Consider the following 54,186-nt stretch of genomic DNA (forward strand, 5'->3'; position numbering starts at 1 on the left):
TGCCGGTGCCGGGTGCTCGTGGGGACCGCCGCCGCGAGCGCCGCGTCCCGTTCCTCGACGCCGACCGTTCCCGCGTCCGTTCCTGGCGACCCGAACGCGAGCTCCGCCACCACGGTCACCTCGACCGGCCGCGTGCCGAGCACCCGCACGTGCGGATGCCGTTCGGGCAGCTTCTCCGGGTCGAGCACCAGCAACGGCGCTTCGAGCACCTCCATGCCGGCCTGCCGGGCGACGGCGAGCAGCCCCGGCGTCGTCTCGTGCACCCACTCGAGCGCCTCGGGCACCCCGAGCTCGCGCTGCCGTGCCCGCACCTCCAGCACGTCCTCGACGCTCGGGTCGCCGCCGGGGAACCGGGGTCGCGCGTAGTACGGGTAGCCGTCGCCTGCCTGGAGGAACAGCACGAGCTCGCCGTGCTCCTCGACGCGGGCGCCCGCACGGGGCACGGAGTCGTAAAAGGCTTCAAGAACGTTCCACACGGCGGAGCACGCTAGCTAGATTCGGCGGCATGACGCACGGCATTTACCGCCGCGGCCCCGTGGTGGTGCTCCTGCTCCTCCTGCTCACCGGGTGCGGCGGACAGCAGGAGTTCGTGAGCCCCGGCGACCCGCGGCCGTCGCCCAGCGGGAACTTCGTCGCGCACGCCGAGGACGGCAGCGAGGTGCGGGTGACCGACCGCGACGGCGGCGAGGTGTTCCGCAAGACCTACCCGCACGACCGGGTCTACGAGGGCGACGGCGTCGGCGCGGTGTGGCTGTCCGGCAAGGACCAGCTGTGGGTGATCGTGCCGCGCGGCGGGGCCGAACGCGTCGAGGCCGGACCGGACGGCGTGTGGACGGCGGTGCCGGACGAGCTACCCGGGGAGATCACGCGGATGGGGTGACGGGTCGCTCTCGCCCTCGGTGAGACGGCGGCCCCGCTCCAGCTCCGCGTCGAACTCGGCGCCGAGCAGCACCGCGATGTTCGAGATCCACAGCCACACCAGGAAGACGATCACGCCGCCCAGCGAGCCGTAGGTCTTGTTGTAGGACGCGAAGTTCGCCACGTAGATGGCGAAGCCGACGGTCGCGAGCGCCCACAGCGCGATCGCGAGCAGGCTGCCGGGCGTGACCCAGCGGAAGCCGGGCTGCCGCACGTTCGGCGCCGCCCAGTAGAGGACCGCGAACGCGAGGCTCACCAGCAGCAGGATGACGGGCCACTTCGCGATGTCCCAGGCGGTGACGACCGCGTCGCCGAGGCCGATCGCGTCGCCCACGGCGTCCGCGACCCCGCCGGTCAGCACGAGCGCGCCGAGCGTGACCGACACCAGCACCACCGACCCGAGCGTGAGGCCGAGCCGCAACGGCACCGTCTTCCAGAACGGGCGGCCTTCCTCGACGTCGTACACGGCGTTGCACGCGCGCATGAACGCGCCGAGGTAGCCCGACGCGGTCCACAGGGCCGTCAGCAGACCGACGATGCCGAGCAGACTCGCGGCGTTCTGGCTCTTCTGGAGCTCCTCGATGGACGACTTCACGACGTCGCCCGCCTGGCCCGGCGCGACCTGGCCGACGTACTTCAGCAGTTCCTGCGTGGTCGTGTCACCGAGGAGGGCGAGCACGGACGTCAGCACGATGATCCCGGGGAACAGCGACAGCACCGCGTAGTAGGTGAGTGCGGCCGCCCAGTCCGTCAGGTTGTCGTCGGAGAACTCTTTGACCGTCCGTTTGAGAACGCCCCACCAGGCGCGTTTCGGCAACCCGGTGGGGCCTTCGACGGTTTTACCTGCGGGCACGGCGCCAGCCGAAGGAGCGCGTGCCGGAGCCGACGCCGGCGAGGTGCAGCGCGAGCAGCAGCAGGCCGAGCACGATCAGCGTGTTGGTGGTGATCACGTCACCGAGTCCGGTCTTCGCCAGATCCAGGATCAGCGCGAGGCCGAAGGAAACCGCCGCGATGATGGCCAGCATGTCCACCTCCTGAGTAAGTGACCTGCGAATACCCGTTCCGCCGATGCGGAATCGCGCCGTTCGGAGCAATGAACGTGTCATGATCCCTGCCGTGGACGTGCAGCGCTGGCAGGCAGCCGCGGTTCCGTGGTGGGTGACCAAGGTCGGCCTCGTCGTCGGGTGGATGGTCGCCCTCTACGTGTCGCTGAGTGCGAACGTGGCGCCGTGCACGGCCGCGCAGCCGTGTTTGCCGGATCCGTTGTTCTCTCTCGCGGTCGTGCCGTTGCTGGCCACGCCGTTGCTGTTGTTGTTCGGCCGTGTGTTCACGGGCTGCGCGATGGGCGTGCTGTTCGGTGTGCTGGACATCGCGCTCGACGGCAGTGCGGTGGCCAACGTGGCGTTCGGGCTGCACGCCGGTGCGTGTGCGTTGGTGGCGGCGTGGACGTTGAGGTCACGGGCGGACCAGCACGAAGCGGCGGGCACGGCGCTGGTGTCGTTGCCGGACCTGCCGCCGCAACGCGGGGTGCTGCGCGTGGTCGCGGTGCTGCTGGTGGTGTTCGGGTTCCTCACGTTCGTGCAGTACAGCCTCACGAACGACGAGATCGAACGGCACGAGGCGAACGCCAGCCGCGTGCAGGCCGAGGTCGTCGAGGTCAAGAACACCTTCGAGGTGTGGGTGGAGCTGCCGGACCGGCAACGGGCCTCGTTCGAGCCGCTCGCGCCGGAGACCTACCAGGTCGGGGACGACGTGCCGGTGCTCGCCGACGGCTCGTGGGTGCGGATGGAGAACGAACCCGAGGACGTCACGTGGTGGCTGACCCTCGGCGGGGCCGCGGTGTTCGTCGCGATCATGCTGGCCGCGCGGGAACGGCGGCGGCGCGCGTTGTGGACGGTCCCGGTCACGGCGGTCCGGATGCAGGCACATCCGCTCGGGCCGCGCCGGATCCTGTTGCGGTACCGCAAGAACGACATCGCGACCATCTCCACGCTCGCGGACCTCGGCCTGGAGGAGCCGCTCTACCACGACACCGAGCAGTTCGGCGCGGTGTGGCGCGGCGAGGAGGACCCGCCGTTGCAGCACGACCCGGTCGAGGTGCTCGTCGCAGGGGAGTGGCACCACGGCGGGCAGGTCGCGGTGCTGGTCGAGGGCGAGGTCGTGGCGACGAGCACGCTGAACCGGGTGCGGCCGCGGCACACCGTCCACAGTGCACACCTGCCGGGCGTGCCGGTCACCGCCGGTGCGCCGGTGGAGCTGCCGCACGCGATCTGGCCGGGTGACCGCCGCCGGGTCGAGGGCGTGCTGCTGCTCCTCGGTGCCGCCGGTGCGTTGATCGCGTTGAAGTACTACCCGGAGCTGATCGTGCTCGGGCTGATCGGCGTGCAGTGCGTGCTGTCGGCCGTGACGCGGTTCCAGCCGATGCTGCGTCTCGACCACAACTCGGTCGTGCTCTACACCGGCGTCTTCACCTACCGCGTGCCGTGGGCGCAGCTGCACGGCGTGCGCCGCTCCGGTCCGCAGCTCATGCTCGCGTTCGGCCCGCACGGCGACGTGCTGACCACACCGCACCTGCCGGACAAGGAGGCGGGCGAGAAGCTGATGTGGGCCCGGTCGCGGTCGTTGATCGCCGAGCACCGCGGTGACCGCGTCACGCGCAAGCTCAACATCAGCGTGCTGGCCGGCGCCCTCTACGCCGGGCTGGTCCTGTTCATCTGATCTTGGCCACGGCCTGGAGCAGCCGGTCCACATCGGACTCGTCGGTGTACGGCCCGATGCCCGCCCGCACGGCGCCCTTGTCGCCCAGGCCGAGCCAGCGCGAGCACTCGAGCGCGTAGAAGTGGCCCGCCGGCGCGTTCACGCCCTCGGCACCGAGCCGCCGGTACACCTCGGCGGGCTCCAGGCCGTCCACCGAGAACAGCACGGTCGGCGTGCGCAGCGAGGCCTTGCTGTAGACCCGCACGCCGAGCTCCTTCAGCCCGGTCTCCATCTTCTCGCGCAGGCCCAGCTCGTACTCCTCCAGGCCTTCGAGCGTGCGCATGAACTCGACCGCCGCCGTCGTGCCGGCCAGCAGCTCGTACGGCAGGGTGCCCAGCTCGAACCGCTCCGGCACGGCGTTGGTCGACGGCAGCAGCTTGTCCGGCCGCAACGTCTCCAGCAGCTCCGGCGCCGCCGCCAGCACGCCGAGGTGCGGGCCGAGGAACTTGTACGGCGAGCACACGAAGAAGTCCGCGTCCAACGCCTCGACGTCCACCGGCACGTGCGGGGTGTAGTGCACGCCGTCGACGTACACGAACGCCGCCATCTCGTGCGCCGCCCGCGCGATCTCGGCGACGTCCGGGCGGGTGCCGAGCAGGTTCGACGCGGCGGTGATCGCGACGACGCGGGTGCGGTCCGAGAGCAGCTTCGTCACGGCCTCGACCGGCAGCTCACCGGTCGTGCGGTCGAAAGGCGCCCAACGGACCGTAGCGCGCGCTGCCTCGGCGGCCTGCACCCACGGCCTGATGTTCGCGTCGTGGTCGATCCTGGTCACGATGATCTCGTCGCCCGGCCGCCAGTTCTTCGACAGCGTGCGGGCGAAGTCGTAGGTCAGCTGCGTCATGCTGCGCCCGAACACGATGCTGCCCGCGTTGAGGAACTCGGCCATCGTGCGCCGTGCGGTCTGCACGATCTCCTCGGCGCGGCGTTCGGAGGCCGTGACGCTGCCGCGGTTGGACACCGCCGAGGTCAGCGTGTCCCTGACCGCGTCGGCGACGACGTCGGGCACCTGCGCGCCGCCGGGACCGTCGAAGTGCGCGGCACCCTCGCGCAACGCGGGGAAGTGGGCGCGGACCGCTGCGACGTCGTAAGCCATGCCCTCATGGTGCTTCAGCACCCACGAATCGGGAAAGGATCAACCGGAGGGTGCTCACCTGGGCGGCCGCGTCGAAGTCGGGGTCGATGAGCCTGCCGAACAGCGCGTCGACCAGTCCCTGGGTCCAGCTCGCGGCGTCCAGGGCGCTCACCGGCAGCGCGATCTGGCCCGCGTCGTGCGCCCGCTGGAACAGCCCGGCCAGCTCGTCGCGGGTCCGCTGCTCGTTGCGGCCGACGAGCTCCCACAGCTCGGGGTCGCGGCTCGCCTGGGCGACGACCTCCAGCACCAGGCCCGCGACGGCCCGGTCGAGCGCGGGCACGCAGAGGTGGTCGACCATCAGCAGGACGCCGTCCCACGGGCTGAGCGCGCGCGCCTTCGCGAACATCGCCGCGTTGTCCTCGTCGTCCTGCACGAAGATCTCGCGGAAGATCGCCCGCTTGGTGGGGAAGTAGTGGAAGAGGCTGCCGGTGCTGATCTCGGCGGCCCGGCAGATGTCCGCCACGGTCGTGCGTTCGAAGCCCTTCTGGGCGAAGAGGCCAGCGGCGGTGTCGGTGATGTGCCGCTTCTTCTCCGCGTGCTTGACCGGGTCTACCGTTCGCACCTGTAGTACTGCCTCTTCTTCTCGTCCCGCACGGCGACACCGCGTTTGCGGATCTCCCGCGCCAATTCTGCGGCCTCCTCGGTCTCGTACTTCGAGATGGCCTTCCGCCGCGCCGTGAACAGGGCGTTCACGTCGGACGGCAGGTCCGGCGCGTGCTCGACCCACATCCGGAACTCGGCCGCGAACGGGTCGGCACTCCGCCACCGGTAGCCCTGCCCGGTGAAGGCCTGTTCGAGCCGTGCCCTGCTCAGGTCCGACTTCTCGCGGGCCAGCTCGGCGCCGCGGTGGGAGAGCAGGACGAGCTGCTTGCGGTCCGCGAACGCCGACTCGACCTCGTCCCGGCCGAAGTCGAACGTCTTGTCGTCCTTGCGCAGCGTGACGCGCCCGGTCGAGACCTCGACGGTCATCATCTCGCTCGCCCAGACCAGCGCCAGCACGAAACCCGCGACCGCGCCGACGACCAGCGCGCCGAGCGTCACCCACGGCTCGGGGAGGTCCGTGAGCAGCTGGAAGATCCCCTGGAACGGGAACCACCTCAAGGTCGTCACCCAGCCGGCCGCCAGCGTGAGCCCCCAGGCCGCGGCCGCGCCGGCGAGCGGGCACGCGACCCAGATGCCGTACCGGACCGCCGCGCTCTCCTGCACAGTCGTCATGCGCCCAATAGTAGACCGAGCGCTCGGTTTATTCTGGGTTACGGCAGGTAGAAGGTCAGCAGATCGCTCGTGACCGGCGGAAACAGCCTGAGCATCAGGTCCTTCTTCGGGCCGGGGTAGACGTCGGAGAAGATCCGGCGCAGGCCATCCACGCCGTGCGGGCCGAACAGCAGCGGCGCCAGGAGGTCCGGTGCGATGCCCGCGCCGCCGTGCGTGCCGGGGCCCTGCATCGTGCCGCCCCACTCGGCCGGGCCGAGGTCCTCGCCGTCCCAGCGGAACCGGACGTGCGTGCGGTAGAAGCTGAGCAGGACGTCGTCGGGCTCGTGGCCGCGCAGGCGTTCGGCGAAGACCGGGCGCAGGTGGTCCAGCAGGTCCGGGACGCTGGGGACGCGCACCATGACCTGGTCCAGTTCCGGGTTCCTCGGTGCGAGGTGCGGCTCCAGCGCCGGGTGGCGTTCGCCGACCTCGGCCGGGTGGAGCTCCGCCACCAGCGTTTTGACGCCGTCGTCGGTTCCGGCGACCTCGCCGAGCACGACGTCGCCTTCTTCTTCGGGTGTGCTGCGGCCCGTGGCGACCGGGACGCCGTCGCGTTCGACGATCCACGTGACGGAGCCGGTGCGGTTCAGCAGCCAGCGCCAGCACGGCGTGGTGTGGCCCATCCGCAGGCCGGCGTCCTGCTGGGCGCGGTCCTGGAGGTCGTGCAGGGCGGGGATGTCGGCCTCGGTGGCGCGGCGGATCACGTGTCCCGCAACGGCTTCGGGCCTGCTGACGAGTCCGCGGTTCTGCCTGACCGGGATGGCGTAGCTGTAGCCGAACTGGCGGTAGAAGTACGGGACGCCCATCACGAGCTGGAGCAGGTGGCCGCGCTCGGCCGACCTGTCGTGCGCCCAGTCCATCAGCCGCCGCACCAGGCCCTGGCCCTCGTGGGCGGTGTCGGTGGCGACCTGTTCGACCTGGCCGGCCGGGATGCCGAGGCCGGCGAGTGTCAGCGTCTCGTCCATCAGCGTGACGGTGGAGACGATCCGGCCGTCGTCGTCAGCGACCCCGACCCAGTCGCACCCCGCCTCCGGATCGGTCATCAGCAGGCGGGCGTCGACGCCGTCGCTGGGGTCGTGGCGGGCGATCACGAGCTTCTCGACCTGGTCCAGGTCTTCGGGGCGCGCGGTGCGAATCTCCACGGCCGGAGTGTTTCCAGGGCGGTGGTTGTCCGCAAACGGATTTACGGTCGTCCGCATGGACTGGAACAAGCAGTTGGCGGACCAGCTCGAATTCCACTGGAACGTGGCGGCGCGGCCGCGGCTCGAAGGGCTGACCGACGCTGAGTACCTCTGGGAGCCGGTGGCCGACACGTGGACCGTGCGCGCGAACGAGATCGACTGGCAGTACCCGCCGCCCTCGCCGGCGCCGGTCACGACCATCGCGTGGCGGATGGCGCACGTCATCGTGGGCGTGTTCGCGATGCGATCGGCCTCGCACTTCGGCGGCCCGCCCGCCGACTACGCGACCTGGCCGTTCGCACAGAGCGCCGACGAGGCGTTGAAGCAGCTGGACGAGGCCTACGAGACGTGGATGGCCGGGGTGCGCACGGCGGATCTCGCGAAGGCGGTCGGGCCGGCCGAGGGGCCGTTCGCCGAGGAGCCGATGGCGACGCTGGTGCTGCACATCAACCGCGAGGTCATCCACCACCTCGCCGAGGTCGCCCTGCTCCGCGATCTCTATCTGCGGGAGAGCTAGTCACTAATTAGTGCCTACTTTCCAGAAGTTGGCGCTAACTGCAAGATGGTGCCCATCGAGAACTTCGAAGGGGATCATCATCATGCGAGTCATCACGCAGAAGACCGTTGGCGACGCGTCCGTGCTGGAGGTCGCGGAGGTGGCGACGCCGGTGGCCGGACCTGGTCAGGTGCTGGTCAAGGTAGGTGCGGCGGGCGTGAACCCGGTCGACACCTACATCCGTTCCGGCGGGTTCCCTGCGCTGGGCGAACCGCCGTTCACGCTGGGCTGGGACGTCGCGGGCACCGTCGAGCAGGACGCGGAGGGGTTCCGGGCCGGTGACGAGGTCTACGGCCTGCTCACGTTCCCCGGCACCGGCGGTGGCTACGCCGAGTACGCCGTGCTGAACGCCTCCGACGTGGTGCTCCGTCCGTCGTGGCTGACCGTCGAGCAGGCGGGCGCGACGCCGATGGCGGCGTTGACGGCCTGGCAGGCGCTCGTCGGACTCGGCGGCGTCTCCGCCGGCCAGCGGGTGCTGGTCCACGCGGCGGCCGGTGGCGTCGGGCACGTGGCGGTGCAGATCGCCAAGGCCCGCGGGGCGTACGTGATCGGCACGGCGTCGGCGGGCAAACACGACTTCCTGCGCTCGCTGGGCGTGGACGAGGTCGTCGACTACCGCACCCAGGACTTCACCGAGATCGAGCCTGTCGACGTCGTGCTGGACACGATCGGGGGTGAGTACGCCGAGCGGTCCGCCCGCGTCCTGAAGCAGGGCGGCGTGCTCGTGTCGATCATTCCCGGCAACCCGGGTTTTGACGTTGACCGAGCTTCCGCGCTCGGCGTCCGGTTCGAACTGCTCCTCAGCGTGGTCGCCTCCGGTGCCGACCTCGCCGCGTTGCCGCAGCTCAAGGTGCAGATCGAGCACACAGTGCCGTTGGCGGAGGCCGCGAAGGCGCACGAGCTCGTCTCGTCGGGCCGGACGACGGGCAAGGTCATCCTCGTGCCGTGACCACTCGTTAACCGAGCGTTGACCATGTACACCGATCGTGTGCGCAACGTCCACACGATCGGGGAGTGCTCATGGCACGGTGGAGTCCACTTGCGTTAGTCATCGGTCTGTTGGCGGCGGTCGGCCTGTACGGGTCGACCGCCGCTGTCGCAGCGGCACCGCTCACGGTCGCGCAGGCGATCGCGCAGCAGGGCACGACGGCGACGGTGTCCGGGTACGTCGTCGGTCAGCCGACGGCGACCAGCACGGTCGTCCGGTCCGGGTTCCCGAACGACTACGCGCTGGCGTTGGCGGACTCCGCGTCCGAGACCGGCACCTCGCGCATGCTCTACGTGCAGATCACGGCGTCGTTCCGGACGGCATGGGGCCTGAAGACGAACCCGTCGCTGATGGGCCGCAGGATCGACGTGACCGGTCCGCTCGGCGCGTACTTCTCGCACGCCGGCCTCACCTCGCCGACGGCGTTCGCGTTCTCCGGCACGACGCCGCCGACCAGCACCACGACCACGCCTCCGACGACGACCACCACCACGTCCGGTCCGTCGAACTGCGAGACCTACTACGCCTCCGCCTGCAACCGGACCGGTGCGGCACTGAAGTCGGCGTTGAACTCGATCATCCGCAACCAGACCAAGCTCAGCTACGACGCCGTCTGGGAGGCGCTGAAGGTCACCGACCAGGACCCGGGCAACTCGGCCAACGTGATCGGGCTCTACAGCGGCAGGTCGATGCCGAAGTCCGACAACGGCGGCGGCCCCGACCAGTGGAACCGCGAGCACGTCTGGGCCAAGTCGCACGGTGACTTCGGCACCGCCACCGGGCCGGGCACCGACGTCCACCACCTGCGCGCGGAGGACGTGTCGGTGAACTCGGCCCGCGGCAACCTCGACTTCGACCTCGGCGGCTCCGCGGTTCCCCAGGCCCCGGACAGCAGGTACGACGGCGACTCGTTCGAGCCGCGCGACGCCGTGAAGGGCGACGTCGCGCGGATGATCTTCTACATGGCCGTGCGCTACGAGGGCAACGACGGCTACGTGAACCTGGAGGTCAACAACTCGGTGTCCAACGGCTCGGCGCCCTACATCGGCAGGCTGTCGGTGCTGAAGCAGTGGAACCTGGAGGACCCGCCGGACGCGGCCGAGAAGCGCCGCAACGACGTGATCTACCAGCAGTTCCAGAAGAACCGGAACCCGTTCATCGACCACCCGGACTGGGTCGGCCTCATCTGGCAGTGAGTCGTTCGAGGAAGGGGCGTTGCGCGGAGACGATCTTCGCGCTCGCCTCTTCCACGCCGAACCACTGAACGCGGTCGACCTCCGGGAAGGTCTTCTTCTGCCCCGACTTCGGCGGCCACTCCATCTCGAACGTGCCGGGAGTGACCGTCGCGGGGTCCAGGTCGCCTTCGAGCGCCCACACCGTGATGACCTTGCCGGAGCCCTTGGCCTCGCCGAGCGGGATCAGCTCGCCGTCCGGCACCGGCAGGCCGAGCTCCTCCTCGAACTCCCTGCGCGCGGCCGCCTCGGGCGTCTCGTCGTCGGTGTACTCGCCCTTCGGCACGGACCACGCGCCGGCGTCCTTGCGGGCCCAGAACGGGCCGCCCATGTGCCCGAGCAGCACCTCGAGCTGGGTCGTGTTTCTGAACAGCAGGATTCCGGCCGACCGTTTCATACTGTCCAGCATGGCGGACTGGGTCCTGCACGTGGACCTCGACCAGTTCATAGCGGCGGTCGAGGTGTTGCGCGACCCCTCGTTGCGTGGCAGGCCCGTGGTGGTGGGTGGCAACGGCGACCCGACCGAACGCGCGGTCGTGGCCACGGCGTCCTACGAGGCGCGGGAGTTCGGGGTGCGGTCGGGCCTGCCGCTGCGCACGGCGTTCAAGAAGCTCCCCGATGCCGTCTACCTGCCCGTGGACCACGCACTGTACGAGGCGGCGTCGTCCGAGGTGATGGCCGTGCTGCGGTCGTTCCCGGTGGTCGTGGAGGTGATGGGGTGGGACGAGGCGTTCGTCGGCGTCACGGTGGACGACCCCGTGGCGTTCGCCCGGTCGGTGCAGGCGGCGGTGCTGGAGCGGACCGGCCTGCACTGCTCGGTCGGCATCGGCGACAACAAGCTGCGCGCCAAGATCGCGACCGAGTTCGGCAAGCCCGCCGGGGTCTTCCAGCTGACCCGGTCGAACTGGGTCGAGGTGATGGGGCACCGGCCGACGTCCGCGCTGTGGGGGATCGGCGCGAAGACGTCGAAGAAGCTCGCCGAGCTGGGGCTCGAGACCGTGACGGACCTGGCCGCGGCCTCACCGGACGCGTTGGCCGCGCGGTTCGGGCCGCGGATGGGCCCGTACTTCCGGACCGTCGCGCTGGGTGCCGGCGACACGGTGGTGAGCTCCACGCCGTGGGTCGTGAAGTCCCGTAGCCACGAGAAGACGTTCCAGCAGGACCTCTCGTCGCTGGAGGACATCCGGCGCGAGGTCGTGGCGCTGGCGCACCAGGTGGCGGCGGACGTCGTGACCGAGGGACGCCCGGCCGTGCGCGTGGGCGTGAAGGTGCGGTTCGTGCCGTTCTTCACCAAGGTGCGGCTGATGAAGCTGCCCGCGCCGACCTCGTCCGCGGACGAGTTGGCCGCCGCCGCTCTGGTCGTGCTGGACCGCTTCGAACACGGCAGGGCGGTACGCCTTTTGGGGGTGCGCGCGGAATTCTCTGACGATGATGTCGAACCGAAGCCTTCTTCTTCGACGTACTAGTAAGTAGAGGATTCACCGCTAGGAGAAGAAGATGACCGACTCACTCACCCACCGCGACCGAGCCGTTCTCAGAGCCGTCGCGGACGGCCGTTGCGAGATCACCGGAACCGTCCTGCTCGTCGACGGCCTGTGCTGCGCCGACCAGTTCGCGGGCCTGCGCCTGCGCACCGCGGGCCTGATCAGCACACGTCCCGGGCCCGCCGCGCTGACCGACGCCGGCTACGAGATGCTCGCCGCCTGACCTTTGCGGAACACCGACATCAGGTACTTGTTCGAGAACCTGTAAGCACCGTCCGCCGTCCGGTACGGCATGGCCGCGGCCTTGATCTTCTCCGCGACTTTCTCCTCACCTTCCTTTTCGACGACGCGCTGATAGCTGCCCACGCTCAGAAAGCTGCGCAGCATCGTGGCCTCGTCGGCGTGCACCTGGGGAATGTCGATCGTGATTCTTTCTTGTGCCTCAGGCAACTTCGCGCCCGTGCGCGCGCTGTAGCCGCGCACGGCCCGCCCGACGACGAGCAGGTCGCTCAACAACTCAGGGTGCCACTGGCACACGACCACGTAGTCCTTGCTGACCCGTCGCGCTTCCCTGAACGCCTCGTCGGGATCTTCGGCGAAGAACAGCGCGTTGAACGCCGTGACGACGTCGAAGGTGTTGTCCTGCCAGGGAAGCGGCCCCAGCGGCAGCTCCCTGAACTCCGCGGTGCTCGCCTGCCTCGCGACCGCGAGCATGGCCGGTGAGATGTCGATGCCGATCGCCCGCGCACCTGCTTCCGTTGCGGCGGCACAGAACTCACCGCTGCCGCACGCCAGGTCGAGCACTCGCGTGCCGTGCGTGATGCCCGTGCGTTCGATCGCGGTCTTCCAGGCGGGCATGGACATCGAGGCGCCCAGCGCCGCTCGTTGCACGGCCCTGCGGCCCCACAGCTCGCCTTTCAGCTCCTGCGCGGACTTCTCGCTCATGATCCCGACCCTAGCCTGGTTCGTCGCGCTCCGAATTCCACGCCATAGCGCCAAGTTCTGCACCTGCATGTCCTTGACCTGTCCTCTTTCCCTTGTGGCGGCGTACCTCTGGCGGATGTCGATGAACGACTACGTTCATTTACCCTGAGTTGTGGCCTCGTCGGTTGGAGGCGTTCCCTCCTGCCGCTCTTGGGTGCACGCGGGCGGACCGGGCCGGGGACGGTGGGTTCGGTCGGGGACCCCGTGCGATGGGAGCGACAATGACGGCGCAACTCAGGTGGATCCGAAGCTCCTACAGCGCGTCCTCTAACGATTCATGCGTCGAGCTCGCCGCCGGTCAGGACAACTTCGTGCTGGTCAGGGACACCAAGGACCGCTCAGGGCCGCGACTGGGCTTCTCCGCCTCGGCATGGGCCGTCTTCGTTCAGTCGGTCTGTGGATCCTGACGACGCTTGCCGCCAAGTTCGCTCGATCGTGCGACCCGCTCAAGTCTGGGTTGATCTAGGTCCGACCCTGCATGTAAAACATGTCACTTTAAGGACGTTCATTTTGCATGCATTCAGACTACTTGCACTCAAATTGCCAGGTGGCAGAATGATGGTGGGCATGCACGCCAAGCATGGCCACCGAGGGAGCGCTGCGCCTTGCCAGGTAAGGGAAACCCCGTCGCACAACGGCGGAAGCTGCTGAGTGAGTTGAGACAGGCCCGCGAGGCCAGGAAACTCACTCAGGACTCCGTCGCGGACGCGCTCGACTGGTCCAGCTCGAAGGTCATCCGCATCGAACAGGGCCGGAGTGGTATCTCGGTCACGGATCTGCGGGCCTTGCTGCTGCACTACGGGATCACGGAGTCCGGTCGCGTCGACGAACTGGTCGAGCTCGCCCGTGCGACCAAGCGGCCGGACTGGATGGCGAAGTACAAGGGGTTGCCCAAGGGGTTCGCGGAGTTCATCGAGCTCGAGCGGGTGGCGATCCGCTGCCGCTACGTGCAGACGACGTTGATTCCCGGGATGCTGCAGACCCGCGAGTACGCGACCGCGATCGTGGCCAGCGGTAGCGGCAGTGAAGAGGACGTCAGCCGCGGCGTCGGGATTCGCATGCATCGCCAGGATCTGGTCGGCGAGGACGGGCCCGGCATGTTCTTCATCATCGACGAGTCGGCGCTGCACCGCGTGATCGGTGGCGTGGAGACCATGCGCGCCCAGTTGTTGCACATCAAGGAGTTGGTCGCCACCGACCAGATGACCGTCCAGATCGTGCCCTTCGCGGCGGGGATGCACCCGGCCATGAAGGGCTCTTTCACGATCCTGGAGATCAACGAGGACGAGGAGGACTTCTCCCTGTTCCTCGAGGAGCTCTACCGGCCGTCGCTCGTCCAGGACGACTCGGAGGTCGTGCGCGAGTACCTCGCGCAGTTCTACCAGCTCGAGAAGTTCGCACTGCCCGCCGGCGAGACGCCGCGCGTCATCGACGACAGGCTCAAGCACCTGGGAGGTTGACCAGCGTGAGTTGGACGGGTGTCTGCGCCAACAGACACCCGTCCGATGGCAACGTCGCTTACTCGGCACCACAGCGCAAAGTGAGGCGAGTGGACAACGTGGTCGTCAGCGTATGACGTCCGGCCACGTCTGACTGCCGCCATCAGGCCTCTTTCGGCTCAAATGGCCTCGCCTCATCGATCCAGTGTGATCGGTGGCCGCAGGTCACCCTGCCGGAAGGAGGCACGCGATGGGGATGGACGGTCTCTTCGTCAGTTACAGCAGCAGCGATGGTGCCGTTGTCGCCGCCGCATTGGTGGCCTCTTTGCGGTCCAGAGGGTTCGACGTGTGGTGGGACGGCGATCTGCCGCTGGCCGCACCGTTGTCCATCCCGTCGTGGATGGAGGAGGGCTTCCGCGACCGGACCGTGCTCGTGGTCGTCTCGCCGGACTACCTGCGAGCGTTGGAGACCAACGACTTCTTGGAGCGCAAGGGCGTCCGGTACGAGGCGAGGCTCCTGCGACACAAGCTCTACCACCACGAAGAGGCCTACCGGTGCGATGTCGTACCGGTGGTGCCGCAGGGGTTCGACAAGAACCTGCTGCCCGCGGTGCTGCAATCGCTGGTGATCCACACCTTCGACCCGGAGACGGGGAACGGGATCGAGGTGCTGGCGAACGCGCTCTCGGGGGGCGCGGAAGGTGGTGTGGCCATGAGCGTGGAACCGTCCACCTCGCCGCCCAAGGTGCGGGAGATGCTGCGAGACCTCGAAGACCTCGATCCCGCCGAGCCTGCCGCCCTCGCGCTGGCCCGGCGGCTGGCCGAGTTCGGACAGGGTGACATCGAGCTCGCCAGGGCGTTCGACTCCGTCGTGGGCGCAGCCAAGGCCCATGGTGACGTGGAGTTGGTGCGCCGCATCTCCGAGACGTGCCTGGGGACCCTGTCCGCCACCGAGCGCCTGCGCGGCGAGGGTGCGCTGGAGGCCAAGATCCTCGTGGAGGGACAGGCCTGGTACCTGTTGCGCGAGTACCGGCTGGTGCGGGCGGCCGCCGTGGCCGAGGAAGGGACGAAGATCGCGGAGAAGTACCGCGATCTCTACACCGCCGCCCGCGGAACCCTGTGTCACGCCACTGTCTTCCTGCGGATGGCGGCCGTGGGAGCCGACTTCGACCGTGACTTCTACCTGCGCAAGAGCAAGCTTCTGCTGTTGCAGGCGATCGAGCGGTTCTCCGCGATCTCCGGCAAGGCCAGCGAGGAGGTCGGGCTGTGCGCCTCCCTGTGGGCGGAGTGGGCGCTGGCGCGGTTCGACCTCACCCGTGAGCGGGCGGACCTGGTGACCGCGACGAAGAAGGCGAAGGCCGCTGAGGCGCTCCTGTCGCCTGGTGGTGAGTGGTACCAGTGGCTGATGGTGTTGCGAGCACGCCTTTGTCACGCCTCCCGCAAGTACGTCGAGGGCAAGGCGTACGTCACGGACGTCATCGCTTCGGGCGAGTACCCGGAGGTGGTGGCCAGGGCCTACCAGGTGCGCGCCGAACTCTCGCTCGGCGGCGGGGAGAAGCCGAGCGCGGTCCGCGACTTCCTGCTGGCGGAGCAGAGGTTCAGCGCGCTGCGGTACGACTACGCCGCGGCGATCTCCTGGTGGGAGGTCGCGAAGCTCGACCCGGCGAGCGTCACGGAGGTCCGGCTGACCTCCGCCGACGTCGAAGAGCTCGAGGACCTGGCGCCGGACCCGCGGACCCGGCGCCGCGCCGTGCTCGAGTACGAACAGGCGAGCGCGCGCAGGTTCGGACGCAGGTGCCCGCCTGACTGGCGGTTCCTCGTGGACCGCGTGAGGTACGCGTGACTCAGCGGTCGGCGTAGCGCTTGGCCAGTTCCTCCTCCCTGTCCGCCGGCCACGGGCAGCGGATCTCGCCCTGCGTGGCCGCGAAGAACAGCTCCAGGTGCACGTGCCACGCCGCGAGCGCCTCAGGCCCGTGGGCGTTCTCCTGGGTCAGCGTCACCGTGGTGCCCTGCAGATGCACGTGCTCGAACTCCCAGCGCACCCTGCCCTGCGGCTCACCGTCCCGCAGCCACTCGTACTCCAGCACCCGCGGCGCCTCCGCCCTGGTGACCACGCCCGGCGTGAGGCCGGGGTGCGCTGCCCGCGTCGGCACGGCGTCCACAGAACCCTCGGTAAGAAGCTGCCAGACGTCATCCAGCGGCGCCCACACCAGATCGCGGACGAACCGCACACCCTCGGCCTCGTCCGTGCCCTCGTCGAGCCCGAACTCCCTGACGTAGTGCTCGATGCGAGAAAGCCATTCGGTCGGCGGCTCGAACTTCGTGCCGTCGGCGTGGGCCACCAGGGCGTCCAGGCAGGTGACCCACCCCGGCACGTCGCGCCCCACCGAAAGCTTGCTGCTCACGATCGCGGTGAAGACCAGCAAACAGCCTTCGTCGCGCGGCAGGATCTCGAAGCGCAGCACGTCACCCGCCCACCGGAAGGCGAACACCTTGGGCGGATCGGACTCCAACAGCTCACCCTCGCCGCCATCGGCCTCCACCGGGGCCGCGTCGGGAAACGTGAAGCGCAGCTTCGTGCCGTCGATCTCCACCTCGGCCGGGAACCAGTGCTTCATCTCGGCCGGCTCGGTGACGACCCGCCAGACCTTCTCCGGCGAATGCCGCAGCGCGCGCTCGAAGCGCAGTACGGGCTTGCCCTCGATCATCCGCAGTTCGGCGTCCACAGGTCAGTCCCCTTCGATCTCGTCGAGCCGGCGTTCCAGTGCGTCCAAGCTCTTCTCCCACATCCGCCGGTACGGCGCGAGCCAGGCGTCGATCTCCGCCAACGGCCCCGGCGACACCCGGTAGAAGCGCTTCTGGGCGTCAACGCGCACCTCGACCAGACCGGCCTCCCGCAACACCTTGAGGTGCTTCGAAACGGTCGGCTGGGCGAGCGTCAGCCGACCGACGAGGTCACCGACCGGCCGCTCGCGTTCGCGCAACAGGTCGAGGATCTCCCGCCGACTCGGATCCGCTAGCACAGCGAACGTAGATACCATGCCAGCAATATAGCTCAACCAGAATATAGATGCCACCGCGCTGCCGTTGCCGCACGCGGGATCCCGCACAGCGGCGGCACGGCCGCAGACGATCGCTCGGTGGCGGCGGAACGGCTGAGGAGACCGGAGATCACGCGACGCGCGGCACCACAGCGGCCGTGCGCCGGAGGACGGCGACACGGTTCCTGCCGCCTGCCGCAGGGTCGGCGACACCACTGCGGCCGCGCATCGCGAGAACTCAGCCGACCACTTCGCGAAGCCGCCCGTCGCGTGGCTCAGCCGGCCGATCGTCGTGCGAAGCCGCTGGCCGTCTGACTCCAGCCCGACACTGCTCGTCGCACGACGCTGCTCGTCGCGTGACCCAACACCGCTCGTTGCGGGAGCTCAGTCCGCGAGTCTGATGGCCACCTCCGTCTTCCAGTTGGCGGGGTCGGGTTCCACGGCGGGGTCGGTGAAGTACGTCTCCAGGCGCGCGCCCCACCTGTCGCCGTCGCGGTCGAACCGCACGGCGTGCGCGAGCAGTTCGTCGGTGACGGCGGCCAGTCCGTCCGGGCTGCCCTCGTGCAGCGCCACCAGGTACTGGCCGGCGGGCAGGGTGGAGGTGAACACCTCGCCGGTGCCGGGCACCTCGGCGACCGTCGGAATGCCCGCCTCCACCTCGAACTCGTCGGCGGTGACGCGTAAGTAGCGCAGGAACGGCGCTCCGGTGGCGGGTAACTCGCGGTCGGCCAGCCACTGCATGACCTCGGGGAAGCGGTCGGCGATCTTGGCGAACGTCGTCAGCGTCACGGTGTCCCTGACTGCGGCGTAGGGCTGGTCGGCGCGGGTCTCGATGTCCATGTGCTCCACGGTAGTCAGCGCCACCGACAGAAAATCGGCGTTCGGTGGCGGGCGGCCCCGGTTAACGTGAAGTTCATGCACCGCACCCTCCCCGTGGCCAGTTCCCCGGTGCGCGACCTGCTCGCGCTGACCTCCCGCCCCGAGGTGATCTCCTTCGCCGGCGGCCTTCCCGCCCCCGAACTGTTCGACCTGGACGGTGTGCGCGCCGCCTACGACCTCGCCCTGCGTGACCGGTCGGTGCTCCAATACGCGGCCACGGAAGGAAATCCGGCCCTCCGCGCGCTCATCTCCGCCCGCCTGACGGGCCGCGGCCTGCCCACGCCGGACGTCCTGATCACGACCGGCTCCCAGCAGGCCCTGGCTCTCGTGGCCACCGCGATGCTCGGCCCCGGCGCCGTGGTCGCCGTCGAGGAACCGACGTACCTCGCAGCGCTCCAGTGCTTCCGGATGACCGGCGCCCGCGTCGTGCCCGTCGCCAGTGACGCCGACGGCCTGGTCCCGGCCTCCCTGCGCGAGGTCGTGGCGTCGGAAAAGCCCGCATTGCTCTACCTGGTACCGACTTTCGCCAACCCGACCGGCCGCACGCTCACCGCGGAACGCCGCGTGGAGATCGCCGGCATCGCCGCCGCGCACGACCTGTGGATCGTGGAGGACGACCCGTACGGCGAACTCCGCTACCGCGGCTCCGCCGTGCCCGCGCTCGCATCGATCAGCGATAGAACCATCTACCTGGGCAGCTTCTCGAAGATCGGCGCGCCCGGCATGCGCCTGGGCTGGCTGCGCGCACCCGCGGACCTGCTGCGCACGCTGGCGATCGTCAAGCAGGCGGCTGACCTCCACACGTCCACAGTGGATCAGGCCGCCGCGGCCTCGTACCTGGCGCACAACGACCTCGACGCCCACATCACTCGTTTGCGCGCCGAGTACGGACTGCGCCGTGACGCGATGATCGCCGCGCTGCCGTCTGCCATGCCCGATGGCACGACGTGGAGTGATCCGGACGGCGGCATGTTCGTGTGGCTACGACTGCCGGGCGATGTGGACAGCGCCGTGCTGCTGAAGGAAGCACTACGGCACGATGTCGCGTTCGTGCCCGGTGCGCCGTTCTTCGCAACGACACCGGACCACGCCACGCTGCGGATGTCGTTCACCTCCAACACGGTGGACGAGATCGCGGAAGGCATGGCACGCCTCGCGAAGGTGCTGCGGTGAGCCTGCTCGACGACGAGGCGCTGTGGGGCTCGTCGGTCGTCGCGAACTGCGCGATGAACCGCGAACGCGGCCTGGCGAGCTACCGCCGTGAGCTCGGGCTGGAGCTGCCGCCGGCGTCCGGCGTGTGGGTGGATCTGTGCTGTGGCAGCGGAAAGGCACTGGCCGAGGCGGCGCGACCGAACCTGACGATCATCGGCGTGGACCTGGTCGACCGGCACGTCTCCGCACGGGACGGCCTGAGCTTCGTCGTCGCGCCCGTCGACCGGTGGGCGCCCGCCGGGCCGGTCGACCTGGTGACCTGCGTGCACGGCCTGCACTACGTCGGGGACAAGCTCGGCCTGCTCGAACGCGTGGCGTCGTGGCTCGCGCCCGGTGGCCGGTTCGTGGCGAACTTCGACGTCGCCGGCGTGCGCCGCGCCGATGGCAGCCCGTTCGGACGCATGTTGACCAAAGCGTTGCGCGACAACGGGTTCACCTACGACAACCGGCGACGCCTGATCGGCTGCGAGGGGTCTGGCACGCCGAGGCTGCCGTTCGCCTACCTCGGCGCGGACGACCGCGCCGGCCCCAACTACACGGGCCAGCCCGCGGTCCACTCCCGCTACGAGGCCCTATGACGCCCAGGGGCCGACGCCCGTGACGCGGTCGACGCTGATGCGCGTGACGAACCCCGCCGGCGGGTTGTCCATCGGCGGGAACTTCACGTCCGGGCCGAGGTAGGTGTGCGCGAGGCGCTGGAGCAGTTCCGGCGCACCGCCCTCGGTGATGCGGGCCGTGCCGTAGACGACCAGGTACTCCTGCAGGCCGTGGTCGTTGACGACGGGCGTCTCGATCGAGAGCACGACGCGGCCGTCGTTGCGGATGTTGCGGACCTTCTGGTGCGACGCGAGGTGGCCGGAGACGATCTCGTCGCCGTCGAGCCCCACCCAGACGATGGTGACCTGCGGGGAGCCGTCGGGGCCGAGCGTCACGAGGTGGCCCAGCGCGTTGGACTCCAGCACTGATCTGGCGGATTCGGGGAGCATGACGGGGACGCTACGCCGAAGTGCTCAGCCGAACAGCTCGAGTGCGTCCTGGTGGTGTTCGCAGCGGCCTCCTCCCGTCGCGATCGTGCAGGGCGACCCCTTCTTCGTGAGCGCGCCGCACTGCAACGCCGGGTCGTGGATGTGGCAGAGGCCGTTGGTGCCCGCGGTGATCGGGCAGGGTGTGCCCTTCTTCGTGGGCGCGCCGCACGCCTCACCGCTCAGTTCGCGCGCCTGCCTGGGCTTCGCGGGTTTCTTCGGCTTCGCGCCGGGCTGCTCGACCGTCCGGCCCGTGACCTCCTCGACGCCGCGCACGGCGAGGCGGTCGGCGCGTTCGTTCTCCGGGTGACCGGCGTGGCCCTTGACCCAGTGCCACTCGACGTCGTGCCGGTTCGCGGCTTCTTCCAGGCGGCGCCACAGGTCTGCGTTCTTGACGGGCTCACGGGCCTTCGTGAGCCAGCCGTTGGCCTTCCAGCCGTGCACCCACGACGTGATGCCGTTCCGCACGTAGGTGCTGTCCGTGTAGAGCTTCACGACAGAAGGCCGCGTAAGGCTCTCCAACGCCATGATGGGCGCCATCAGTTCCATGCGGTTGTTCGTCGTCGGGCCGATGTCACCGCCGTACATGTCCTTCTCGTGCTCGCCGTAGCGCAGCACGGCACCCCAGCCGCCCGGTCCGGGATTGGGGCTGCAGGCGCCGTCGGTGTAGATCTCGACCTCCATGCGTCCTGAGGCTACCGACGACCTCTGACACTCCCGCGCTGACGGTTGTTCGCGATGATGTGGCGGAACATCTCGACGAGCGCCGGCGCGTTGATCGGCTGGTCGCGGTAGACGGAGATCATGCGCGCCGTCTTGTTGCCGTGGCCGCTCGTGATGATGTTGTGCGGATCCGGCACGGCCGCCTTGTCGTAGAGCATCACGTTCACGTGGTCCTTGGTGCCGAGCAACGCGCAGATGTTGCCGTCCAGCACGAAGTACGGCCGGTTCGTGAACTTGATGGTCTCCTCGACGTCCGGATCGGCCTCGTGCACGAGCGCGCGCACCTGGCGGCAGACGTCCTGCTGCCACTCGGGCAACGTTGCGATGTAGTCGTCGATACGAGTGTCCATAGCCCTATGTCGTCGTCTCGCGCCGTTTCTCGACATCCTGCCCGTGCAGAAACACACGCACCCCTGCCCTGATGTCGTCGTCACTCGGTCGTGAGCCCCTGATGCTCGGATCGCCGGTCATCGTGAGCATCATCAGGTGCACGGCCGCGCGTGCCGAGTCCTTGAACCCGAGCTTGGCGAGCTCGTGTGCGAGCGTGGCGCGGACCTTGCGCGGACCTGTTGCCTGCCACGCCTCGATGGCGTCGTCGGGGATGTGGCTGAGCTCGGCGTTGATCTGCCGGACCAACGCGAAGTGCGTGGCGTTGCCGAGCTCGGTGCTCATGGCCCTGCCGAACGCCGTGAGGTCCTTCTCCAGGTTCGTGACCCTGTGGAAGTGCCGCTCGATGATCGCGATCTGCTCGCGCGCCGCCGCGTCCGCGCTGGCCTGGATGACGTTGCGGAAGAGGTCGGCCTTGTCCGCGAAGTGGTTGTAGAGCGTGCGGGTCGACACCTCCGCCTCCTTCGCGATGGCGTCGATGCTCGCTCGTGAGTAGCCATCGCGCGCGAACACGCTCAACGCCCCGTGCAGGATCGCCTGCCGCTTGTCAGGTCGCATGGTTCCGCAGCTTAGTACAACGAGCGTTGCACTAAGTACAGCGATCGTTGTACTTTGGTGCCATGCGAATCGCAGTGATCTTGGGAAGCACCCGTCCCGGCCGTCGTTCGGAAGAGGTGGCGCGGTGGGTCATGAACGTCGCCGGCACCCGGAGCGACGCGTCGTTCGACCTCATCGACCTCGCGGAGGTGAACCTGCCGTTGCTCGACGAGCCCGTGCCTGCACTGTTTGGTGAATACGCGCACGCACACACACGCGAGTGGTCAGCAGTCGTCGCGTCGTACGACGGCTTCGTGTTCATCACGCCCGAGTACAACCACTCGTTCTCCGCGGCACTTAAGAACGCGCTGGACTACCTGTACGCGGAGTGGAACGACAAGGCCGCGGGTTTCGTGGGCATCGGCGGTACGGGCGGATTGCGTGCCGTGGAACAACTACGGCTCGTGCTGGCCGAACTGAAGGTGGCAACCGTGCGCACACAGGTCGCGTTCGGCCGTGGGGACCTGCAGAGGGAGCCGGAGCACCACGAGACGTTGCACGCGATGCTCGATGAGCTGGTGGCATGGGCGTCGGCGTTGAGGTCCGTGCGCGCCGTGGCGGCCTAGCGGGGCAGCCACTTGCGATGTCGGCGACGTTGTTGTCGTCCCCGATGACGAACAGAGTTCGGTCAAGCGCCGATTTGGCCGGTCAAATCACGCGATCGGGTGGCATTTCGACCTTGCTGACCGCACGGGCCACCGCGACCAGGTCGGCCTCCCTGCCGTGGCGCGCCACGGCCTGCAGCCCGACCGGCAGGCCGTCCGCGTCGAACCCGGCGGGGATGTTGATCGCCGGATGCCCGCTCAGGTTGAACGCCCAGGTCAGCGCGGTGTTGATGCGCTCGCCGGGGCCGTCGTGGCCGTGGGGCGGGCCGGGCGTGGCGGGGGTGAGCAGGACGTCGGCGGTCTCGAACAGCGCGTCCAGCGCCGGGTTCGGGCCGCAGCGGCCCGCGAACCAGTCGTCGGCGGGATCGCGCAGCACGAGGTCGGCCGGGCGTGGGTTCAGCGGGGAGGCGGCACGCCAGGCGATCTCCGCCTGCTCGTCGTCCACGACCGCGAACCCGAGGCCGGTGGACCAGGCGGTGGTGGGCGCGCTGGTCTCGGTGATGTTCAGGTACGTGGCGAGCAGGTCCGGGTCGCGGGTGAAGACGCCGACCGCCGCGCGTTCCGACGACGTGGTCTTCAGCCCGTACACGCCGCACCACGCGGCGGGGATGCGGATCGAGCCGGCGCCGTCCACGCCCGTCGCGAGCGGCACCACGCCTGCGGCCACGGCGACCGCCGACCCGGCCGACGAACCACCCGGCGTGCGGTCGAGGTTCCACGGGTTGCGTGTGAGGCCACGAGAGTTGCGACCCCACGTCTGCCAGGGGGTACTGCCATCGGGCGTGGTGGTCAGTCCGATCGGCACGCACCCCATGGCCGTGAGCGCGTCACGGTGACTTCGCCGTTCGCCGCGTTTCACCGCGATGGGCAGCCCTGCGAACGGCAGCGAGGAGTCGACCTCAAGAGAGGGCGTGCGGAACACCTCGTGGAACGCACACAGCACCGGCTCCACGGCTTCGAGCCGCGCCAACGCCTCCGCCACCAGGTCAGGCATGATCCACCCCGTGAAATGGTCCCGTGCGGTGCACCACCTGACCGAGCTCGCCGAGAAGTGCGGCGAGCTGCCCACCAGCTTCTTCCGGTTCCAGGTGGTCGAGCTGTGGGTCTTCGGCGACCTGCTCGGCGTGCCGAAGGACGTGGACGTGGTCGAGGTCGCCCTGGTCACCGACCTGCCGGTGGACGAGGTGCCGTGGCTGACCGAACCGGTGGGAGCCGAGCACTGGGCCAACTCGACGAGGCTGTCCCGCAACCCGTTCGAGGCCTGCTGGCGCTCCCAGGACGCCCCGGTCTGGAACCACCGCATCGAACGCCCGGCGCTCGTGTGGAGCGCCGCCGACGGCATCAACGAGGAAGCGCTCGTGGCCGTCGGCGACGGCACGGCCGAGCTGGTCAGGACCGCCGCACCCACCCCTTACGAACTCGCGAAGCGGGTGCGGGACGAGCTCGCGGTGAGCCTGAAGGCCCTTCGGCAGGCGAACCAGGAGTACACCGACCGCCGCTGGAGCCCCGGCAAGCTCACCCCGCACTCGGACGCGTTGTGGCGCACGACCACCGGCTACCTGGACCTGCTGGACGTGGTCAACTGACCCCGAAACCGGTACGGACGGGGTGCGGGCTGCGCTAATTTGCGCGCCGTGCAGAACGAACGCCACGAGCCCGTGTGGCTCTGGGGCCCGGTGGCGCTGGCTCTCCTCGCTCTCTTCAACGTCGCGCAGCACGACCTCCTGGCGGCTTTCGGCACGCACCTCGGGGTGAGCAAGTACTCCTTCGCGTCGCTGGGCCTCCCGCTGCTCGCGGCGATCGCCGGCGTGTGGCTCACGAGGCACTGGCAGTGGCTGCTCCTGGCGGGCACCGCCGGAGTGCTGATCGCCTCCGTCGATTCGCAGGCGCACTTCTTCAGCCTGCGGCCGGGCATCTCGTGGGCCATCGACGCGGTGGGCGTCGCCGGGGCGGTGCTGATCGTCATCGGCGCGCTCGCCGTCACCCGTGACGCCGCGCTGGCCGCAACGGTCGTCGTCGTCCAGTTCCTGGCCACGCTGTTCCTCGGGCTGGACTGGCTGAGCAGCGCGATCCCGCCGCCACCGGTCGTCTACGCGCTGGCGGGACTCGGGGTGCTCGGCGCCGTTCTCGCGGTCCACGCCGTGCGCACCGGCAAGGCCCCGCGATCCGAACGCGTCAGCACGCGAGCGGCGATCTCCGGAACCCTGGCCGCGTTCCTTCCGCTCGTGCTCCTCGGTGCCGGCCTTCTGCTGCAGTCGTACCTGGTGCTGCCCCTCGCCAGGGCGGGAGCGGGCCTCGCGGTGCTGCTCTGCGCGGCCGTGCTGGCCCTCGTCCTGGGCAGGGGAGCGTTCCTCAGGACGACGATCGCCGGTTTCGTCGTGTTCGCCGCGGCCGTGCCGCTCAACTTCGGGCTCTACTTCAGCGCCAGCGCGTTCGAGATCTCCGCACCGGCGGCCCTGGTCGGCCTGGCCGCCGGGATAGTCGCCGCGTGGTCCGGCCACGCGGCCGCGGTGGGCGCCGGCGCCTGCGCCGCACTCGCGGCGATCATGGGACTCGTCGTCGACGTCACCGGGCAGTACGCCGACCTGACCCAGCGCGGTCTCGGCGAGCTGATCATCGTGCTCGGCGTGCTGGCCATGACCTGCGCGGTCGCCGCCGTCACTCCAGCGCTCGCGGAACTCCGCGCCCTGCCCGTCGCACTCGTGCCGTTGCTGACCGGCTTCGTGCTGGCGTTCCGGCAGCTGATCCAGCCGTGGCTCGCGTACGACAAGATCCAGACCCAGTTCCCCGAGGGGCACTACGTCTCGTTGTGGGTCGTGCTGCTGGTGCTCGCCGCACTGGCCGTGGGGAGCCTGTGGCGGCAGGCTCCCCGTCGAGCTCACCAGCCGCGCGAACGCCACTCCGCGAGCGACGGGCGCTCCTTGCCCAGCGTCGAGTCGTCGCCGTGACCGGGGTAGAACCAGGTGTCGTCGGGCAGGACGGCGAACAGGCGGTCCTCCACGTCGTTGATGAGCGAGGCGAAGTTGTCCGCCGACGTGGTCTTGCCCACACCCCCCGGAAAGAGTGAATCTCCGGTGAAGAGGTGCTGGTGGCCGGTCGGGTCGTCGTAGACGACGGCGATCGAGCCCGGCGTGTGGCCGCGCAGGTGGATGATCGAGAGCGGGACTTCTCCCACGTTGATGGTGTCGCCGTGATCGACGAGGACGTCCGGCGGGACCGGCAGGACCGCGGCGTCGAGCTCGTGGGCGACGGTGGTGGCGCCGTGGGCTCCTGCCAGGGCGCCCAGTGCCTGCCAGTGATCGGCGTGCTGGTGCGTGGTCACGATCGTGCGCAGCCTCGGGCGTTTCGGGAGGTGGCCCAGGAGGTCGGAGAGGCGCTCGTGGTCGTTGGCCGCGTCGATCAGCAACGCTTCGTTCGTGGACCGGCAACCCAGCAGGTAGGCATTGTTGTCCATCGGGCCGACGGAGATCTTCGTGATGGTCAGCGCGGCCAGCGTGCGGCGGGCGGCGGGGCCGTCTGGATCGACGTGACCCGTGTAGTTCTCGTGTACGTCCACGGTGGCAGACGGTAGTCGCTCGATGCGGCGAGACGCACACCTTCAGGTTGCATACAGGTCTCACTCATAGGGTAAGTAAGGATCAAGCTCCGAGCCCGCAGTACTCCGAACGCATCAACGAACAGGTCCCCGCCTCTCGTGATTCCAGCGCAACGACAGAAGCCCCAGAAGGCCCGCAGGGTCAGCTGGGACGTCCTCCGCGTCGTCGCCATCGGATGCGTGTTGCTCCACCACGCCACGCTCACGAGCGTCAGCAGCCACCCCGATCTCGGGCCGCTGCCGTTCGAGTTCCCGATGTCGATGGGCGCCAGCACGCTGATGGTCGTCTCGGCTTTCTTCGCCTGTGCGTCGCTCAACAGCGGCAAGCCAGGGCAGTTCCTGTGGAGAAGACTCGCCAGACTGCTGCCCGCGTACATGGCGGCGGTGCTGCTCACCTACGCGGTGCAGAGATGGATCGCGCCGGAGGGGTGGAGCCAGCTCGACGGCAGGGACGTCGTCTACAACCTGCTGCTGATCAACCAGTGGATGCCGGACGTCAACATCGTCGACTTCGCCTACTGGACGGTGCCGGTGCAGATCGCGGCGTTCATCGCGGGAGCGGTGCTGGTGAAGTTCCTAAGAGGAACGAAGCTCCGTGTCTTCCTGTGGGCGCTCATCATCACGCCGCTGCTCCTCAGGCCGTTGCTGGACCACTCACACACGTTGTTCGTCGTCTACAACGGGTTCGCGCTGCACAGGGCGCAGTTGTTCGCCGCCGGCATCGCCATCTGGCTGTGGCACAAGGATCGGCTCAAGACCCCGCACCTGGCCGCACTCCTCGTGGCTACCCTGATCGCGCAGGCGATTCACACGACCGAGTACGGATCGACGCTCGGCTTCGCCGTACTGCTACTGATGGTGTGCGCCGCGGCCGCCGGACCCGACTGGGTGTTCTTCAGCCCGATCGCGAAGCCGATCACGTGGCTCGCGGGCATCTCGTACGGCGTCTACCTCGTGCACCAGCAGATCGGCACCGTGGTGATGGACCGCATGCACGCCTTTGGGCTGCGGTCCTGGTGGCTCCTCGCGGGCTTCCTCACCTCGGCGTTCGTGCTCGGCTGGGCGATGACGAAGTTCGTCGAGAAGCCCGCCTACAAGCTGCTCACTCAGATCCAGTCGGGCAGGTCCGGCAGTTCACCGCGCAGGCCCGCACCGTCGGAACGGCCGGTCAGCCACGCCAGCACGGCGCTCGCGGACCCGCTCACCGAGCTGCGGCTCGCCGGACCGTTCACGGTCCACCTGCGCTGAGCACCGCCGGGCAGGGTCACCTCGATCTCGAACGGGTCGACCCTGCCCTCGAACTGCCGCACGGCGTCGTCGAGGAACTCCTCCACGAACGCCGCTGGCAGGTCGTCGAACCCGACGCCCGCGTCCAGGTCGATGAGGTGGATCCAGATCTCCCGCAGCCGGAACAACGGCACGGTGGACGCCGGGATCGTCTGGCCCTTGGGCGCGGTGACCTCCGAACGCCACGCGTGCGCCGGGAACTCCCGGCACGCGGCCTCGAACCGCAGGCACGCGGAGTCGAGGTCGGCCTTGATCACCTGCAGCAGCCGGTGCGCGCCCTCCTCGATGTCCGCGTCGCGGTCCGCCCGCGAGGCGTACGCCTGGTGCTCGACCCCGGTGCGCGCCCAGGTGAGCAGGTTCACCAGCGCGTCCGCGTTGCGCGCCAGGTGTGTGATGACGTGTCCGCGGGTCCATCCGGGGAGCAGCGACGGCCCGCGCACGGCGGCCTCGTCCAGCTCCTCGACGACCTCGTAGAGCACGTCTGTCGCCTCGCGCACCGCGGTGATGTGCCGGTCGGGCACACCGCGCGGGGCGGGTACGGACGTCTGCTCGGTGGACGGCGTGTAGGTCATGTGCTGCCTCTCCCCGACGTTGAGGCTTCTGATCGAAGTGCTCAGCCTATGGGTAATCCCAGCTCAGGGGAATGCGATAGCCGCTCGAACCGTTTTTGTCAGGGGTGCGCCCTAGCATGGTCGGCGGGTCGGTCGCAGCCTCCAATCCGATGCTAGTACTCTTCGAACGCTTGTTCGGAAGAGTGTGGCGTGAGTGACCCGCCAATCGCAGCCGAAGGGACCCCAGTGGCAGACCGTCTTGTTGTTCGCGGCGCCCGCGAGCACAACCTGCGCGGCGTCGATCTCGACCTGCCGAGGGACAGCCTGATCGTCTTCACGGGGCTGTCCGGCTCCGGCAAGTCGAGCCTGGCTTTCGACACCATCTTCGCCGAGGGCCAGCGGCGCTACGTCGAGTCGCTCTCCGCGTACGCGCGCCAGTTCCTCGGGCAGATGGACAAGCCCGACGTCGACTTCATCGAAGGCCTCTCACCCGCTGTCTCGATCGACCAGAAGTCGACGAGCCGCAACCCCCGTTCGACCGTCGGCACGATCACCGAGGTCTACGACTACCTGCGCCTGCTCTACGCCCGCGCCGGCAAGCCGCACTGCCCGCAGTGCGGCGAGGCGATCGGCAAGCAGACGCCGCAGGAGATCGTCGACCAGGTGCTCGCGATGGAGCAGGGCACCAAGTTCCAGGTGCTCGCGCCCGTCATCCGCGGCCGCAAGGGCGAGTACGTCGACCTGTTCCAGAACCTGCAGACGCAGGGCTACTCGCGCGCGAAGGTCGACGGTGTCGTCTACACGCTCGCCGAGGTGCCCAAGCTCAAGAAGCAGGAGAAGCACCACATCGCGGTCGTCATCGACCGCCTGAGCGTCAAGGCCGCGCAGAAGCAGCGCCTCACCGACTCGGTCGAGACGGCGCTGCGGCTCGCGGACGGCCTGGTCGAGCTCGAGTTCGTCGACCTCCCGGAGACGGACCCGAAGCGCGTCAGGGGCTTCTCCGAGAACCTCGCGTGCCCCAACGGCCACCCGCTCGCGATCGAGGACCTGGAGCCGCGGTCGTTCTCCTTCAACTCGCCCTACGGCGCGTGCGTGGTCTGCACGGGCATCGGCGTCAAGAAGGAGGTCGACCCGGAGCTCGTGGTCCCGGACGACGAGCTGAGCCTCGAAGAGGGCGCCATCGCGCCGTGGGCCGGCGGGCAGACCGCTGAGTACTTCATCCGCCTGCTGCAGTCGCTCGGCGAGACCATCGGCTACCGCATGGACACGCAGTGGCGGCACCTGCCGGCCAAGGCGCAGAAGGCGATCCTGCACGGCATCGACGAGCAGGTGCACGTCCGCTACAAGAACCGCTACGGCCGTGAGCGCTCGTACTACGCCAACTACGAGGGCGTCATCCCGTTCCTCGAACGGCGCCAGGAGCAGACCGAGTCCGAGTACATGCGGGAGAAGTACGAGGGCTACATGCGCGAGGTCCCGTGCCCCGCGTGCTCCGGCACCCGCCTGAAGCCCGAGATCCTCGCCGTCACGCTGCACCACGGCAAGAAGGGCGACCGCTCCATCGCCGAGGTCTGCGCGATGAGCGTCTCGGAGTGCTCGGACTTCCTCGACGGCCTCAAGCTCGGCAAGCGCGAGTCGATGATCGCGGGCGCCGTGCTCAAGGAGATCCAGGCCCGCCTGCACTTCCTGCTCGACGTCGGCCTCGACTACCTGTCGCTCGACCGGGCGTCCGGCACGCTCTCCGGCGGCGAGGCGCAGCGCATCCGGCTCGCCACCCAGATCGGCTCCGGCCTGGTCGGCGTGCTGTACGTGCTGGACGAACCGTCGATCGGCCTGCACCAGCGCGACAACCACCGCCTGATCGAGACGCTGACGAGGCTGCGCGACCTCGGCAACACGCTGATCGTCGTCGAGCACGACGAGGACACCATCCGCACGTCGGACTGGGTGGTCGACATCGGCCCCGGCGCCGGTGAGCACGGCGGCAAGGTCGTGCACAGCGGCCCGTACAAGAAGCTGCTGAGCAACAAGGAGTCGATCACCGGCGCGTACCTGTCGGGCCGCAAGTCGATCCCGATGCCGGCGAAGCGCCGCAAGGTCGACAAGAAGCGCCAGCTCACCGTCGTCGGCGCGCGCGAGCACAACCTGCGCGGCATCGACGTGTCGTTCCCGCTCGGCACCCTCACCTCGGTCACGGGCGTGTCCGGCTCCGGCAAGTCGACGCTGGTCAACGACATCCTCGCCACGGTGCTCGCGAACAAGCTCAACGGCGCGCGCCAGGTGCCGGGCCGCCACACCCGCATCAACGGCCTGAACGAGGTCGACAAGCTGGTGCGGGTCGACCAGTCGCCGATCGGCCGCACCCCGCGGTCCAACCCGGCCACCTACACCGGCGTGTTCGACCACGTCCGCAAGCTGTTCGCGGCGACCACCGAGGCGAAGGTCCGCGGCTACCAGCCGGGCCGCTTCTCGTTCAACGTCAAGGGCGGCCGCTGCGAGGCGTGCGCGGGCGACGGCACCATCAAGATCGAGATGAACTTCCTCCCGGACGTGTATGTGCCCTGCGAGGTCTGCAAGGGCGCGCGGTACAACCGCGAGACGCTGGAAGTGCACTACAAGGGCAAGACGATCTCCGAGATCCTCGACATGCCGATCGAGGAGGCGGCCACGTTCTTCGAGCCGATCAACGCCATCTACCGCCACCTGAAGACGCTGGTCGAGGTCGGTCTGGGCTACGTGCGGCTCGGCCAGCCGGCGCCGACGCTCTCCGGTGGTGAGGCGCAGCGCGTGAAGCTCGCGTCCGAGCTGCAGAAGCGCTCGACGGGCAAGACGGTCTACATCCTCGACGAGCCCACCACGGGCCTGCACTTCGAGGACATCCGCAAGCTGCTGGGCGTCATCAACGGCCTGGTGGACAAGGGGAACACCGTCATCGTCATCGAGCACAACCTCGACGTCATCAAGACGTCCGACTGGATCGTCGACATGGGTCCCGAAGGGGGCTCCGGCGGCGGTATGGTCGTAGCAGAGGGCACGCCCGAGCAGGTCTCGCAGGTCGAGAAGAGCTACACGGGGCAGTTCTTGCTGCAGGTGCTCGAAAACGAGGAGGTGTCGGCAGCAGGGTGATGATTCCACTCGATGCGCTGGCCCACCGCGAGCGCGCCCTTCAGGCGTCGCGCGGCGAGCCCGTGGTGTACCCCTTCAGCCTCGTAGAGGCCCTCGACTCGACGGAGCAGGCACTCCGGCGCGTCGCGTCCGTCAGCTGGGTGCGGACCCTGGAACGGCTTCCTCATCTACTCGACAAGTGAACCTGTGTGGCCTAGTGGGGCACTTGAGCCCCGCTAGAGCCATATGACACGCCGTGAGGAATTCCCGGTCTGTTGTGACTTTTCTCCAGGACCTGTCACTCCGACGAGGGATGTTGGATGATGGCGGCCGTGTCACTCAACCGCTATCGCTTCCGCAGCGTGTGGCACGTCGACGCGCCTCCCGACCTGGTGTACGAGGTCCTGTCGGACATCGCGAACTACCCCCTGTGGTGGCGTGAGATCCGCAAGGCCACCAAGTTCGACGAGGAGTCCGGCGAGCTCCGCTGCCGGTCGTTCCTGCCGTTCGACCTGGTCGTGCAGGTCAAGCACAGCATCCGCAGCCAGCAGGCGGGCCTGCTGCGCGCCACGCTGTCCGGCGATCTCGAAGGCTATGCGAGCTGGGAGATCACCGGCCGTGACGGCGGCACCGACCTCATGTTCGAGCAGGAGGTCGTGGTCAACAAGGCGTTGCTGCGCCGCCTGGTGCTGATCGCCAAGCCGTTCTTCCGCGGCAACCACGACATGATGATGCGCGGCGGCTTCAAGGGCCTGAAGCAGGTCCTCGAAGCCAAGGCCGCGTCCCGCCGCGAGTCCTGACCCGTCAGCGGCCCGACAGGTGCCGCACCAGAATCCCGAGCTGTTCCGCGTACTTCGCGGCGAACTCGGGCGTCGCGGGGTCCTGGCCGGTGATCTGGCCGGCGCTCTGCCGCAACGTCAACGGCGCTGACGCCGCCGCCATCAGGGCCAACAGCAGGAACGCGGGCTCCATCCCGGCGGGCAGTTCGCCTGCCTCCTGCCGCTTGCGCATCTCCTCCACCTGGCCCTGGAAGAACGCCTCGTCGGTCGGCGGGCTGTCGCCGGCCAGGTTGGCCCACGCCCACATGCGGCCGTGGTCGGTGAGCGTCGTCATGACGAACCCGGAGACGACCTCGTCCAGCGACTGGCTGCGGCTCGCCAGTTCCTCCGCCGAGCCGTGCCAGCTCGTGGCGAGCTCCTTGTACAGGCCTTCCTTGCCGCCGAAGTAGTACGAGATCAGCTGCTTGTTCACGCCTGCCCGCGCCGCGATGTCCGTGGTGCGCGTGGCGGCGTAGCCCTTCGCGCCGAACTCCGCCGCGGCCGCTTCGAGGAGCAGGGCCCGCGTGCGTTCCGGGTCGCGCTTGCGTTCCGAGGCGCTGGGGGAGCGGCGTTGATCCACGTCGTCACGGTAGCCGACGGCTTTATCAACCATTGGGTTGACTTAATCAACCGTGCGGTTGAAACTTGGGCTCATGCGAATCGCGGTGATCGGTGGGGGAATCGGCGGGCTGTGTCTGGCGCACGGGTTGCGCAAGGCCGGCGTGGACGTGGCGGTGTACGAGCGTGATCTGTCGCGCACGGACCGCCTGCAGGGGTATCGGGTGCACATCAACCCCGACGGTGCCGCTGCGTTGAGGGAGTGCCTGCCGGCGGCGAGCTGGGAGCGGTTCGAGCGGAGCGCGGGGTCGGGCGGCAACGGGTTCGGGTTCCTGGACCAGCGGCTGCGGCCGTTGCTCGTGCTCGACCCGGAGGAGGAGAAGCACTACTCGGCCAGCCGGATCACGTTGCGGCAGGTGCTGCTCGACGGCCTGGACGTGCGGTTCGGCAGACGTTTTGAGCGTTACGAGCAGGGTGACGACATCAAGCTGCACTTCGAGGACGGCGGCATCGAGTCGTGTGACCTGCTGGTCGGCGCGGACGGCATCAGGTCGCGTGTGCGGCAGCAGTACCTCCCGCACGCCGGGACGGAGAAGATCGGCGTCACGGCGATCGCGGGCAAGCTGTTCCTCGACGACCACGACTGGGTGCCGCGCGACCTCGTGGACCGCGCCAACACGATCATCCCGACCACCAGGGCCGGCATGTTCCTCGCCGCGCACGACGGGCTGGGCGTCACGGACGAGGACGACCTGTTGTTCGACAACGTGCGTCCCTACCTGATGTGGGCCTACGCGGCGGCCGACCTGACCGTCCACGATGGACAGGATCTGAAGGCCGAGGTGCTGCGCCGGATCGCGAGGTGGAGCCCGTACCTGACCAGGATCGTCGAGGCGTCGCCGCGGGAGACCGTCAGCGAGTGGCGCCTGCGGTCGTCGAAGCCCATCGGCCGTTGGCAGCCCACGAACGTCACGGTGCTCGGCGACGCCATCCACGCGATGACACCCATGCGGGGCATCGGGGCCAACATCGCGCTGAAGGACGCACGCCTCCTGGCGCGCTGCATCGCCGAGGGCGGTGACGCGATCGCCCGCTACGAGAAGGAGATGTACGACTACGGCTTCGCGGCCGTGCGCGACTCGTTGAAGGCGGCACGCCAGTTCGCGGACGGTGGACCGGTCGCGCGGACGATCTTCAAGACCGTGCTCAGGACCGCGAGCGCCGTGCCCGCGCTCAAGCGCGCGATGTTCTGAGAAAAAAGTTTGAACCGTTCTGGCTCCCGCTGCGTGTGAGTGGCGTTGGAGGGCACGAGCCAGGAGGTTCAAGATGATCCGCAAGACCGTTGCGGTCGTCGCGCTGGGGTTGATCGCACTGACCGCCTGCGCGGCCACGCCGGAGACGAAGCCGGTGGCACAGCAACAGCAGCAGGGGGCGGTGGCGCTCAAGACCGCCGGCATCCAGGACCTCGGCGACATCATCACCGACGACCAGGGCTTCACCCTCTACCGGTTCGACGGCGACAAGCCCAACGAGTCCACTTGCGACGGTGAGTGCGCCGCGACCTGGCCTCCCGCCACGGTTTCCGGCGAGGACTTCGGCCTCGAAGGCGTCGACCGGAACCTCGTCGGCACCATCGTCCGCAAGGACGGCAGCCGCCAGCTCACCGTCGGCGGCATGCCGCAGTACCGGTTCGCCAAGGACACCAAGCCGGGCGAGACCAAGGGCCAGGGCCTGCAGGGCAAGTGGTTCGCGACGGCCAAGGACGGCGCGCGCACCCAGCTCACGGCACGGACCGGTGTCGTCACCGGGCTCGGCGCGGTGCTGACCAACAACGCGGGCCTCACGCTCTACCGGTTCGACGGCGACACGGCCCAGCCTCCGGCGTCCACTTGCGACGGTGGCTGCGCGGAGACCTGGCCGCCGGTGATCGTCGACGGCGACACGCCCCGTGTGAAGGGCATCGACGCGAAGCTGCTCGGCACCATCACCCGCGCCGACGGCAAAAAGCAGCTGACGGTCGCGAACTGGCCGCAGTACACGTTCAAGAACGACACCAAGCCCGGTGAGGCCAAGGGCGTCACGGTCGCGAAGTGGTTCGCCACGGCCACCGACGGCAAGAAGGCCCAGCAGAACGAGGCGATCGCGCTCACCAGCGCGGCCGTCGGCAACCTGGGCGTCGTCGCCACCGACAAGGACGGCATGACGCTCTACCGGTTCGACGACGACTCCGCCGAACCGCCGACGAGCAACTGCTCCGGCGGGTGTGCGGCACAGTGGCCGCCCGCTTTCGTCGACGAGGGCTTCCAGGTGCAGGGCGTGGACGCCTCGCTCGTGGGGACGATCGAGCGGGACGGGAAGAAGCAGCTCACCATCGCGGGGTGGCCGCAGTACCTGTTCGCAGGGGACAAGGTCTGCGGTGAAGCCAACGGGCAGGGCGTTGGCGGAAAGTGGTGGGCCACCAAGGCCGACGGATCGCGCGCCGGCCGGTAAGAGGGGAGGGAGAAGCCCCGGCGGTCTCGTTCCGCCGGGGCTTTTCTCCGGGGGAGGCCCCGGCGGTCTCGACGCCGCCGGGGCCGTTCCTACTTGAGACGCACCAGGACCGCCTGCTCCGGCTCCAGCACCGGCAGCTGGATCCCCACCTCCGACAGCACGGAACCGGGCAGCTCCAACGGTTCCCAGCCGGCGGGCTGCCGCTGGCACAACACGGGATACCCGGCCGGGGCGTCGAACGTGACCCGGTACGTGCGCCGGGGGTCCAGTCCCGGCAACCGGACGCGGCGCGGCTTGTTCTGCACCGTCGTCGTCAGCTGCGCGTAGCCGAACAACGCCTCGGACCCGTCCTGCGCGACGACGCCGTGCACCCACGCCGAGGGGTCCGGGTGATCGCTTCGCACGACGACACCGCTGTGCAGCAACGACCGCACGTCCTTGTAGTACTCGATCGCGGACTGGAGCCCGGCGCGTTCCTCGTCGGTCGCCGAGTTGATGTCCCACTCGATGCCGAAGTGCCCGAACATCGCCGTGGCCACCCGGAACGACAGGTCGTGCACACGGCCCGTGGTGTGCGACTTCGTCGGTCCGACGTGCGCGCCCATCAGCTCCAACGGCAAGAAGACGCCCGTCCACCGTTGGATCAGCTGACGTTCCAACGCGTCGTTGCAGTCCGACGTCCACACGCGGTCCGTGCGCGCAAGCACACCGAGGTCAATTCGCCCGCCACCGGACGAACAGCTCTCGATCTCCACGTTCGGGTGCCGCAACCGCAGTTCGTCCAGCAACCGGTAGAACGCGGCCGTCTGCTCGTGCACGCGCGACCCGATCAGGTCGCGGTTGTGGTCCCACTTCACGAACGCGATGTCGTTGTCCGCCAGCACCGACGACACCCGTTCGAGGATGTACGCGTACGCCTCGGGATGCGCGATGTTGAGCACCTGCTGGTTGCGCGACGACGGCGGCAGCACCCCGGCGCGCGGCCCGAGCACCCAGTCCGGGTGCGCGCGGTAGAGGTCCGAGTCGGTGTTGACCATCTCGGGCTCGAACCACAGCCCGAACTCCATGCCGAGCGCCCGCACGTGTTTGATCAACGGCGACAGCCCTTCGGGCCACACCGTCTCGTCGATGAACCAGTCGCCGAGCCCGGCGGAGTCGTCCCGGCGGTGCCGGAACCAGCCGTCGTCCAGCACGAACCGCTCCACCCCGATGGCGGCGGCCGTGTCCGCCAACGACGTCAGCCGCGCGAGGTCGTGGTCGAAGTACACGGCCTCCCACGTGTTCAGCACGACCGGCCGCGGCCGCAGCGACCGCTCCCGCAACTGCCGGTGGAACGCGGCGCTGATGCCGTCGATGCCCTGGGACGAGTAGGCGGCGTAGACCCACGGCGACTCGTACTCCTGGCCGGGAGCCAGCGTGATCTCGCCCGGCAGCAACAGCTCGCCACCACCTAGCACGGGCGAGCCGTCGACCAGGTTCTCCGCGTACGTCACGTGGTTGCCGCTCCACGCCACGTGCACCGCCCACACCTCGCCGTCGCGGAACGAGAACCCCGGCGTGCCCGCCAGCAACCCGATCGTCGCGTCGTGCCCGGTGCGCCCGCGGCGGTTCTCCCGCACCCACGACCCGTGCAGGAACGCCTGCCGCTGCGGCGACCGCTCCCGGCTCCACCGCCCGGTGAAGTCGAGCAGTTCGGCGGCGTGCGCCGGAACGGGCAACGCGGTCTCGAGGCCCTCCACCGAATACGGCGTCGAGCCGTCGTTGCGCACGACGTGCCGGACCCTCAGCATCCCGGACGGCAACAGCTCCAGAATGCCGGTCACGGTCAGCTCGGCGGCCTCGTCGGCGGCGGTGTACCGGAAGATCGAACCCTCGTGGCCGTACGAGGTCACGGCTAGCGAGGGCGCGAAGTGCTCGCCGCCGCGGTGGCCGCGCAGCCCGGGGCGGCCGAGGTACCCGGCACCGGCGTCGGGCAGCAGGGCGAGCGGAATCGGCTCGTCGGGCGCGTTGTTGGGGTTGGTCCACGACACGGCACCGATCAGGCCGCGCAACGCTGCCTGGTCGACGTCTCCGAGCGTGCGCCCCCAGTGCGTCACGACCGGCAGGCTCGCGCCCTGGACCGAGATGACGACGCTGGAGGTGTCGTCGTGCAGGTGCACGACCTCCGTGTTGCTCATGCGGGCCCCGTCCACATCAAACACAAATGAACATTGCGCCGATCCTCAGATGTGGGCGGGGTGTTGTCAAGCGTTGGGGATTGTTGAGTTACGTTCGGTTTGGCTGGCGGTTGCGGGCCTGGTCGCGGGCCTCTCGGCCGGGAGTTCGTACGGGCTTGGCAAGGTCACGGACTTCGGCCGGGGCCGGTTCAGGCTCGGCCGGGTCGAGATCCTCGACTGGAGCCGGTTCGGGCTCGGCCGGGTCGAGAACCTCGACTGGAGCCCGTTCGGGCTTGGCTGGGTGGCGAACCTCGGCCGGGGGCGGTTCGGGCTTGGCTGGGTCGCGGACCTCGGGCCGGAGCCGGTTCGGGCTTGGCCAGGTCGCGGACTTTGGCCAGCGCCGGGTGGGGCTTGGCCGGCCGGTCCAGGTTTGGCGGCTCGGGTTTGGCGGCTCGCTAGCTGCAGCCCGGCGCTGGTTTGACGGCTCGCCGGCTGCAGCCCGGCGCCCGCGTCGCGACGGCCTGGGCACGTCCTCTGCGGAGCCGGTGAGCTTGGCGCGGCAGTGCGTCGCGCCGTCGCGGGCCGGGTCCGGCGTGGCCGAGAACGTGCCGAAGCTGTGCCGTTCGGGACCGTGCCGAGGCTGTGCTGTTCGAGCGTGCCGAGGCCGTGCCGTTCGCGGCTGCCGACTGTTCGGCCCGGACAGCTGGGAGTGGGCGTGCCGACGACGTTCTGGCTCGCTGGCACGGCTGCTCCCCGCGCGATTCCATATGACGCAACGCGCGACCGCCGGTTTTGGTTCCCGCGTTGTCCACAGGCTACCCGAAACCGGATATTGCCAGGTCAGCGCAGTGCAAGCCTGTGGATAACTCGCGATCAAGAACCTACCGTCAGCGACTGCCCAGCCACTGCGTCAGTCGCGCCGTCCGCTACCGCGCTTGCCGTGCGGTCGCCGTGGTGGCGGCGAGGAACATCTCGCCGCCACCACGAGTGAAGCGGTTCGAACGCGGTCAGACGACCAGGCTGAGCAGCGCGGCCACCGCGAAACCGACCACCGAGAGGATCGTTTCGAGGACCGTCCACGACTGCAGTGTCTCCTTCACCGACAGCCCGAAGTACCGCGACACGATCCAGAACCCGCCGTCGTTCACGTGCGAGGCGATGATCGAGCCGGACGCGATGGCCATGACGACCAGCGCTAGTTGCGGTTGTGAGTAGTTCAGGTCTGCCAGCACCGGGGCGACGATGCCCGCGGTCGTCACGATCGCGACCGTTGCCGAGCCCTGCGCGATGCGGATCACGCAGCTGATCACGTACGCCAGTGCGATGACCGGCAGGCCGATGCCCGACAGTTCGTTCGCCAGCGTCTTGCCGATGCCCGTTGCGGCCAGGACGGCGCCGAAGAAGCCGCCGGCGCCGACGACGAGCAGGATCATCGCTACCGGCTTCAGGGACGCGCTGGACAGTTCCGCGACCTTCTCGCGGGTCATGCCCCGGCGGAAGCCCAGCAGCCAGAACGCCAGGAGGACCGAGATCGTCAAGGCGACTGCGGGGGTGCCGAAGAACGTTGCCACCGAGTACAGGCGGGAGCCCTTGGTCAGCAGGATCGAGCCGAACGTGCCGGCGAGGATCAGCACCAGTGGCAGGCCGATGATCGCCAGCACCAGGCCCAGCGACGGCGGGTCGCGGTCGTCGCCGCCGTTCTCCGCCCGCGCCACCTCGGCCGCCGCCAGCATCTCCTCCGGGACGGGCACGTTGATGCGCTTGCCGATCCAGTACGAGTACAGGACGCCGCCGACGAACCACGACGGGAGCGCCACCGCGAGGCCCATGATGATGATCCAGCCGAGGGACACACCCAGCAGACCGGCCGCCGCCACTGGTCCTGGGTGCGGTGGCATGAACGCGTGCATGACCGAGAGTCCTGCCAGCAACGGCATGGCGAACAGCACGATCGACTTGCCGGAGCGCTTCGCCGCCACGTAGACCAGTGGCGCGAGCACGAAGATGCCGATGTCGAAGAAGACCGGCACGCCGAAGATCAGGCCGGCCAGGCCGATCGCGACCGGCGCCTTCTTCTCGCCGAACGCGGTCATCAGCTTGTCCATCAGGACCTGCGCACCGCCGGACGCCTCGAGGATCGCGCCGAGCAGGGTGCCGAGGCCGATGATCGCGGCGATGTGGCCGAGGATCGAGCCGAAGCCCTTCTCCAGCAACGAGTCCGACGCCTTCTGCGCCGAGCCGACCAGCGCCTCCACCGGCACGCCTGCCAACAACGCCACCAGCAGCGCGACGACGATCAACGCGATGAACGGCTCGACCTTGAACTTGATGATCAGTAGCAGCAGCACCGCGATGCTGACTACCGCGAGGGTGAGCAAGCCCCCTGTTGAGTGTTGCAACCAGTCGATCACGGGCGGCTCCTGAGTGAATGGCCTGGCAATGAGCCGGTGGCGGTTCCGTCGTCGATCACCGTCACCCCGTTGCAGAAGACGTGCGGGATGCCGGCGGCCTGCTGTCGCGGCTCGTCGAACGTCGCCGTGTCGGCGATCGTCGCGGGGTCGAACAGCACCAGGTCGGCCGCGTAGCCCTCGCGGACCAGACCCCGGTCGGTGAGCCGCAAACGCTTGGCCGCGCGGCCGGTGAGGTGCTCGACGCACTCCTCCAGGCTCAGCACGCCCAGTTCACGGACGTAGCGCGCGAAGTAGCGGGGGAACGTGCCCCACGCGCGCGGGTGCGGCCGGTCGCCCACGAGCAGGCCGTCGCTGCCGCCCGTGTGCGCCGGATGCTTCATGATCGCCTGCACGTTCTCCTCGTGGCCCACGTGCATGAGGCAGGACGTACCCATTCGCTCGTCGACCAACACGTCGAAGTACAGGTCGGCCGGCGCACGTCCCAGCCGGGCCGCGGACCGCGACACGCTGCCGCCGACGAGGTGCGCGTTGCGGTCGTTGCGGACGCCGTTGATCTCGATGGAGTCCCAGTCGACCGGCACGCCGTGGCAGCCGTCCGACCCGGTTTCCTCGATCTCCGCGCGGATCCGCTCGCGGGTGTCCACATCGGACAACCTCGCCAGCGCCCTGTCCGGACCGCCTTCCGTGGCCCACGAAGGCAGGAGCGCGGAGAGGTACGTCGCGCCCGGCAGGTACGGGTAGGTGTCGAGCGAGATGTCGGCGCCGCCCGCGATCGCGTCGTCCAGCAACGCCAGCAGGTCGGGCGCGCGCCCCTTGTTCACCGGGAAGTTCATCGTCGCGTGCGCGAGGTGCAACGCGCAGCCCGACCGCTTCGAGACGTCCACCATCTCGGCGTACGCCTCCAGCGCGCCCGCGCCGTAGCTGCGGTGGTGCGGGCTGTAGAAGCCGTTGTGCTGCCCGACGACCTCGCACAGCTGCACGAGCTCGGACGTGTCCGCGTACATCCCCGGGGTGTAGGTGAGCCCGGACGACATGCCCGCCGCGCCTTCCGCAAGCGATTGCGCCAGCACGGTCTTCATCGTGTCCATTTCGGACTCGGTCGGCGTGCGGTCGTCCCAGCCGACGACGAGCATCCGCAACGTCCCCTGCGGCACCAGGTACGCGGCGTTCACCGCGATGCCCCGGTCGAGCCGGTCGAGGTACTCGCCGACCGAACGCCAGTTCCAGTCGAAGCCCGGCGGGTCGTCGTTCCAGCCCGCGAGCTGGCCGCGCAACGTCGCGAGCACCTCGTCGTTCACCGGCGCGTACGACAGGCCGTCCTGGCCGAGCACCTCGGTCGTGACGCCCTGCGAGACCTTCGCCAGGTGGTCCGGCTCGGCGAGGACGCGCAGGTCCGAGTGCGAGTGCATGTCGATGAACCCCGGCGCGAGCACCAGCCCGTCCGCGTCGATCGACCTGGTGGCGCTCAGTCCCTCACCGATCGACGTGATGACGCCGTCCTTGATCGACACATCCGCGCGATAGGCGGGTGCGCCCGTGCCGTCGGCGATCAGCGGTCCGCGCAGGACGACGTCGTCCATCGGTGCACTCCCTCTAGAAGTAGGTGCGGATCAGGTCGACCACGGTCGTGCCCTGGACGACCGGGATGAGCTGCCACTTGTCGAACACCGTGCAGGGGTGGGACAGGCCGAGCCCGACCCAGTCGCCCACCCGGACCGTGGACTCCGGCCCCAGCTCGAGGAACGCGTGCTGGTCGTTCAGGGCAGTCACCCGTGCTTGGCTCAGCGGGGCGATCGCGCCGTCGCGGCGGCGGACGAGCTGCGGTTCCGGCAGTCCCTCGTCGAACGACGCGTCGCGCTTGCCGATCGTCAGCAACGCCAGGTCGCGCTGCGGCCGTGACGTCACCTGGGCCCACGCCCGGAGCGCCGATTGGAACGGCTCCACGCCGTCGATCCGGGAGAACGGCGAGATGCCGCGGTAGAAGCCGTCGTCGTGCGTGATGTACGCACCGCTGCGCAGCACCGGCGTGACGGCCATGGGCCACGGCTGGGACAGCGTCGCCGCCACCTGGTCGAAGTACGCGCTGCCGCCCGCCGTGACGATCACCGAGTCGAGCTCGTCGAACAGCCCGGCGTCGGCGAGGCGCAACGTGAGCGTGCGCAGGTCGGTCAGGTAGCGGTCCACGACGGCCTGTGACGACTCCGACGCGTCGTGCGCCAGCGCGCCCTCGTAGCCGCCGGCGCCGACGAGGCGCAGCACCGGGCTCTGGTCCACGGCCCGCGCCACGGCCAGCGCCGTGTCCAGGTCGCGCGCGCCGGTCCGTCCACCGGGGGCGCCGAGCTCGACGATCACGTCGACCGGCCGGGACGGTTGGAGCTCCTGCAAGGTCTCGCTCAGCAGGGCGACGCCGGTCTCGGAGTCGGCCCAGCAGCTGAACTCGAAGCCGGGGTCGGCGTCGAGCTCGCCGACCAGCCAGCGCAGCGCGGCGGGGTCGAGCAGCTGGTTCGCCAGCAGGATCCGCGAGACGCCGAACGCGCGGTAGACGCGCAGCTGCGAGGCGTTGGCCGCGGTGATGCCCCAGACGCCGTGCTCGACCTGCCGCTGGAAGAGCTGCGGCGCCATCGTCGTCTTGCCGTGCGGGGCCAGCTTGACGCCGTGGTTGTCGCACCACTTCGCCATCGTCGTCAGGTTGTGCGTCAACGCGTCGGCGTCCAGCACGACGAGCGGCCCGACGAACTCGTCGGCGAACAGGTCGAGGCGCCGGTCAGCGACCTCGCCGAGGCTCGCCCCGAACGTGCTCGACGGCAGTCCCTTGAAGCGCCAGCTGACCGTTTCCGCCCTGATGTCCGCGACGGCCGAGAGGTCCATCTCCATCAGTTGTTGCATATTTTGCAACTCCCATTGCGCGATGTGATGCTGAGTTGTGTAGCATTCGGACTCGCCGCCGTCAACGAACACCTCTGGAGCACGCATGCGGTTCGAACACGTCGGCGGTGTCGTGTGCCTCGGCGAGACCATGGTGATGATGGTTCCGGCTGAACCCGGACCCGTGCATCTGGTGCGCACGTGGCACCGGGCCGTCGGTGGCGCCGAGTCCAACGTCGCCGTGCACCTCACGCGCCTCGGTGTGCGGGCGTCGTGGGTGAGCGCGCTCGGCGACGACTCGTTCGGCAGGGCCGTGCTCGACACCGTGGGCGGCTTCGGCGTCGACGTGTCCGGTGTGCGGATCGACGCGACGCGCCCCACCGGCCTCTACGTCAAGGAGGCCTCGCCGCACGGCAGCCCGGTGCGCTACTACCGGCGCGGGTCGGCGGCGTCCGGCATGGGCATGGAGATGATCGACCGGCTCGGGCTCGGGCAGGTGCAGCTGGTGCACCTCAGCGGGATCACGCCCGCGCTGTCCGACTCGTGCCTCGCGATGACGCGCGAGCTGCTGCGGCGGCCGCGGCACGGGTTCCGCATCTCGTTCGACCTGAACTGGCGGCCCGCGCTGTGGACTGACCGCGACCCGCGCGTGCTGCGCGAACTGGCGGACATGGCCGACGTCGTGCTGGCCGGCGCCGACGAGGCCGAGCTGGTGTGGGGGACCGGTGACCCCGCGCGGCTGCGGAAGCTGCTGCCCGGCCCGGTGTCGCTCGTGGTGAAGCAGGGCGCGGACGGCGCGACGCTGCTGGAGGGCGGGTCGTCGTTCTTCGAACCGGCGCTCGAGGTCGAGGTCGTCGAACCTGTCGGCGCCGGCGACGCGTTCGCCGCCGGGTTCCTCGCGGCCACCCTGGCGGACCAGAGCCCGTCGGTGCGGCTGCGCGCCGGGCACCTGCAGGCGGCGTCCGCTTTGCTCACCGCGGAGGACGTCGGAGATCCTCTCCCCGACGACGTGACGGTTCCGCTGCTGCACGCCGACCCGCGGACCTGGGCGGCAGCCCGCCTGGAGGTGTAGATGAGCCAGAGCCTCGACAGAGCGCTCACCCTGGTGAGCCAGCTCGCGAGCGGCCCGAAGACGCTGGACGAGCTGTCCGGCGTGATCGGCGTGCACAAGTCGACGACGCTGCGGCTGCTGCGGACGTTGGAGTCGCACCGGTTCGTGCAACGCGACGGCGTGCACCACTACCGACTCGGCACGGCGTTGTTCGACCTCGCCAACCTGGCGCTGGAGGAACGCGACGTGCGCCGCGCATCCGAAGCCGCCCTGCGCGACCTCAACTCGCGGCTGGGCCACACCGTCCACCTCGCGTCCTACGAGGACGGTGAGGTCATCTACATCGACAAGTACGAGTCGCGGCACCAGATGCGGATGTACTCGCGCATCGGCCGCCGCGCGCCGTTGCACTGCACGGCCGTCGCGAAGATCCTGCTCGCCGACCTGCCCGGCCCGGCGTTGCAGAAGGTGCTGGCGGGCATGGAGTTCCCTCGGTTGACGGAGAACACCATCCTCGGTCCCGCCGCCTACCTGGCCGAGCTGGACCGCGTGCGCGCCAACGGGTACGCGGTCGACAACTCCGAGCACGAGGACTTCATCCACTGCATCGCGGCCCCGATCAAGGGCGCGCGCGGCGAGGTGCTCGCGGCCGTCTCGATGTCCGTGCCGAAGGTGCTGCTCGACTTCGACGGCCTGCTGGGACACCTGCCCGACCTGCTCGCCACCGCCGAAGCCGCCTCCGCGGAGTGCGGTTATGTTTCCAGATAAGGGGAGTTCCGTTGTCCAAGGTTGAGATCAAGACCGCTGACGCGCCGCAGCCGGTGGCCCGTTTCTCGCAGGGTGTGCGCAAGGGCAACATCCTGCAGGTGGCGGGGCAGGTGGCGTTCGACCCGAAGTCGGGCGACATCGTCGGCACCACGGTCGCCGAGCAGACCCGCCAGACGTTCGCGAACCTGCACGCGGTGCTGGCGGCCGGTGGCGCGTCCATCGACGACGTCGTGATGATCCGCGTCTACCTCACCGACACCGCGCACTTCGCGGAGCTCAACGAGGTGTACGGCGAGTTCGTGACGGACCCGGCGCCGGCCCGCACCACCGTGTACGTCGGCCTGCCCGCCGGTCTGCTGGTGGAGATCGACGCGCTCGCGGTCGTCGACTGATCTACCGTGCTGCGGGGCGTGCCCAGGTGTGGGCGCGCCCCGTTTTCGCGTTTCTGGGGGAAGAATCATGACGCACTACCCGGACCTCTCGCCGTACGAGTACTTCCCGTCGGACGTGCCGATGGTGAACGTGGGCTGGCTCGACCCGCCGCACGACTTCCCGACCGGCACGGCGCCCGACGGGCTGGCCGAGGCGTTGTGGCGCCTCGCGGAGAACCCCCGGAACATGGCGCGCGGCTTCCACTGGTGCGGGTTCTGCGAGGACGGCGACCAGTTCGACGACCTGCCCCTGGCCAGCGGCGAGATCCACGTCGAGGCGGGCGGGGTCCGCTACTCCGCCCCCAGGCTGGTGGCGCACTACGTGCGGGACCACGGATATCTGCCGCCGCGCGCGTTCGTCGACGCCGTGTTGGGCCAAGGCGCACACCTGAACCACCCGGACGCGTGACACGATTCGGCGTATGAAGTGGTACGCGGACAGACCTGCCAGGTTCACGCGTCAGCTGATCGCCGACCTCCTCGCCCTCGGCTGGGTCGCCCTCTGGATCTGGGTGGCGACCACCGCCCACGACTGGGTGCTCCAGCTGCGGGCGCCCGGCGACGGGCTGGTCAACGCCGGTGGCAGCATCCGGGACGCCTTCGCGAACGCCGCCGGCAAGGCCAGGGGCGTGCCGTTCGTCGGTGAGGACCTGGCCGGTGCGCTCGGCAACGGCACCAAGGCGGGCGAGACGCTCACCAGTGCCGGCAACGCGCAGATCGGCGTGGTCGAGGACAGCGCTTTCTGGCTCGCCGCCGCGCTCGTCGTGATTCCCGTGCTGTTCCTGCTGATCACGTGGCTGCCGCTGCGGCTGCGGTACGCGCGCAAGGCCGCCAGCACCGCGCGGCTGCGGGACAAGCCCGACCTGCTGGCGTTGCGGGCGCTCACCTCGTTGTCGCCGCGCGAGCTCGGCAAGTTCGACGGCGACCCCGCCGTCGCGTGGCGGACCGGGGACGTGGACGTGATCGAGGAGCTGGCCCGGCGCCAGCTCGCGAGCGTGGGGGTGCGGGCGTGATCACGCTGTCGGTGATCGCCGCGGTGGTCGCGATGTGCGCGGTGGCCGTGTCGCTGTGGCAGGCCCGCGAGGCCAAGCACGCGCAGGAGGCCGCCCGCCAGTCGCAGGAGGCGGTGGTCAGGGCGCAGGAGGAGGCGCGGGCCGCGCGCAAGGCCGTCGAACAGGCCACGTCGAGCGCACTGCAGGCCAAGAACGCCCTGGAGGAGGCCAAGAAGGCCGTCGTCAAGGCGGAGGAGGCCGCGCGGCAGTCGCAGGAGGCCGCCACGGCGTCGCGGATGCTCGCCGACGAGGCGCAGCTCACCGCCCACCAGGCCGCGACCCAGGTCGGCGAGCTGGTCGGGGCGCTCGCCGCGCAACGCAGCCGCGTCGGCATGCCCACGTTCGCCATCACGCCCGGCGCGCCCGACGAGTTCCGGCTGAGCTACTTCGGCGGGCCCGCCGTCATCGAGCAGCTCACCGTCTCGGTGGTGCCGGGGTCGCGGGTGCTCGGGCTCTCGCAGTACGACGAACCGCCGGCCGAGCACCTCGCCGTCGGCCCGCTGCACAACGGCGACGCCGTCACGTTCCGCGCGGCGACCGGGCAACGCGCCAGCGCGGTCTTCCAGATCACGGCCGAGCCGTGGGAACCGATCGTGGTGCGCGCCGAGTGAACAGGCCGGCTGAGGGCTCGCCCGCAGCCGGCCCGTCCGTCAGTACACGGGACCGGTGAACTTCTCGCCGGGGCCCTGGCCGGGCTCGTCCGGCACGGCGGAGGCCTCGCGGAACGCACGCTGCACCGACTGCAGGCCGTCCTTCAGCGGGGCGGCGTGCGGGCCGAGGTACTCGGACGTGGCCGTCACGAGGCCGGCCAGGCCCGTGATCAGGCGGCGGGCCTCGTCGAGGTCGCGGCGCGGCGAGTTGTCGGGGTCGGGGTCGGCGAGGCCCAGGCGCTCCGCGGCGGCGGACAGCAGCATCACCGCGGCCCTGCTGATGACCTCGATGCTGGGCACATCTCCGAGGTCGCGGACGCTGTCTTCAAGCGGATCGGTCACGCCGACATTCAAGCAAGACGCTCGCGGCGGCCCACGTCACAGGCCCGCGATTCGGGGGTTGACAAGAGCGTCTGCTACTATTTCCGACGCGACCAGCTCTCGTGAGTGCGAGAGCGGCAAGTGGAGCCCCGCTCCCACCCGCGATCACCGCTTCTGGAGGTGGCCGGGTCCGGTCCTCCTGGCAGTCAGGGCGCACGGGCGTCCGAGCAGGCAGGTGTGAGATCGGTTGGAAGCGGGCCCTGTTGTCGAACATCGACGACGGGGCTCTTGTCTTTGGCGCAACCGAGTCTCAAAGGACGTGAATGACAAGTCCCTCGAACCGCGGTGCACCCGTCAGCACCGAGCCGCGCATCAACGACCGCATTCGGGTGCCGGAAGTTCGTCTGGTCGGGCCGAATGGTGAGCAGGTCGGGATCGTTCGCATCGAGGACGCGCTCCGACTCGCGCAGGAAGCGGATCTCGACCTCGTCGAGGTCGCCGCTCAGGCTCGCCCGCCGGTCTGCAAGCTCATGGACTACGGCAAGTTCAAGTACGAGACCGCGCAGAAGGCTCGCGAGTCGCGTCGGAACCAGCAGCTGACGGTCATCAAGGAGCAGAAGCTCCGCCCGAAGATCGACCCGCACGACTACCAGACGAAGAAGGGCCACGTGGCCCGCTTCCTCTCGCACGGGAACAAGGTCAAGGTGACCATCATGTTCCGCGGTCGCGAGCAGTCGCGCCCCGAGCTCGGCTACAGGCTTCTGCAGAAGCTGGCGGAGGACGTCGCGGAGCTGGGCTTCGTGGAGTCGAACCCCAAGCAGGACGGCCGCAACATGATCATGGTGTTGGCGCCGCACAAGAACATCAAGCCGCGCGTGGTCAAGCACGATGACGACGACGCGCCCGAGGCGGACACCGCTTCGGACGAGGCGTAGGACGCACGCCCGCCCCCGGACCCGGTGGGTAGCACGAGACGAGGACGGAAATGCCGAAGAACAAGACGCACAGCGGGACCTCGAAGCGCTTCAAGGTCACCGGCAGCGGCAAGATCCTCCGGGAGAAGGCCGGCAAGCGCCACATCCTGGAGAAGAAGTCCAGCAAGGTGACGCGTCGCATGAGCGGCACCGCGGTCGTGTCGGAGAACGACGCCCCGCGCATCAAGAAGCTGCTCGGTCTCTGACCCGCTTCGACATCCCCTAGCTAATTCGGGAACCGGCCCCCGACGCCGGTTCCCCATGAGATCGACAGGATGGACCCGTGGCACGCGTCAAGCGGGCTGTAAACGCCCAGAAGAAGCGTCGTACCACCCTTGAGCTGGCGAGCGGTTACCGCGGCCAGCGCTCGAGGCTGTACCGCAAGGCCAAGGAGCAGGTGCTCCACTCGCTCAACTACGCGTACCGCGACAGGCGTGCGCGCAAGGGCGACTTCCGCAAGCTGTGGATCCAGCGCATCAACGCTGCGTCCCGTGCGAACGGCATGACCTACAACCGCCTGATCCAGGGTCTTCGCCTGGGCGGCGTCGAGGTCGACCGCAAGATCCTCGCGGACCTCGCCGTCCACGACGCCACCGCCTTCACGGCGCTCGTCGAGATCGCCCGCAAGGCGCTCCCGGCCGACGTGAACGCTCCGGCCGGGGACCAGGCCTGAGCCAGCACGCTCGCAAGCACCACCGACCCGAGGCAGATCCGTTCACGGAACGGACTCCTCGGGTCGTTGCTGCTCGCCACCTGACCCGCCGCCAGGGCCGCGACAAGGCCGGTCGTTTCCTCGTCGAGGGCGCCCAGGCCGTGCGCGAGGCCCTCGCCTGGCGTGGCGGCGAGGTGCACGAGCTCTTCGTCACCGCCATCGCCGCCGACCGCAACCCCGAGCTGCTCGACGCGGCCGCCGACCAGGGTGTCCGGATCAGCGAGGTCACCGACAAGGCAGCGGACTCGCTGTCGGAAACCGTGACGCCGCAGGGCATCGTCGCGGTCTGCGACGCCGTGCCGCAGCCGCTCGACGTCGTGCTGCGGGGCACCCCGCGTCTCGTCGCGGTGCTCCACGGCGTCTCCGACCCCGGCAACGCGGGCACCGTCACGCGGGTCGCCGACGCGGCCGGAGCCGACGCGGTGATCTTCGCGGGCGACACCGTCGACCCGCACAACGGCAAGTGCGTGCGCGCCTCCACCGGCTCGCTCTTCCACCTGCCGATCGCCCGCTCCCGCGACGCGGCGGAGGTCTTCGCGGCGTGCCGCCGGGCCGGACTGCGGCTCGTGGGCGCCGACGGCTACGCGCAGCAGGACCTGGTCGAGGCCTCCGTCGCGGGCGAGCTGAAGCAGCCCACCGCGTGGGTGTTCGGCAGCGAGGCGCACGGACTGCCCGACGAGGTGAAGGCCGAGCTCGACACGTCGCTCAAGGTGCCGCTGTACGGCGCCGCCGAGAGCCTCAACCTCGCGACGGCCGCCGCGGTCTGCCTCTACGGCTCCGCGCGGGATCAGCGGAATTGAGCTGACGGGCCACGGGCGCGCGGCTATCGTGCGCCCGTGCGCGAACCCGAGATCGAACTCCTCTGCTCCCAGCTCGCCTCCTACTACGTCTTCCCGGACACGGCCAACGAGATCGCGAAGGTCCTGCGCGCCCGCCTCGAGGAGGGCGCCTACTCCACTGTGGACGATGACGAGGCGTTCGCGGCGGCCGTGACCGCCGACCTCCAGTCCGTCAACGGCGACAAGCACCTCCGCCTGCTCTACAGCGCCGAGGAGGTCCCCGAGACCGGCCAGGAGTCGGCCTGGGACCCGGTGGCCTACCGGAAGGAAGCCGAGCAGGACGCGTTCGGCATCCGCAGGCTCGAACGCCTCGAAGGCAACGTCGGCCTGCTCGAACTGAGCCTGCTGCACGACGCCGAGATCGCCACCCCGGCGATCATCGCCGCGATGACGCTGCTCGCGCACACCAACGCGTTGATCATCGACCTGCGCAACAACGGCGGCGGCGACCCGCACACGGTCGCGCTGGTCTGCAGCTACCTGTTCGACGAGCAGGTGCACCTCAACGACATCTACAACCGCCCGGAAGACACCACCCACCAGTTCTGGACGCTGCCGCACGTGCCGGGCCCGAAGTTCGGCGGCAAGAAGCCGGTCTACGTGCTCACCAGCGCCCGCACGTTCTCCGGCGCGGAGGAGCTGAGCTACAACCTCCAGCAGAACGAGCGCGCGACGTTGATCGGCGAGACCACCAAGGGCGGCGCGCATCCCGGCGACCGCTACCGGGTGGGCCCGCACCTCAAGTCGGCGGTGCCGAACGGCCGCGCCATCAACCCGATCTCGGGCACGAACTGGGAAGGCGTCGGAGTCGTCCCGCACATCCAGGTGCCGGCCGACGAGGCGTTCGCGGTCGCCTACAAGAAGGCGACCTCGAACCAAAACGGCTAACTGTCCAGGCGAGCAGTCAGTTCACGCACGAGGGGATCGGTGCCAGACGGCTTGTTCTGGCGCCGCATCGCCTCCGACAGCACCGACAGCACGTTCCCGGCCTGCTCGTCGTCCGGCAGCAGCGACGCGGCGCGGCGAGCCTCGACCTCCGCGCCTTCCGCGTCGTCCGACCGCAGCAGCATGCTCGCCGCCTTCAGCACGACGAACACCCGCCATCCCTTGTCTCCCAGCGACACCACCAGCGCCTCGGCGTCGCGGTACTGCTTCATCGCCAGCGCGAACTCGCCCACCTGGCCGTGCACCCACGCCCGGATCGCGGCGATCTCGGCCTTGCGCCGGGTGACCTCCTGCTGGTCCTCGACCTCGACCAGCAACGCCTCGGCCTCGTTCAGCGCCGCCCGCGTCTCGGTGACCTCGTCCTCCGGCAGGTTCGAGGCCAGCTCGACCAGCGACCCGATCGCCTCGAAGAGGTTGCCCTCCTGGTGCCACAGCGCGGCGCCCGCGCGCCACGACGCCGTCGCCTCGTCGTGCTTGCCGAGCCTGCTCTGCACGGAGGCGAGCGCGTCGAGCAGGAACGCCCGCCGCCCGATCTCGTCGGCGGGCAGCAGGTCGGACGCCTCGCGCAGGTGCCGTTCGGCGGCGGGCAGCTCACCGAGCTGGCGGCACACCTGGCCGAGCCGGAACACGACCTGCAGGCGCAGGTCCTCCTGGCCCGGCTGGAGCAGCCGCAGCGACTCCTCCAGCACCTCGGCGGCCTCGACGAACCGGTTCGTCTGCACGTAGCCGGCGCTCAGCGTGAAGCAGAACGCCGCTGTGTGGCCGTCGGAGAGGTGCACGCGCGAGATCGCCACCGCGTCGCGCAGCTCGGCGAGGTGCGCCGACTCCTGGTCCAGCTCCTGGATCGCGGCGCACTGGTGCCAGACCGCCTCCGCGCGTTCGGGCAGCGGGAACGCGGCCACGTACGCCTTCGCGGTCGCCATCGCCTCGTCTGTCTTGCGCAGCAACGTCTCCAGCCGCAGCCGCACCCGGAAGCCGTTGAACCGCGCGCTCGGCGTCATCTCGCCAGCCATGACGGCGACGACGTCGGTGTACGCGCCTTCGAGGTCCTGTTGCCGCGCACGGTGTTCGGCGGCGTCGACCCCGGCGTGCCCGCGCAGCGCCGGAACGTCCAAAGCGGACGCCAGCGCGATCATCTCGCCGGCCTTCTCGTGGTCGTGCGCGTTGTTGTAGATGTCGGCGAGCGACAACGCGGCGATGGCGCGGGTGTGGTCGGACTCGGCCTCGGCGAGGCAGCGCTCGGCGATCTCCTGGCCGTCCTCGAGCCCCTCCGCCACGCGGGCCTGGTGGCGCAACGCGATGTCGTGCGGCAGCGCGGTGAGCAGCTCGGTGAACCGGTCCCGGTCGAACGGCGTCACGCCGGTCGTCATCCGCCGGATGGCCGCGTGCGCCGCGAGATCGGGCGGCAGCAACGCGTCCATGTCCTCCGGCAGCGAGTCGAGCCTGCGCCGCGCCGCCACGAAGTCGCCGTGGTCGAACAGCGCCACCATCGACTCGGCGATCTCCACCGGGTCGCCGGTCACGTCCTGCTCCTCGACGGCGGCGGCCACCGGGGCGGCGGGCACGGCGAGCTCGACGGCCGGGTAGTCCTCGCGTTCCAGCGTCTCGGTGAGCTTGTCGAGCGACGACGTCGTGCCGTTGCGCGCGTCGAACTGCTTCGCGAGCTGGACCGCCCGCTTCGTCAGCCGGTCGAGCAGTTCGGCGGCCGTGCGCGTGCCGACGCCGGGCACCTCGAACACGGTGTCCGCCGCAAGCCGTTGCAGCAGCACGGAAGCGCTCGTGCAGAACGCCAGCTCGTCGGACGGCAGCTGCACCGCCGTCACCTTGTGCAGCGACCGGCGCAGGATGTCCTCGCCGCGCCCGAGGTTGCCCGTCAGCGCGCAGAACCGGATGTGCTGGTGCACGTACGAGGTGATCTCGTCGTCCTTGATCAACCGGTACGCCGTCGTGTGCGCCTGCGCGGCCTTCTCCAGCTCACCGGCCTTCAGCAACGGCCACAGCAGCGCCGACAGGATGCCCTGCGGCTGCGTGGAACAGCCGGTGTCGACCGTGAGGCCCTCGAAGCCGTGCGCGATGGCCTCCTCGTGCCTGCCCAGGATCGACAGCATCGAGACCTGGCCCTCGGTGACGCACGACGCGCAGTCCGACATCGGCCCGCGTTCCGCCGCGAGGTAGCGGCCGAGGTGCTCGGCGAGCGCCTCGTCGTCCCCGACGTGCTGCGCGTACCTCGCCCGCGCGCCGTGCACCGGCTGCACCGAGAACCCGCGGCTGCCGTAGCGGTCCGCGAGCTGCCCCAGCACGGCCCGCACCTGCTCCAGCGAGAACTTCGGGTCCCGCATCAGGCCGGAGAAGATCCACTTGTGCGACCAGCTCAGCCGGTGGATCTCGTACTCGTTGAACGCCTCGGGGTCCTTCTGCTCGGCGGCCAGCAGCCACGCGAACGGCGACAGCATCAGGTCGTAGCGCGCCAGGTGGTAGCCGGAGTCGATCTGCGCGGTCCGGCACGACACCCCGAGCGGCAGGTGCCCGAGCGAGTCGGCCATCCGCGCGGCCCGTTCCAGCGCCTCGTGCTTCGGCATGCCGGTGGGCATGTTGTACGCGTCGAGGAACGCTCTTTCCGCGTCCTCAGCGGTGAAGTCGGACATGGTCACTTACCCCCAACAGCGCGGTCCAGCAGTTCCAGGAACGAGCGGTTCAGCGCCGCCGTGTCCTTCGGTCGCATCGCCCGCCGGGCCTGCAGGACGGCGTGCACGTACAGCGATTCGAGCGTCAGCTCCACCAGCACCGGGTCGGTCAGCCGTGCGAGCCGCTGCACCAGCGGGTTGCGCGAGTTGAGGACCAGCTGCTCCGGCCGGCCAGAGTCGGACCCGGCGGTGAGCTGGCCCAGCAGCTCCGCCCACAGCGGGTCCGTCACCTCCTCGGCCGTCTGCTCGGTGTCGAGCTTGCGCTGCTGCTCGGCGTTGCTGATCAGCAGCGCGGGCAGCGAGACCGGGTCGAAGTCGCGGATCACCGCGTCGCAGTCGTGCCGGTCGAGCGCCGCCGCGCCCTCGGACAACCGCAGCCGCAACGCCGTCTCGACGTCCGGCTCCGGATCGGCCAGCGCCGCCAGCAGCTCCGACGGGGCCACCCGGCGCGCGACCGCCGGGCCGTCGAGCGCGCTCAGCCGGTTCAGCAGCTCCAGGTCGTAGGCGTAGCCCGCGTTCACCAGACCGAGGCCCTGCGCGCCCGCGACCGGCGCGAGCTGGTGGAACTCGTCGACGTCCGGGATGTAGAGGATCGCGCCGTGCTTGCGCTTGAACTGCCGCAACGGCATCGCGCCGTCCGTCGTCTCGAACGGCAGCCAGCGCTCGACCAGCCGCAGCATGTCGTCGTCCGAGCGGGCCAGCGACTTGATGCCCAGGTGGTGCGCGGCCAGCAGCTCACCGGCCCGGCGCGGCTCGATCGCGTCCAGCCGGATCAGCCAGTCGCGGATCTGCTCGCCGAGCTCCTCGCGCACCGCCAGCAGCATCTCGTCCTGGTACAGCGACTCGCGCGACGCCGTCGGCCGGATCGCGGACGCGTCGACCACGCACCGCACGAAGTACGCCCAGTCCGGCAGCAGGCCCTCGACGTTGTCGCCGACCAGCATCCGCTTCAGGTACACCCGGTGCGTCTGGCGCGTGCCGGGGTGCACCCCGGACGGCAGCACGAACGCGACACCGGTCAGCCCCGCCGCCTCGACCTCGATCGGGATCGCCTCGAACGGCGTGAACCCCAGGACCTGCTCGCAGTACTCCGTCAGGTCCGCGTCCTCGTCGTCCCAAGGGCGCTCGCCGCGGGTGACCTTCTTGCCGTCCAACGTCACCGACGCCGGCAGCAGGTCGCCGTAGTCGACCACCAGCGGGCGCACGACGTCGGCCTCGAGCCAGTGGTCGTTGCCGCGCGACGCCGTGAGCGTCACCGTCGTGCCGACGGGGACGTCACCGTCCACTTCAGACACCTTGTAGTTGCCCGAGGCGTCCGCCTCCCAGCGCACGGCCGGGCCACCGTCCCGCGCCGACCGGGTGATCACCGTCACGGAGGACGCGACCAGGAAGCACGACAGCATGCCCACGCCGAACTGGCCGAGGAACCCCTCGCGGGCGAACCCCAGGTCGTCCCGCTTCGACGTGCGCCCGAGCGTGGACAGCAGGTCGTGGACCTCCGTCTCGGTCAGCCCGATGCCGGTGTCGGTGAT

57 protein-coding genes and 2 pseudogenes (2 of these 59 running past the window's edge) are annotated in these 54,186 nt (G+C 69.5%); 32 read left to right on the top strand and 27 right to left on the bottom strand.

Features of this window, described 5'->3' with window-relative positions; genetic code table 11:
• Positions 1-476: the 5' portion of a GNAT family N-acetyltransferase gene (locus tag ACQEU1_RS36985; RefSeq protein WP_433212654.1), read on the bottom strand. Its footprint begins 274 nt before the window's first position; the window shows 476 of its 750 coding nt (coding positions 1-476); its start codon is at positions 474-476; its stop codon lies off the left edge, out of view.
• A gap of 29 nt (positions 477-505) precedes the next feature.
• Between ACQEU1_RS36985 and ACQEU1_RS36990 the strand changes: the two genes are divergently transcribed.
• Positions 506-880 carry a hypothetical protein gene (locus ACQEU1_RS36990; protein ID WP_433212657.1) on the top strand — a complete coding sequence of 125 codons (375 nt, stop codon included), beginning with the start codon at positions 506-508 and terminating at the stop codon, positions 878-880.
• Here ACQEU1_RS36990 and ACQEU1_RS36995 read toward each other — a convergent pair.
• Positions 851-1,771: a YihY/virulence factor BrkB family protein gene (locus tag ACQEU1_RS36995; protein WP_433212660.1), complete on the bottom strand. Its 921-nt coding sequence runs from the start codon at positions 1,769-1,771 to the stop codon at positions 851-853. The two genes, ACQEU1_RS36990 and ACQEU1_RS36995, sit on opposite strands and share 30 nt — an antisense overlap.
• A complete protein-coding gene (locus ACQEU1_RS37000) occupies positions 1,758-1,943 on the bottom strand; it encodes a hypothetical protein (protein WP_433212663.1) in 186 nt (61 codons plus the stop codon). Before ACQEU1_RS37000 ends, ACQEU1_RS36995 begins: the two co-directional genes overlap by 14 nt.
• A gap of 79 nt (positions 1,944-2,022) precedes the next feature.
• Here ACQEU1_RS37000 and ACQEU1_RS37005 point away from each other — a divergent pair, with 79 nt between their 5' ends.
• Positions 2,023-3,636 (top strand): hypothetical protein, encoded by a 1,614-nt coding sequence (locus ACQEU1_RS37005; RefSeq protein ID WP_433212666.1) that lies wholly within the window; start codon positions 2,023-2,025, stop codon positions 3,634-3,636.
• Here the strand turns inward: ACQEU1_RS37005 and ACQEU1_RS37010 are convergent.
• Genes ACQEU1_RS37010 through ACQEU1_RS37025 form a run of 4 tightly spaced genes read right to left on the bottom strand, consistent with a single transcriptional unit; the run spans position 3,629 to position 7,203 of the window.
• Positions 3,629-4,771, bottom strand: coding sequence for a cysteine desulfurase-like protein (locus ACQEU1_RS37010; protein ID WP_433212669.1), 1,143 nt, complete (start codon positions 4,769-4,771; stop codon positions 3,629-3,631). The genes ACQEU1_RS37005 and ACQEU1_RS37010 overlap by 8 nt on opposite strands.
• A 4-nt stretch (positions 4,772-4,775) precedes the next feature.
• Positions 4,776-5,372: a TetR/AcrR family transcriptional regulator gene (locus ACQEU1_RS37015; RefSeq protein ID WP_433212672.1), complete on the bottom strand. Its 597-nt coding sequence runs from the start codon at positions 5,370-5,372 to the stop codon at positions 4,776-4,778.
• Positions 5,360-6,025, bottom strand: a complete 666-nt coding sequence (locus ACQEU1_RS37020) for a YqeB family protein (RefSeq protein ID WP_433212675.1) — start codon at positions 6,023-6,025, stop codon at positions 5,360-5,362. The genes ACQEU1_RS37015 and ACQEU1_RS37020 overlap by 13 nt, the downstream gene beginning before the upstream one ends.
• 38 nt (positions 6,026-6,063) lie before the next feature.
• The gene (locus ACQEU1_RS37025; protein ID WP_433212678.1) at positions 6,064-7,203 is read right to left on the bottom strand and encodes a GNAT family N-acetyltransferase; all 1,140 of its coding nucleotides are present in this window, start codon (positions 7,201-7,203) and stop codon (positions 6,064-6,066) included.
• Between the two features lie 55 nt (positions 7,204-7,258).
• Here ACQEU1_RS37025 and ACQEU1_RS37030 point away from each other — a divergent pair, with 55 nt between their 5' ends.
• From ACQEU1_RS37030 to ACQEU1_RS37040, 3 genes are all read left to right on the top strand, one after another.
• Positions 7,259-7,759 carry a DinB family protein gene (locus ACQEU1_RS37030; protein WP_433212681.1) on the top strand — a complete coding sequence of 167 codons (501 nt, stop codon included), beginning with the start codon at positions 7,259-7,261 and terminating at the stop codon, positions 7,757-7,759.
• 82 nt (positions 7,760-7,841) lie between these two features.
• Positions 7,842-8,747: an NADP-dependent oxidoreductase gene (locus ACQEU1_RS37035; protein WP_433212684.1), complete on the top strand. Its 906-nt coding sequence runs from the start codon at positions 7,842-7,844 to the stop codon at positions 8,745-8,747.
• 71 nt (positions 8,748-8,818) lie between these two features.
• Positions 8,819-9,982, top strand: coding sequence for an endonuclease (locus tag ACQEU1_RS37040; RefSeq protein ID WP_433212687.1), 1,164 nt, complete (start codon positions 8,819-8,821; stop codon positions 9,980-9,982).
• On the opposite strand, the gene ACQEU1_RS37045 is transcribed toward ACQEU1_RS37040, so the two are convergent.
• Entirely contained in the window at positions 9,969-10,415 is a 447-nt protein-coding gene (locus ACQEU1_RS37045) for an NUDIX domain-containing protein (protein ID WP_433212690.1), read from the bottom strand. The two genes, ACQEU1_RS37040 and ACQEU1_RS37045, sit on opposite strands and share 14 nt — an antisense overlap.
• 10 nt (positions 10,416-10,425) lie before the next feature.
• On the opposite strand from ACQEU1_RS37045, the gene ACQEU1_RS37050 reads away from it, so the two are divergent.
• Both ACQEU1_RS37050 and ACQEU1_RS37055 read left to right on the top strand, forming a co-directional pair.
• On the top strand, positions 10,426-11,484 hold the full coding sequence (locus tag ACQEU1_RS37050) for a DNA polymerase IV (protein WP_433212693.1): 1,059 nt from the start codon (positions 10,426-10,428) through the stop codon (positions 11,482-11,484).
• A 31-nt stretch (positions 11,485-11,515) separates the two neighbouring features.
• A complete protein-coding gene (locus ACQEU1_RS37055) occupies positions 11,516-11,725 on the top strand; it encodes a hypothetical protein (protein ID WP_394616680.1) in 210 nt (69 codons plus the stop codon).
• On the opposite strand, the gene ACQEU1_RS37060 is transcribed toward ACQEU1_RS37055, so the two are convergent.
• A complete protein-coding gene (locus ACQEU1_RS37060) occupies positions 11,704-12,447 on the bottom strand; it encodes a class I SAM-dependent methyltransferase (RefSeq protein WP_433212696.1) in 744 nt (247 codons plus the stop codon). The two genes, ACQEU1_RS37055 and ACQEU1_RS37060, sit on opposite strands and share 22 nt — an antisense overlap.
• A 260-nt stretch (positions 12,448-12,707) precedes the next feature.
• On the opposite strand from ACQEU1_RS37060, the gene ACQEU1_RS37065 reads away from it, so the two are divergent.
• From ACQEU1_RS37065 to ACQEU1_RS37075, 3 genes are all read left to right on the top strand, one after another.
• Complete coding sequence (locus ACQEU1_RS37065) at positions 12,708-12,893, top strand: DUF397 domain-containing protein (RefSeq protein WP_433212699.1); 186 nt, start codon at positions 12,708-12,710, stop codon at positions 12,891-12,893.
• A gap of 249 nt (positions 12,894-13,142) precedes the next feature.
• Positions 13,143-13,946 (top strand): helix-turn-helix domain-containing protein, encoded by an 804-nt coding sequence (locus tag ACQEU1_RS37070; protein ID WP_433212702.1) that lies wholly within the window; start codon positions 13,143-13,145, stop codon positions 13,944-13,946.
• Between the two features lie 229 nt (positions 13,947-14,175).
• Positions 14,176-15,768 (top strand): TIR domain-containing protein, encoded by a 1,593-nt coding sequence (locus ACQEU1_RS37075; RefSeq protein ID WP_433212705.1) that lies wholly within the window; start codon positions 14,176-14,178, stop codon positions 15,766-15,768.
• A gap of 1 nt (position 15,769) precedes the next feature.
• Here the strand turns inward: ACQEU1_RS37075 and ACQEU1_RS37080 are convergent, their stop codons facing one another.
• The 3 genes from ACQEU1_RS37080 to ACQEU1_RS37090 form a co-directional block, all read right to left on the bottom strand.
• The gene (locus tag ACQEU1_RS37080) at positions 15,770-16,651 is read right to left on the bottom strand and encodes an SRPBCC domain-containing protein (RefSeq protein ID WP_433212708.1); all 882 of its coding nucleotides are present in this window, start codon (positions 16,649-16,651) and stop codon (positions 15,770-15,772) included.
• A gap of 3 nt (positions 16,652-16,654) precedes the next feature.
• Positions 16,655-16,966 carry an ArsR/SmtB family transcription factor gene (locus tag ACQEU1_RS37085; RefSeq protein WP_433212711.1) on the bottom strand — a complete coding sequence of 104 codons (312 nt, stop codon included), beginning with the start codon at positions 16,964-16,966 and terminating at the stop codon, positions 16,655-16,657.
• 384 nt (positions 16,967-17,350) lie between these two features.
• Positions 17,351-17,806: a GyrI-like domain-containing protein gene (locus ACQEU1_RS37090; protein ID WP_433212714.1), complete on the bottom strand. Its 456-nt coding sequence runs from the start codon at positions 17,804-17,806 to the stop codon at positions 17,351-17,353.
• Positions 17,807-17,881: 75 nt separating this feature from the next.
• Here ACQEU1_RS37090 and ACQEU1_RS37095 point away from each other — a divergent pair, with 75 nt between their 5' ends.
• Complete coding sequence (locus tag ACQEU1_RS37095; protein ID WP_433212717.1) at positions 17,882-19,018, top strand: PLP-dependent aminotransferase family protein; 1,137 nt, start codon at positions 17,882-17,884, stop codon at positions 19,016-19,018.
• Entirely contained in the window at positions 19,015-19,635 is a 621-nt protein-coding gene (locus ACQEU1_RS37100; RefSeq protein WP_433212720.1) for a class I SAM-dependent methyltransferase, read from the top strand. The genes ACQEU1_RS37095 and ACQEU1_RS37100 overlap by 4 nt, the downstream gene beginning before the upstream one ends.
• Here the strand turns inward: ACQEU1_RS37100 and ACQEU1_RS37105 are convergent.
• The 4 genes and pseudogenes from ACQEU1_RS37105 to ACQEU1_RS37120 form a co-directional block, all read right to left on the bottom strand.
• The gene (locus ACQEU1_RS37105) at positions 19,630-20,043 is read right to left on the bottom strand and encodes a PPOX class F420-dependent oxidoreductase (RefSeq protein WP_433212723.1); all 414 of its coding nucleotides are present in this window, start codon (positions 20,041-20,043) and stop codon (positions 19,630-19,632) included. The genes ACQEU1_RS37100 and ACQEU1_RS37105 overlap by 6 nt on opposite strands.
• A gap of 276 nt (positions 20,044-20,319) precedes the next feature.
• Positions 20,320-20,763, bottom strand: a pseudogene (gene rnhA, locus ACQEU1_RS37110) (ribonuclease HI); the annotation flags it as partial.
• An 11-nt stretch (positions 20,764-20,774) separates the two neighbouring features.
• Positions 20,775-21,152: a DUF1801 domain-containing protein gene (locus ACQEU1_RS37115; protein ID WP_433212726.1), complete on the bottom strand. Its 378-nt coding sequence runs from the start codon at positions 21,150-21,152 to the stop codon at positions 20,775-20,777.
• 4 nt (positions 21,153-21,156) lie between these two features.
• Complete coding sequence (locus ACQEU1_RS37120; protein WP_433212729.1) at positions 21,157-21,747, bottom strand: TetR/AcrR family transcriptional regulator; 591 nt, start codon at positions 21,745-21,747, stop codon at positions 21,157-21,159.
• A gap of 62 nt (positions 21,748-21,809) precedes the next feature.
• On the opposite strand from ACQEU1_RS37120, the gene ACQEU1_RS37125 reads away from it, so the two are divergent.
• Positions 21,810-22,352: an NADPH-dependent FMN reductase gene (locus ACQEU1_RS37125; RefSeq protein WP_433212732.1), complete on the top strand. Its 543-nt coding sequence runs from the start codon at positions 21,810-21,812 to the stop codon at positions 22,350-22,352.
• Between the two features lie 82 nt (positions 22,353-22,434).
• Here ACQEU1_RS37125 and ACQEU1_RS37130 read toward each other — a convergent pair whose 3' ends face one another.
• Positions 22,435-23,385, bottom strand: a complete 951-nt coding sequence (locus ACQEU1_RS37130) for an amidase family protein (RefSeq protein WP_433212735.1) — start codon at positions 23,383-23,385, stop codon at positions 22,435-22,437.
• Positions 23,386-23,395: 10 nt separating this feature from the next.
• Between ACQEU1_RS37130 and ACQEU1_RS37135 the strand changes: the two genes are divergently transcribed.
• Together ACQEU1_RS37135 and ACQEU1_RS37140 are read left to right on the top strand one after the other, a co-directional pair.
• Positions 23,396-23,977, top strand: a complete 582-nt coding sequence (locus ACQEU1_RS37135; protein WP_433212738.1) for a DUF7711 family protein — start codon at positions 23,396-23,398, stop codon at positions 23,975-23,977.
• 48 nt (positions 23,978-24,025) lie between these two features.
• On the top strand, positions 24,026-25,339 hold the full coding sequence (locus ACQEU1_RS37140) for a hypothetical protein (protein ID WP_433212741.1): 1,314 nt from the start codon (positions 24,026-24,028) through the stop codon (positions 25,337-25,339).
• On the opposite strand, the gene ACQEU1_RS37145 is transcribed toward ACQEU1_RS37140, so the two are convergent.
• Entirely contained in the window at positions 25,270-25,947 is a 678-nt protein-coding gene (locus ACQEU1_RS37145) for an MBL fold metallo-hydrolase (protein WP_433212744.1), read from the bottom strand. The two genes, ACQEU1_RS37140 and ACQEU1_RS37145, sit on opposite strands and share 70 nt — an antisense overlap.
• A gap of 138 nt (positions 25,948-26,085) precedes the next feature.
• Here ACQEU1_RS37145 and ACQEU1_RS37150 point away from each other — a divergent pair.
• Positions 26,086-27,045: pseudogene (locus tag ACQEU1_RS37150) on the top strand (acyltransferase family protein); the annotation flags it as partial.
• A 47-nt stretch (positions 27,046-27,092) separates the two neighbouring features.
• Here ACQEU1_RS37150 and ACQEU1_RS37155 read toward each other — a convergent pair.
• Complete coding sequence (locus tag ACQEU1_RS37155; protein WP_433212747.1) at positions 27,093-27,845, bottom strand: maleylpyruvate isomerase family mycothiol-dependent enzyme; 753 nt, start codon at positions 27,843-27,845, stop codon at positions 27,093-27,095.
• A 225-nt stretch (positions 27,846-28,070) separates the two neighbouring features.
• Here ACQEU1_RS37155 and uvrA point away from each other — a divergent pair, with 225 nt between their 5' ends.
• The 3 genes from uvrA to ACQEU1_RS37170 all read left to right on the top strand — a co-directional run bounded on the left by uvrA (position 28,071) and on the right by ACQEU1_RS37170 (position 31,729).
• Positions 28,071-30,950: an excinuclease ABC subunit UvrA gene (gene uvrA, locus ACQEU1_RS37160; protein WP_433212750.1), complete on the top strand. Its 2,880-nt coding sequence runs from the start codon at positions 28,071-28,073 to the stop codon at positions 30,948-30,950.
• Positions 30,950-31,132: a hypothetical protein gene (locus tag ACQEU1_RS37165; protein ID WP_433212753.1), complete on the top strand. Its 183-nt coding sequence runs from the start codon at positions 30,950-30,952 to the stop codon at positions 31,130-31,132. The genes uvrA and ACQEU1_RS37165 overlap by 1 nt, the downstream gene beginning before the upstream one ends.
• Before the next feature lie 129 nt (positions 31,133-31,261).
• Complete coding sequence (locus ACQEU1_RS37170) at positions 31,262-31,729, top strand: SRPBCC family protein (protein WP_433212756.1); 468 nt, start codon at positions 31,262-31,264, stop codon at positions 31,727-31,729.
• Between the two features lie 4 nt (positions 31,730-31,733).
• On the opposite strand, the gene ACQEU1_RS37175 is transcribed toward ACQEU1_RS37170, so the two are convergent.
• Positions 31,734-32,327, bottom strand: a complete 594-nt coding sequence (locus ACQEU1_RS37175) for a TetR family transcriptional regulator (protein ID WP_433212759.1) — start codon at positions 32,325-32,327, stop codon at positions 31,734-31,736.
• A gap of 73 nt (positions 32,328-32,400) precedes the next feature.
• Here ACQEU1_RS37175 and ACQEU1_RS37180 point away from each other — a divergent pair, with 73 nt between their 5' ends.
• The gene (locus ACQEU1_RS37180) at positions 32,401-33,558 is read left to right on the top strand and encodes an FAD-dependent oxidoreductase (RefSeq protein ID WP_433212762.1); all 1,158 of its coding nucleotides are present in this window, start codon (positions 32,401-32,403) and stop codon (positions 33,556-33,558) included.
• Between the two features lie 73 nt (positions 33,559-33,631).
• Positions 33,632-34,795, top strand: a complete 1,164-nt coding sequence (locus ACQEU1_RS37185) for a hypothetical protein (protein ID WP_433212765.1) — start codon at positions 33,632-33,634, stop codon at positions 34,793-34,795.
• 89 nt (positions 34,796-34,884) lie between these two features.
• Here the strand turns inward: ACQEU1_RS37185 and ACQEU1_RS37190 are convergent, their stop codons facing one another.
• The 4 genes from ACQEU1_RS37190 to ACQEU1_RS37205 all read right to left on the bottom strand — a co-directional run bounded on the left by ACQEU1_RS37190 (position 34,885) and on the right by ACQEU1_RS37205 (position 42,236).
• Positions 34,885-36,972: an alpha-galactosidase gene (locus tag ACQEU1_RS37190; protein WP_433212768.1), complete on the bottom strand. Its 2,088-nt coding sequence runs from the start codon at positions 36,970-36,972 to the stop codon at positions 34,885-34,887.
• A 986-nt stretch (positions 36,973-37,958) separates the two neighbouring features.
• Positions 37,959-39,362: a GntP family permease gene (locus ACQEU1_RS37195; RefSeq protein ID WP_433212771.1), complete on the bottom strand. Its 1,404-nt coding sequence runs from the start codon at positions 39,360-39,362 to the stop codon at positions 37,959-37,961.
• Positions 39,359-40,942 (bottom strand): N-acyl-D-amino-acid deacylase family protein, encoded by a 1,584-nt coding sequence (locus ACQEU1_RS37200; protein ID WP_433212774.1) that lies wholly within the window; start codon positions 40,940-40,942, stop codon positions 39,359-39,361. The genes ACQEU1_RS37195 and ACQEU1_RS37200 overlap by 4 nt, the downstream gene beginning before the upstream one ends.
• Positions 40,943-40,955: 13 nt before the next feature.
• The gene (locus ACQEU1_RS37205; RefSeq protein WP_433212777.1) at positions 40,956-42,236 is read right to left on the bottom strand and encodes an amino acid deaminase; all 1,281 of its coding nucleotides are present in this window, start codon (positions 42,234-42,236) and stop codon (positions 40,956-40,958) included.
• A 97-nt stretch (positions 42,237-42,333) separates the two neighbouring features.
• On the opposite strand from ACQEU1_RS37205, the gene ACQEU1_RS37210 reads away from it, so the two are divergent.
• From ACQEU1_RS37210 to ACQEU1_RS37235, 6 genes are all read left to right on the top strand, one after another.
• On the top strand, positions 42,334-43,299 hold the full coding sequence (locus ACQEU1_RS37210) for a sugar kinase (RefSeq protein ID WP_433212780.1): 966 nt from the start codon (positions 42,334-42,336) through the stop codon (positions 43,297-43,299).
• Positions 43,300-44,046, top strand: a complete 747-nt coding sequence (locus ACQEU1_RS37215; RefSeq protein WP_433212783.1) for an IclR family transcriptional regulator — start codon at positions 43,300-43,302, stop codon at positions 44,044-44,046. It abuts the gene before it with no gap.
• An 11-nt stretch (positions 44,047-44,057) separates the two neighbouring features.
• Positions 44,058-44,438, top strand: a complete 381-nt coding sequence (locus ACQEU1_RS37220; protein ID WP_189159655.1) for a RidA family protein — start codon at positions 44,058-44,060, stop codon at positions 44,436-44,438.
• Between the two features lie 67 nt (positions 44,439-44,505).
• A complete protein-coding gene (locus ACQEU1_RS37225; protein ID WP_433212787.1) occupies positions 44,506-44,886 on the top strand; it encodes a hypothetical protein in 381 nt (126 codons plus the stop codon).
• Between the two features lie 13 nt (positions 44,887-44,899).
• A complete protein-coding gene (locus tag ACQEU1_RS37230) occupies positions 44,900-45,490 on the top strand; it encodes a hypothetical protein (RefSeq protein WP_433212790.1) in 591 nt (196 codons plus the stop codon).
• Entirely contained in the window at positions 45,487-46,140 is a 654-nt protein-coding gene (locus ACQEU1_RS37235) for a hypothetical protein (protein WP_433212793.1), read from the top strand. Before ACQEU1_RS37230 ends, ACQEU1_RS37235 begins: the two co-directional genes overlap by 4 nt.
• Before the next feature lie 39 nt (positions 46,141-46,179).
• On the opposite strand, the gene ACQEU1_RS37240 is transcribed toward ACQEU1_RS37235, so the two are convergent.
• Positions 46,180-46,521 (bottom strand): DUF1844 domain-containing protein, encoded by a 342-nt coding sequence (locus ACQEU1_RS37240; RefSeq protein ID WP_166054225.1) that lies wholly within the window; start codon positions 46,519-46,521, stop codon positions 46,180-46,182.
• 302 nt (positions 46,522-46,823) lie between these two features.
• On the opposite strand from ACQEU1_RS37240, the gene infC reads away from it, so the two are divergent.
• The 5 genes from infC (at position 46,824) to ACQEU1_RS37265 (ending at position 49,913) form a co-directional block, all read left to right on the top strand.
• Positions 46,824-47,435: a translation initiation factor IF-3 gene (gene infC / locus ACQEU1_RS37245; RefSeq protein WP_433212797.1), complete on the top strand. Its 612-nt coding sequence runs from the start codon at positions 46,824-46,826 to the stop codon at positions 47,433-47,435.
• Between the two features lie 50 nt (positions 47,436-47,485).
• Positions 47,486-47,680, top strand: coding sequence for a 50S ribosomal protein L35 (gene rpmI, locus ACQEU1_RS37250; RefSeq protein WP_086663968.1), 195 nt, complete (start codon positions 47,486-47,488; stop codon positions 47,678-47,680).
• A gap of 77 nt (positions 47,681-47,757) precedes the next feature.
• A complete protein-coding gene (gene rplT / locus ACQEU1_RS37255) occupies positions 47,758-48,147 on the top strand; it encodes a 50S ribosomal protein L20 (RefSeq protein WP_433212801.1) in 390 nt (129 codons plus the stop codon).
• Positions 48,144-48,986 carry a TrmH family RNA methyltransferase gene (locus tag ACQEU1_RS37260; protein ID WP_433216964.1) on the top strand — a complete coding sequence of 281 codons (843 nt, stop codon included), beginning with the start codon at positions 48,144-48,146 and terminating at the stop codon, positions 48,984-48,986. Before rplT ends, ACQEU1_RS37260 begins: the two co-directional genes overlap by 4 nt.
• A 36-nt stretch (positions 48,987-49,022) precedes the next feature.
• Positions 49,023-49,913, top strand: coding sequence for a S41 family peptidase (locus ACQEU1_RS37265; RefSeq protein ID WP_433212804.1), 891 nt, complete (start codon positions 49,023-49,025; stop codon positions 49,911-49,913).
• On the opposite strand, the gene ACQEU1_RS37270 is transcribed toward ACQEU1_RS37265, so the two are convergent.
• A complete protein-coding gene (locus tag ACQEU1_RS37270) occupies positions 49,910-52,615 on the bottom strand; it encodes a hypothetical protein (protein WP_433212807.1) in 2,706 nt (901 codons plus the stop codon). The genes ACQEU1_RS37265 and ACQEU1_RS37270 overlap by 4 nt on opposite strands.
• A 2-nt stretch (positions 52,616-52,617) precedes the next feature.
• Positions 52,618-54,186, bottom strand: partial view of an HSP90 family protein gene (locus tag ACQEU1_RS37275; RefSeq protein WP_433212810.1) — the 3' portion only. 186 nt of this gene lie beyond the right edge of the window; the window shows 1,569 of its 1,755 coding nt (coding positions 187-1,755); its start codon lies beyond the right edge, outside the window — the gene reads right to left on this strand; the stop codon is at positions 52,618-52,620.

It is taken from the genome of Lentzea sp. CA-135723, from assembly GCF_050936595.1.
Classification (GTDB): domain Bacteria; phylum Actinomycetota; class Actinomycetes; order Mycobacteriales; family Pseudonocardiaceae; genus Lentzea.

What these genes read in the sequence shown, in the direction of transcription:
- ACQEU1_RS36990 (WP_433212657.1), top strand. Translation starts at nt 506, where the DNA reads ATGACGCACGGCATTTACCGCCGCGGCCCCGTGGTGGTGCTCCTGCTC.
- ACQEU1_RS37000 (WP_433212663.1), bottom strand. Translation starts at nt 1,943, where the DNA reads ATGCTGGCCATCATCGCGGCGGTTTCCTTCGGCCTCGCGCTGATCCTG.
- ACQEU1_RS37005 (WP_433212666.1), top strand. Translation starts at nt 2,023, where the DNA reads ATGATCCCTGCCGTGGACGTGCAGCGCTGGCAGGCAGCCGCGGTTCCG.
- ACQEU1_RS37010 (WP_433212669.1), bottom strand. Translation starts at nt 4,771, where the DNA reads ATGGCTTACGACGTCGCAGCGGTCCGCGCCCACTTCCCCGCGTTGCGC.
- ACQEU1_RS37020 (WP_433212675.1), bottom strand. Translation starts at nt 6,025, where the DNA reads ATGACGACTGTGCAGGAGAGCGCGGCGGTCCGGTACGGCATCTGGGTC.
- ACQEU1_RS37030 (WP_433212681.1), top strand. Translation starts at nt 7,259, where the DNA reads ATGGACTGGAACAAGCAGTTGGCGGACCAGCTCGAATTCCACTGGAAC.
- ACQEU1_RS37035 (WP_433212684.1), top strand. Translation starts at nt 7,842, where the DNA reads ATGCGAGTCATCACGCAGAAGACCGTTGGCGACGCGTCCGTGCTGGAG.
- ACQEU1_RS37040 (WP_433212687.1), top strand. Translation starts at nt 8,819, where the DNA reads ATGGCACGGTGGAGTCCACTTGCGTTAGTCATCGGTCTGTTGGCGGCG.
- ACQEU1_RS37045 (WP_433212690.1), bottom strand. Translation starts at nt 10,415, where the DNA reads ATGAAACGGTCGGCCGGAATCCTGCTGTTCAGAAACACGACCCAGCTC.
- ACQEU1_RS37050 (WP_433212693.1), top strand. Translation starts at nt 10,426, where the DNA reads ATGGCGGACTGGGTCCTGCACGTGGACCTCGACCAGTTCATAGCGGCG.
- ACQEU1_RS37055 (WP_394616680.1), top strand. Translation starts at nt 11,516, where the DNA reads ATGACCGACTCACTCACCCACCGCGACCGAGCCGTTCTCAGAGCCGTC.
- ACQEU1_RS37060 (WP_433212696.1), bottom strand. Translation starts at nt 12,447, where the DNA reads ATGAGCGAGAAGTCCGCGCAGGAGCTGAAAGGCGAGCTGTGGGGCCGC.
- ACQEU1_RS37065 (WP_433212699.1), top strand. Translation starts at nt 12,708, where the DNA reads ATGACGGCGCAACTCAGGTGGATCCGAAGCTCCTACAGCGCGTCCTCT.
- ACQEU1_RS37075 (WP_433212705.1), top strand. Translation starts at nt 14,176, where the DNA reads ATGGGGATGGACGGTCTCTTCGTCAGTTACAGCAGCAGCGATGGTGCC.
- ACQEU1_RS37085 (WP_433212711.1), bottom strand. Translation starts at nt 16,966, where the DNA reads ATGGTATCTACGTTCGCTGTGCTAGCGGATCCGAGTCGGCGGGAGATC.
- ACQEU1_RS37090 (WP_433212714.1), bottom strand. Translation starts at nt 17,806, where the DNA reads ATGGACATCGAGACCCGCGCCGACCAGCCCTACGCCGCAGTCAGGGAC.
- ACQEU1_RS37095 (WP_433212717.1), top strand. Translation starts at nt 17,882, where the DNA reads ATGCACCGCACCCTCCCCGTGGCCAGTTCCCCGGTGCGCGACCTGCTC.
- ACQEU1_RS37105 (WP_433212723.1), bottom strand. Translation starts at nt 20,043, where the DNA reads ATGCTCCCCGAATCCGCCAGATCAGTGCTGGAGTCCAACGCGCTGGGC.
- ACQEU1_RS37115 (WP_433212726.1), bottom strand. Translation starts at nt 21,152, where the DNA reads ATGGACACTCGTATCGACGACTACATCGCAACGTTGCCCGAGTGGCAG.
- ACQEU1_RS37120 (WP_433212729.1), bottom strand. Translation starts at nt 21,747, where the DNA reads ATGCGACCTGACAAGCGGCAGGCGATCCTGCACGGGGCGTTGAGCGTG.
- ACQEU1_RS37125 (WP_433212732.1), top strand. Translation starts at nt 21,810, where the DNA reads ATGCGAATCGCAGTGATCTTGGGAAGCACCCGTCCCGGCCGTCGTTCG.
- ACQEU1_RS37130 (WP_433212735.1), bottom strand. Translation starts at nt 23,385, where the DNA reads ATGCCTGACCTGGTGGCGGAGGCGTTGGCGCGGCTCGAAGCCGTGGAG.
- ACQEU1_RS37155 (WP_433212747.1), bottom strand. Translation starts at nt 27,845, where the DNA reads ATGACCTACACGCCGTCCACCGAGCAGACGTCCGTACCCGCCCCGCGC.
- ACQEU1_RS37165 (WP_433212753.1), top strand. Translation starts at nt 30,950, where the DNA reads ATGATTCCACTCGATGCGCTGGCCCACCGCGAGCGCGCCCTTCAGGCG.
- ACQEU1_RS37180 (WP_433212762.1), top strand. Translation starts at nt 32,401, where the DNA reads ATGCGAATCGCGGTGATCGGTGGGGGAATCGGCGGGCTGTGTCTGGCG.
- ACQEU1_RS37185 (WP_433212765.1), top strand. Translation starts at nt 33,632, where the DNA reads ATGATCCGCAAGACCGTTGCGGTCGTCGCGCTGGGGTTGATCGCACTG.
- ACQEU1_RS37190 (WP_433212768.1), bottom strand. Translation starts at nt 36,972, where the DNA reads ATGAGCAACACGGAGGTCGTGCACCTGCACGACGACACCTCCAGCGTC.
- ACQEU1_RS37200 (WP_433212774.1), bottom strand. Translation starts at nt 40,942, where the DNA reads ATGGACGACGTCGTCCTGCGCGGACCGCTGATCGCCGACGGCACGGGC.
- ACQEU1_RS37205 (WP_433212777.1), bottom strand. Translation starts at nt 42,236, where the DNA reads ATGGAGATGGACCTCTCGGCCGTCGCGGACATCAGGGCGGAAACGGTC.
- ACQEU1_RS37210 (WP_433212780.1), top strand. Translation starts at nt 42,334, where the DNA reads ATGCGGTTCGAACACGTCGGCGGTGTCGTGTGCCTCGGCGAGACCATG.
- ACQEU1_RS37215 (WP_433212783.1), top strand. Translation starts at nt 43,300, where the DNA reads ATGAGCCAGAGCCTCGACAGAGCGCTCACCCTGGTGAGCCAGCTCGCG.
- ACQEU1_RS37225 (WP_433212787.1), top strand. Translation starts at nt 44,506, where the DNA reads ATGACGCACTACCCGGACCTCTCGCCGTACGAGTACTTCCCGTCGGAC.
- ACQEU1_RS37230 (WP_433212790.1), top strand. Translation starts at nt 44,900, where the DNA reads ATGAAGTGGTACGCGGACAGACCTGCCAGGTTCACGCGTCAGCTGATC.
- infC (WP_433212797.1), top strand. Translation starts at nt 46,824, where the DNA reads ATGACAAGTCCCTCGAACCGCGGTGCACCCGTCAGCACCGAGCCGCGC.
- rpmI (WP_086663968.1), top strand. Translation starts at nt 47,486, where the DNA reads ATGCCGAAGAACAAGACGCACAGCGGGACCTCGAAGCGCTTCAAGGTC.
- ACQEU1_RS37270 (WP_433212807.1), bottom strand. Translation starts at nt 52,615, where the DNA reads ATGTCCGACTTCACCGCTGAGGACGCGGAAAGAGCGTTCCTCGACGCG.